Origin of the sequence: Amycolatopsis sp. NPDC052450 (assembly GCF_044547565.1) — a bacterium.
Taxonomy (GTDB): domain Bacteria; phylum Actinomycetota; class Actinomycetes; order Mycobacteriales; family Pseudonocardiaceae; genus Amycolatopsis.
Genome location: NZ_JBIUAQ010000008.1, coordinates 177,169 through 234,839 on the forward strand (window position 1 = coordinate 177,169; position 57,671 = coordinate 234,839).

The window sequence follows — 57,671 nt, forward strand, 5'->3', positions numbered from 1 at the left end:
GGAGTCGTTCACGGGCTCGCCCATCTCCGTGTTCGCGGCCCGGGCGGCGACGATCCCGACGCCCGGCGCGGTGATCTCCGGCTTGACGGCGGCGTCCCGCAGTCGCGGGCCGCGGCTGCTGAACCACGCGATCGAATTGTCCCTGCCGACCGCCCCGACCGTGAGCGCCGACGTCGCGGCCCCCGGTGTGGTGACGGTCCGGTCGCCCGGCCCGGAATTCCCGGCCGCTACCACGAACAGCGTGCCGGACTTCGCCGAAAGCGTGTCGACCTGCTCGCTCAACGGATCGGCTCCGTCGCTGACGCCGGCCCCGAGGCTGAGGTTCACGATCTTCGCGCCCTGCGCGACGGCCCAGTCGATCCCGGCCATGACCTGTGCGGTGTCACCCTCGCCGGAGGCGTCGAAAACCTTGGCCACCACCAGCTTCGCGTCCGGCGCCACGCCCTTGTGCCGGCCGTCCGACGCCGCGCCGGTGCCGGCGATGATCGACGCGCAATGGGTGCCGTGGCCATGGCGGTCCACGGCGTCGCCTTCTCCGCTGAAATCCGCCGAGGTGATCGTCTTGCCTGCCAGGTCGGGATGCTTCTCGTCGATCCCGGTGTCCACCACCGCGACCGTGGTCCCCTTCCCGGTCCATCCGCCGCTCCACGCCGACGGCGCACCGACCTGCCCGGTGCTCTTGTCCAGCGCCACCCGGACCTTCCTGTCGAGGCGAACCTGTGAAATCCCTTGGCTCAGCACAGGTTTTCCGCCTGCGTCGAACGTGACGAGCGAACGCCAGAACTCGGCCGTCCCCGCCTTCTTGACCTGCACCCCCACCCCGTTGGCCGTGACGAGCGGGGTGCGTCGCTGAGTCTGCGGGAGCGCCTTCGCCTTCGCGTCCAGCGACTGCGCGGACAGCCCCGATCGGTCGCCGTAGCGCACGATCACGGGGATCGTGGCGCTCGCCGCGTCGTCACGCCGGTCGCCGACGAGCGCGGTCACGTTGAACAGGTCCGGGCTCAGCAATCCCTTGCCGACGAACGGAAGCGCGTCCGACGGATACACCATCAGCCCTTCGGCCGTGGTCGTGATCTGGAACGCCGGGCTCGGCCGATCCGGCCGCACCGCCGGTTCGACCTGTGCGCTGCCGTGTCCGGCACCGTCCCGCTCGTAGGTCACCACGTCGCCGGTGAGCAACGTGACGCGATGGACGTCCGGCCGCCCGGCGACGGGAGCGGGTCCGGACAGGGCGGCGGTCGCGGCGGTCGCGGTCACCGGTAGCGGGGAAAGGGCGACCAGAGCGGAGGCCGCCAAAATCGCCGACGGGTGCCGTGGGCGTCTCGTCACGTGAGGGGAACGGGGAAGCATCGAGCCTCACTCTCCTCGGATATCACGAAGCGGCCGTGGTCACGGCCGCCGCGAAAAGGGATTTCCCAGAGGATGAGGCAGGAGTTCTCAGATGAACACAACTCTCGGTGGCGGTATGTCGCCGTTGGCGAGATACCGCCATGGAAGGGCCCGGACCGCCGACGGCGGCCCGGGCCCGGGCGGAAGGGGTCGGTACTACGAGCCTTACAGACCCGGGGAGCGCAGCTGCAGGGAGAAGTCCTGCCGGTTGTTGTCGGTGTCGGTGCTCAGGATGTTGCGGGTGTTCGCCGCGTTGAGCGAGTCGGTGACGGTGCTCTCCGGAGTCGCGGCCTGGCCTTCACGTGCGGACATGACCGCGTTGCTGAAGGCGACACCGTCGATCTTCGCGCCGGCCAGGTTCTGGACCGAGACGCCACCGAGGGTCGGGATACCCTCGGTGCCGGTCAGCGTGAACGGAATGACGTACGTCTGGTCGCCGATGGTGCCGGAGAAGTTCTGTCCGACCAGCACGGCGTACTGGCCGGGGTTGCCCTTCGGCTGCAGGATGGTGCCGGCAGGCAGGACGATCGTGTCGACCACGACGTTCGACGGCGAGTAGATGCGGATCACGTGGCCGCTCACGTCCTGCGGCTGGTTCGAGACGTTGCGCAGCTCGACGTACTCGTCGAGCAGGCCGTTCACGCCGCGGGTCGAAACCTCGTTGACCACCACCGTGGACGAGACCAGCGGCGCGGCCTCGGTTCCCTCACGCTCGCCCGCCGCGTTCGCGACACCGCCGGCCATACCCATCGCCAGCATCGCGAATACCGCCGAAGCACCCAGAATCCGTCGCATGAGAAATTCCTTTCAGCTAGATTTCGGGGAATCTTTTCGCCGGACCGGAACCTTTCATCCGGCGGCGACAAGACAATTATCCGAGAACGGGGGCGTCGCCGGAAAGGGGCCAGTTTTCCGGTACTTTCCCGTCAGTCGATAATTTCCTTCGCTGTCTTCTTGCGACCGCGGCGGCGAGTTCCAGCTCACGGCTGGGCGTGCCCAATACGTCACTGAGCCGCTGCCGCCAATACGGGCCGGGGATGCGTTTCCCTCGCTCCCAGCGCGAAACCTCCTCTCGCGTGACGCTGTCGTTGCCGGAGCGGATATGCAACTTCGCGACCAGGTCGCACTGTGACCAGCCTTTCGCGATTCGTTGTTCTGCGAGTAGTTCGCACAGGGGGGTCACGACCGAACCTTTCTGATGCGGGCACACGGATTCGAAACCGGCCGGGGGAGCGAATCTCAGGGGAGTGGCCGTACACAGCCGAAGTCGGCCTTGTTGTCGTCGGTGTCGCGGCTGACGGCGTCCCTTGCCTGGGCGAAACCGGGACAGGCGACGGCGGCCTGGTTCTCGCGACAGGGCGAAGACGGCGCCCATCCGACGCTGTCGACGCGGGCTCCGCGCCGGTCCAGCAGCATCTCGCCGTCCCCGACGATCGCCTCGACGACCATTTGCTGCACGGTCCCGCCGAAGCCCTGCCCGGTGATGAGGAAATGGTCGCCGGCGGGGATCTCGCTCCCGGCGGGCATGGTGGCCAGCTCGACGGGCACGACTCCGCCTGTGCACGCCTGAACGGACCAACCGCCGATGTCGAGCGTGGCGGCGCCGGTGTTGTGCAGGGCGATGTAGCCTGCCGGGCCGCCGAGAACCTCATGGATCTTGACCGACGAAGCCCGGACGGTGTCCGGGGCGAGGGTTCCGGCGAGCGCGAGGATCAGGAACGGAAAGCCTGACTTCGTCATGACCGCAACGCTAGAAAAACGATCTCGGTGGCGCAGGATACGGTGGGTACCGAACCTGCTCCGGTCGCGGTACTTCCGGTACGCCGCCCACCCGGCCGGCCTAGCCGCGGTATCCGGCCAGCCGGTCCGCGGCGTGCGGCTCGCCTTCGTGCGGAGTGGTCTCCAGCCGCGGCAGCGGGGTGCCGCCCGGCCGGAATCGCAGTGCCCGGAACAGGTCGCGCCTGCTGCCGAAGCCCAGCTTCTGCAGGATCCTGCTCACGTAGTTCTTCACCGTCTGCGTCGCGAGGTGCAGTTCTTCGGCGATCTCGTCGTTCGACCACCGGTAGAGAATCAGCGCGAGGATGTCCTCCTCCCGCCTGGTCATCAGGCTCGCGTACCGCACGGCTTCGGTGACCGGCCGCGGGGTTCCGCCTGCCTGCACACACACCCGCTGCCCGGCGAGGGTGGAGCGTACCGCCGACATCACCTCGCCGCCGCTGGCCGACTTGTGCACGAAGCTGTCCGCACCCGCGTTCAATGCCATGGCGATGGCCGAGGGCGAGGCGTCGCCGGCGAAGACCAGGACGGCCGCGCGCTCGAAGTGTTCCTTGACGAACCGGCAGATCGCGGTCCCGGCGGGCTCGCCCCAGATCGACAGTTCGGTGATGACCATGTCCGGGTGGCTCTTTTCGCACTGCGACAACGCTTCCGGCTCGCTCGCGGCTTCGGTCACCGCCCCCACCTCTGCCGAATCCCGCAACAGCCTGCTGAGCGCGTATCTGATGAGGGGCTGGTCGTCTACTACGAGCGTGGTGACGCGGTTCATGGTTCCCCTTGGGGTATTGACGGACGCCCGGGGTGGCCCGGGCCGTGCGGTCGGTCCGGGCCGGGTCGTCCCGGCGGCGCCCGCATGCGCCAAGAACACGTTCGGCCGCTCGGGCGATCCGTCGAACCGACCGCCGCGGCGACGTCGGTAGTCATTTTTCGCCGATTCCTCTTTCGTCGCGGTCCGGCATGGATCTTCCCGCTTCTCCACGCGGGTGAGGACCAGCAATCGGGTGACAAGAGGAAAAGTCGCCGCGCGAGATGGCCGGATTTGGGCCGGACGGCGGAACGGGGATACAAATTCCCCACGCGTCGCACGGGACACGTGGAAGTCCGGATCCCGTTGTGCCGTCGAGGTCGCTGGGGGAAGGATGATCCGACGGATTCGTCTTCGTCCGGTTCTCGCCGGGTCATGAACCGGCGTTCGGTATATCCGTTCGCGCCCGTTCATCGTACTGGTTCGGTGCGTTTCGTTGAAAGACTTCGTCGGAGAATCGTATTTCCGGGAGGCCGGCGAATGATGTATTCATCGCGCTTCGGCGATGAAGTGTGATCGTGCCAGTGGCAAGAGGGCCCAGAACCGCGCCTGGACCTTCCACCGGTCGATCAGGAACAGGACACGCCGCGCTTCGGCGGCTTCCCCGACATCAGGAAGTTCGTCGTGGTGTTCAGCGCGCAGGCGTTGCCGCCGAGGACGTAGACGCCGTGGCCACTGGCGTCCACGGTCACCAGCCGCGACCGGGCACCGAACTTCTCGTCGATCAGCTGCCCGCCCCGCAGCGGGGTCACCGGGTCCCGCCGGTTCTGCGCGACCAGCACGTTCTGCGGGCCCTTGGCCTCGACCGCCACCGAGGCCAGTACGCGCAGGGCACGATGTTCGCTCCGGCGGCGCCGTAGAGCGGGTACCGCTCGCGGTCTTCGGCCACGCCACGCTGATAGGTGCGTACGTCCGAGGGCCAGGTGACGTCGTTCTCGTCAGGTTCCCTCGATCTCGATGTGATCACCGACGGGTGTATTCGAGGCCGTGCCCCAGGGGCATGGTCAAGCCGCTTGACCATGCCCCTGGGGCACGGTGTCCAATGCGGGGGATGTCCTGGAGCACACGGGAGCTGGCGGAACTGGCCGGCACGACGCTGAAGACCGTCCGCTACTACCACCGGATCGGGTTGCTCGACGAGCCGGAGAGAGCGCACAACGGGTACAAGCGGTATCGCGTCGAGCATTTGGTCCGGCTGCTGCGGATCCGGCGGCTGGTGGACCTGGGTGTGCCGCTGGCCGAGATCCCGGCGATGGCGGACTCGGACGAGCGCGCGGAGCAGACGCTGCGCGCGCTGGACGAGGAACTGCGGGCGAGTATCGAACGGCAGCAGCGGATGCGCGACGAGCTGGCGTTGATCCTGCGCCGCCGCAGCCTGGTGGACCTGCCACCGGGCTTCGACGGGAACGTCGAGGGCATGCCGGAGGAGGAGCGCTCACTGATGATGATCTTTTCGACCGTGCTGGACCCGGCCACGATGGCCTCCCTGCACGCACTGCAACCGGCCTCCCGGCCTGCCGCCCAGAAGGAGTTCGACGAGCTGCCCGCGGACGCCGACGACGCGACGCGGCAGCGTGTCGCCGAAGACTTCGCCCCGTTCGTCCGCAGTCAGTACGAAGCCCAGCCCGGACTGCTGGACGCGAAGACGTGGAAAGCCATCACCAAACCGGTCGTCCTCCGCGGCGTGGTGGATCTGTACAACCCGGCCCAGCTGGATGTCCTGCAGCGCGTGAACGCCCTCCTCGACCTCAACCCACCGGAAGGGACGTCCTGAACCATGGTCAAGGAACTCAAACGACGGTGGCGGCTTTCCAGGGTCAGGTCCGGGGACGGGTCCGCGCTGGCCGAATACCGCCGGTGGCAGCTTTTCTCCCGTTCGCTGTTCTACCTCGAGCTCGAAGCACACGTCTACGCGGTCGACGTCCGGTACCTCGCCGACGCCAAGACCCGCAAGCAGCACGAAGCCGCGGAAGGGAAGAGCCCCGCCGCGCTGTACCGGGACGGCGTCCAGCTCTTCCGGTCCAACCTGCCCGCGGCGTTCCCCGTGCCGGGCGGCGTCGTCGAAGTCGCCACCAGCGCGGTCGGGCTGAAGCGCATGCACTTCGTCCCCGAGCACGGTGGCGAGCGAGCACTGCGGCCGCACCCTCGTTCGCAGGAAGGACTGCGGGCGAGGTTCGGGCGGCGATGTCCCCGGACCAGCGCCGCGATCGGCGCGGTCTCGCTCGTGATCCTGCTGATCGCGCTCGTCTTCGGCCTGCTCCAAGGCGCGGAGGCCGTCACCAAGATCCCCGTCGTCGCCGAACACGTCGGGACCTTCACTTCGCCGCTGGTGCTGCCGAAATGGGCGAAGATCACGCTCACGGTGGCGGGATTCCTCTCCGCCCTCGAACGCGCGCTGAGGCTCCGGTACAACCGGTTGATCGACTCCGTCACCTCTTGAGGTGGTGAGGGGGTTCGACGTTCCACCGCGCGGGTACTCGGGGAGATCCACAAGGCCCCGAGCGTGAGGAGGATGCCGCATGCCGCGGACGGACCTGGAGACCGTGGACGTGCTGGGTGTCGCCTTCCCCAGACCGTCGCGGACGCTGGGGCGGGTCGCCCGGGGGCTGGCCGGACTGGCACTTCTTCCGCTGGAGGGGATCCCGGGACGCGGGCCGCGGCGGGCGGTCTGGTCGTGTCCCGGCAGGCTCTACATCGAGACGCACGGCGTGAAGGGACCGGACGGCGCCCGCGTCGCCCGGCGGGTGGAACGAGCCTTGGCGGAGATCCCCGGCGTGCGCTGGGCGCAGGTGAACGCGCCGACGTCCCGGGTCGTCGTCGCGGTCGGAGATCCGGAACCCCGTCGACTGGAGCTGATCCGCGCGGTCGAACGAGCCGAGGCGGAGCCTGCTTCCGAAGCGGAGCGGGTCGAAGAGGACGAACTGCATCATCCGGCGGACGGCACCACGGCGACCCGGCTGCCGTCCACCCTCGCCGCGGACGTCGCGGGGCTGATGCTGTCGGTGGCTTCGAAGGTCATGCCGTGGGCTCCGTTGCCGACGGAGGTCGCGGCGCTGGCGTCACTCGTCGACCTGCATCCGCGGTTGCGGGCCTTGGCCGACCGGAAGCTGCGCGGACGGGAGCGGGCGGATTCGGCCACCTCCATCGGTGCGGCGCTGGTCCACGGTCTCGCGGCCCGCAGCGAGGGAACGGTGCTGGACATCATGGTCCGCGGCACCCAATGGCGGGAGGCCAAGGCACACCAGCGAGCCTGGTGCGAAGCCGAGTCCAGGCTGGTCGGGCAACGCGAGCACGCCGGCGCCGAATCGGTGGTGAGCGAACGGCCGTGGCCGCTGCCGGAAAGCGCCGCCGATCGCCACGCGCGCCGGTCCATCGCCACCGGGGCCGCGGCCGCCGCGGCGGCCCTGCCGTTCGTCGGGCCGCGGCGCGCCGCCGCGGTCGGGATCTCCGCGTTGCCCAAGGCCCCCTCCAACGGGGCCGCCGCCTTTTCCGCCCAGCTGGGCCAGGTCCTCGCCAGGCGCGGCGCGCTGGTGATGGACCGGTCCGTGCTGCGCGGGCTCGACCTGCTCGACACGATCGTCATCGGCACCAGGGCGCTCGGCGCGGGGGCGAACGTACTCAGCGATCTGGTCCCGTTGCCCGGTGGCGACCCGGTGGACCTGACGGCCGCCGCCTTCGCCCTGTTCGACCCGGAGAAACCCGAGGTGGTCCGGCGGGACGGCGAATGGACGCTCGGCCCGGTCGAAGACCTCGACGGTGGCGAGGGATTCCCCGAACGGCGGCGGATGCTGGACCAGGGCGCCCATCTGGTGCTGGGTTTGGTCCGTGACGGGAAGCCGGCCGGGCTGCTCGCCGTCGCGCAGGAGGTCTCGCCCGACGTGGACGCGCTGGCTTCCGCGGCCAAGGCCGCCGGGCTGCGGGTGGTCCAGACCGACGACGGCGTCGTGCTCGACGCGGTCCGCGAACTCCAAGCGTGCGGACGTGTCGTCATGCTGGTCTCCGATGATCGCCGGGCGCTGGGGGCGTCCGACTGCGGAGTCGGCGTGCACGAGGACGGGAACCCGCCGCCGTGGGGCGCACACGTGCTGATCGGCCGCGACATCGGCACGGCCGTCCTGCTCGTCGAGGCGATCACCGCGGCCAAGGCGGTCGTCCGGGATTCGACGATGCTCGCGACCGCGGCCAGCGGCATCGGGGGCGTGACCGCGCTCGGCGCCCGGCGGAGGCCCGCCGCGAGCGGCCTTCGCGCGGTGAACGCCGGGGCGCTCATGGCTTTCGGTGACGGGATCTGGCGTGCTCGGACACTCACCGGCGAGCGGAAGGCGCCTTCCTCGGGCCGCGTCGCTCCGCCGTGGCATTTGATGCCCGCGGACCTCGTGCTCGACCGGCTCGGCTCGGGCCCGCGTGGTCTGGAAGAGCGCGAGGCCCGCCGGCGGGCGCCCGCCGGTCGTGCGGGCGGCGAAGGCAACGCCGGCACGAGCATCGCGAAGGCGTTCATGGCCGAGCTCGCCAACCCGCTGACCCCGGTACTGGCCGGTGGTGCGGCGGTTTCGGCCGCGGTGGGCTCTCCGGTCGACGCCGCCCTGGTCGCCGGGATCGTCGGGGTGTCCGCGTTGATCGGCAGCGTGCAGCAGGTGCACACCGATCGCGCGCTGGCCGGGCTCTTCGAACGGTCCGCGACGGTGACCACCGTCGTCCGCGACGGTGCCGAGCGGCAGATCGTCGCCGACGCGCTGGTGCGGGGTGACGTCGTGTCGCTGCGTTCCGGCGACGTCGTGCCCGCGGACTGCCGGGTGCTCGAAGCGACCGGCGCGGAACTCGACGAGTCGTCGCTGACAGGGGAGTCGCTGCCGGTGTCGAAGACTCCGGCGCCGGTCGTGGCCGCCGAGCTCGCCGAGCGGGCGTCGATGCTGTACGAGGGCACCACGGTCGCCGCGGGCAAGGTGTCCGCCGTGGTCGTGGCGACCGGGGACGAGACCGAGGTCGGTCGGGGAATGGCCGCCGCACGGGGCGCCGCCCCGGAGACCGGCGTCGAAGCACGGCTCGCGTCGCTCACCAAACAGGCGATGCCGGTCGCGGTCGGCTCGGCGGTCGCCGTCGCGGGCGCCGGGCTCATCCGTGGCGTACCGCTGCGGCAGAGCGTCGGGGCGGCGGTGAACCTCGCGGTCGCGTCGGTGCCGGAAGGCCTGCCGTTCCTGGTGAACGCGGCACAGCTGGCGGCCGCCCGCCGGCTCGCCGAACACGGTGCGCTCGTCCGCAATCCGCGCACCATCGAGGCGCTCGGGCGGGTCGACGTCCTCTGTTTCGACAAGACCGGCACCCTGACCGAAGGCAAGCTGAGCGTCAGCCGGATCGACGACGGCAGGACCACGGCAGAGGTGCGGCGACTGCGGAAGAGTCACCAGGCGGTGCTGGCCGCGGCCGTCCGCGCGACGCCTCGGGCGGAGAACCCCGAGGATCTGCCGCACCATACGGATCAAGCCGTACTCGAAGGCGGCATCACCGCAGGCGTGGACGCCGGCGGCTGGGAAAAGTCGGGCGCCGTCCCGTTCGAGCCGTCACGGGGATTCCACGCGACGAACGGGAAACTCGGCAAGCGGTACCTGATGTGCGTCAAGGGTGCACCGGAGACCGTCCTTCCCCGGTGCACCCGGCACGGCGATCGGTCGATGGGTCCCGGTGTCCGAAGCAGACTGGAGAAGCGGGTGGGACGCCTGGCCGCCGCCGGGCACCGCGTCCTCGCCGTCGCCGAGAAGACCGTGTCCACAAAGGACTTAGCCGAGGACGACGTCGACGAGCTCCGGCTGCTCGGCTTCATCGCCTTGGCGGATCCGGTGCGTGACAGTGCCGCACCGGCGGCGGAACGGTTGCGCGAGGCGGGAGTGCGCACGGTGATGATCACCGGCGATCATCCGGCCACCGGCGAGGCCGTCTCCGAGGAGATCACCGGCCGCAACGGTGACACCAAGGTGCTCACCGGCGCGAGGATCGAGGAACTCGCCGACGAGGAGCTCGATCGCGAACTCGCCGACGTCGACGTGATCGCCCGGTGCAGCCCGGCGCAGAAGGTCCGGATCATCCAGGCCTATCAGCGCGGGGGCCGGGTCGTCGCGATGACCGGTGACGGCGCGAACGACGCGCCCGCCATCCGGCTCGCCGACGTCGGGATCGCGCTCGGACAGCGGGGCACGGCCGCGGCGAGGGCGGCCGCGGACCTCGTGGTGACCGACGACCGGCTGGAGACGATCGTCGCCGCGTTGGTGGAAGGCCGGGCGATGTGGGCGTCGGTCCGCGAGGCACTCGGCATCCTGCTCGGTGGCAACCTGGGGGAGATCGCCTTCACCGTGCTCGGCTCGATCGTCACCGGACGTTCACCGCTCACCGCTCGCCAGTTGCTGCTGATGAACCTGCTCACCGACCTGGCGCCCGCGCTGGCGATCGCGTTGAGCAGGCCGGACGGCGAGACCGTGCCGGAGTTGTTGCGCGAGGGGCCCAGCGCGTCACTCGGGAACGCTCTCCGGCGCGACATCACCACGCGCGCGGTGACCACGACACTCGGGGCGTCCGTCGCGTGGACCCTCGCGAGGCTGACCGGCAGGCAACGGCGGGCGAGCACGGTCGCGCTCGTCTCCCTGATCGGTACTCAGCTCGGGCAGACACTGGCCGTCGGCGGCCGGGACGGCACCGTCCTCGCCGCGGGCCTTGGCTCCGCCGTACTGCTGGCGATCCTGGTCCAGACCCCAGGGGTCAGCCAGTTCTTCGGCTGCACGCCGCTCGGGCCGGTCGGCTGGGGGATCGCGCTCGGCAGCGCCGGAGCGGCGAGCGTCGGTGGCCTGCTGCTCGGGCAGCGAGGTGTCGAAACGTAGCAAGAATGGCCCCTTCCCTCGGCTGTGCGGAGGGAAGGGGCCATCACACGTCGATGAATCAGTGGTCCCAGCGAATGCCGATCCGCCAGTTCACCGGGTACTGCAAGGGGCCGACGGTCAGCGTGTAGTAGCTGGCGGGCAGCACGCACGATTCCGTCTTCGCCGGCGCGTGGATGTAGCCACCGCCCGAGCAGTTGCCGATCGTCCACTTGAACCAGTGGTCGGGCGAGCCGGGTGCCGCGGTCGCTTCGAGATCCACGTGGATGGTGCCGCCGGGGAAGAATCCCGACGCGAGTGAGCAGCTCGTAGTCGTGTAACACTCCTTCGGCCCCGCACCGCCGGCCGCGTGGGCCGCACCGGTTCCCGCGATCGCGGTGCCCAGTACGGTTCCGGCCACGATCGCGGCCGCTCCGATTTTCTTCACTTCGACTCCCCAGTCAGGTGTTCCCTCGCCTCGTGGCGATTTCCTGGAGACACTACTGGAACAGGACGAGTCTGTGCGGTCTTTCGAAGATCCTGTTACTCAGCGGCCGCAGCGGTCCACGCGCTTCCACGGCCACTCCGAAGCGAGCCAGCGCGCGACGGCGTCGGCGAGTGCCGTGTCCAGCTCCGCCTTGTCGGACCGAACCCAGGACTGCACCGTGACGTCCTGCTCTTCGGCGGCCGTGGGATACAGGTAGACGCAGCCGATGACGTCGCCGTCGTCCGGGCTGAGGACGGTGAAGGTGAAACCGGTGCGGCGTGCGAAGTCGTCGGCGTGACGGCGTAGATCGACGAGATTCTCCTCGAGGGTCATGCCTTCGGTCGGCGGCCAGTTCCCGTCGGGATAGCCGGGAGTGGCGCGAATCTGCTCGATGCTCGACATCCAGGCGGCATGGTCGGCCGCGTTGTGCCGTGGCCCCAGCGGTTCGAGGTGAAACCGGTCGGTGACGAGTGCGGTCGGCGGGTTGAAACCTTTCGGCACGAACTCATCGGCGGTCATGCCAGGGACCGTAGTGACCAGGCACGTTTCGCTCAACGGGAATTCCAAGGCGGTCACCCTAGTCTCCACAAAGGACGGTTGTCGGCGACTGAGTGTCCATTTGATGCCGATATGTGCGGTTTCGCGAGGGGTCGTGAGTGGCGATTCGGGTTTGACCCAAGGGTGTTTTAGGTATCTACGTGGTTGAGGCTGCGGTTGATGTCAGGCCTCGGACTCGGTAATCGCCACGGTCACCCCCCAGGCACCAGCAGGCACAGCGGCTGCGCGTGAAGGCCCCCCTTCCCTCGGCTCAGCGGAGGAAACTCGACCTTCACACCTTCCCTAGGTCCGTGAAGGTCTCCAGTCGGGCGCTCGCGTGAGTTGTCGCGGTTCGTGGGGATGTCGTGAAGGGTCCCTTTGAGACGATGAAGGTCTCAAAGGGGCCCTTCACGACATGAGAGTTCGACGCCGGGCCGTGGGAAGCGCCGAAGAGCAGGGAAGGGGGCCTTCGCGCGCAGAACCCCAGTACATGAAGGACCCCATCCTTGCGCCTAGGTACAGGAAGGGGTCCTTCATGTACTTCAAACCCGGCATCACGCAAGAAGCGCCGCAGGTCAAGGAGTAGGTACCTAAGAGGAGGCTCGCCAGAACCCGAGTCGCCACTCACGAGCACAGGCACCGACTACGCCACGTTTTCCTTACCGCACAATAGAAGGCGAACTCGCGTGATTGGAGGGCGATCTCGCGTGATTGAGCGGCGAACTCTCGCATCGGGTGTCATCCGTCCGGAGACACGCGTGATCCGGGTCCAAGCACGCGTGTGACGTCCAAGGGACAGGGGCCGTGAGGGCCTCCTTGCCTACCGTCAAGGTAGGGAAGGAGGCCCTCACGGCGTTGGGGCGGGTCAGCGCAGCTTGTCGACCGACGCGATCCGTTCCCAGTGGGCGCCGAGGGCGTTGAGCAGCGCGGCCATGTCGATGTCGCCGTCGGAGCCGTCGAGGAGTGCCTTGTCGAGCCTCCGGGCGCGGCGGTTCACCTGGCTCAGGACCGACTTCCCCTCGTCGGTGAGCGAGAGGAGCTTGCGGCGCGCGTCGTGCGGGGATTCGACGCGCTGGATGAGCCCTCGTCGCTCGAGCCTGCGGCACAGATCGGCCATCGTCGAGGTGTCGAGGGCGACGGCGCCGGCCAGTGAGCTCTGGTCGCTCCCGGGGTAGGCGCGGACCGCGGACAGGACCGCGAACTGCGGACCGGTCAGTACCGGATCCACGTGCCGGTTCCATGCGGCGAGGTACGCCTGGTACAGCCGGCGGGCGCCGTAGCCGGGGGCCGCCAGCAGGTCGGAGGGTGGCGCGGGAGTGACGGCCGGCGTGTCTTCCCTGCGCCGGCCCGTACGCGCCGGTTCACCCATCGTCGTTCTCCCTCGTCTGTTTCACCCGCTGTTCGGGCCCCCGGGTAATCCTACGTGTCCGGACGGTCGCTCACGGCCATTCCTAGCCGAAACCTGTCTTCCGCGAGCCCTTGCGTATCCGGATAGTACGTGTTCGGATGAGTGCTGGGCCCAATGCGTTGCGGGAGCACGAATCCACGCGCAACTCTTGCGCATCCGGATAATACGTGCTCGGATTAATGTGGAGGTGGTCAACGATGGATCAGAACCTGTTCAACGACATCTGCCTGCGCCAGCTGACTTTCTCGGGGGTGCACGAGGGTGAGACCGTGGTGGTGCTGACCCGCGGCGGTGAGCGGGCGGAGTACGCCGACGCTTTCCTGTGGGCCGCCCAGCAGCTGGGTGCCTCGGCCTACCACATGCGGTTGCCCTCGCCGGTCAGCGCCGCGGGCGCCTGGGCCGTGGGGGATTCGGGCCTCGGGAACATCCCGCTCGCGGTCGAGGCGCTCAAGAGCGTGGACATGGTGGTCGACTGCACGTTCCTCTTGTTCAGCAAGGAACAGTTCGCCATCCAGGACGCGGGCACCCGCATCCTCACCGCGGTCGAGCCGCCCGAGCTGCTGGCCCGGCTCATGCCGACGAAGGAACTGCGGGAGCGGGTGGAGATCGGGGCCGAGCTGCTCGCCAAGGCGGGCACCATGCGGATCACCAGTCCGGCGGGCACCGATGTCACCTATCAGCTGGGCGTTTACCCGACACTGTCCGAGTACGGCTACACCGACACCCCTGGCCGTTGGGACCACTGGCCGGCGGCGTTCGTGTTCACCGGCGGCGCCGACGACGGCGTCGACGGGAAGATCGTGCTGTCGCCGGGGGATGTCCTGCTGCCGTTCAACACCTACGTACAGACGCCGGTAGAGATCACCATCGAGCAGGGTTTCATCCGGGACATCCGCGGTGGCGCCGGATCGACCGGGCTGGACGCCGACCTGCTGCGGTCCTACATCGAAAGCTTCGAAGACCCCCGCGGCTACGGTATGAGCCACGTCGGCTGGGGGCTCGACGAGCGTGCGCACTGGCACGGGCTGACCCAGTTCCCCGGCGGAATGGGCATGGAACTGCGCAGCTTCTACGGCAACGTGATGTTCTCCATCGGCCCCAACAACGAGCTCGGCGGCCCGAACGACACCCCGTGCCACTTCGACATCCCGATGCGCGGCAATTCCCTCTACCTGGACGACGAACTGATCGTCGACAACGGTGAGCTGACCGTTTCCGAGATGCGCCCGGCGGGTCGTCGATGAGCGACCACCACATCGGGATGATCGTCCCCAGCTCGAATCTCACGATGGAGACCGAGCTGCCGAGGATGCTGCGTGCCAGGGAAGAGGCCGAGCCGGGGGACCGGTTCGTCTTCCATTCCGCGCGGGCCAGGATGAAGCACGTCGAACCGGAACAGCTGCGGGCGATGAACGCGCAGGCGGGCCGGGCGGCCGCCGAACTGGCCGACGCCCGGCCGGACGTGGTGGCCACCGCCTGCCTGGTGGCGATCATGGCCCAGGGGCCCGGCTACCACTGCACCGCCGAGGCCGACATCGAGCGCGTGCTGCGCGACGAGGGATCCGGCGCGCCGGTCGTGTCCAGCGCCGGTGCGCTGCTGTCGGGTATCCGCGCCCTGGGTGCCCGCAGGGTCGCGATCATCACGCCGTATCTGAAGCCGCTCACCCAGGCGGTGGTGGACTACATCGAGGACGCGGGGATCGAGGTGGCCGACGCGCTGTCTCTCGAGGTGTCGGACAACCTCGCCGTGGCACGGCTGGATCCGGCCGGGTTGCGGGAGCACCACCGGAGGCTGAACCTGTCCGATGTGGACGCGCTGGTGCTCTCGGCCTGTGTCCAGATGCCGTCGCTGTCCGCGATCCAGCCGGTGGAGGACGAACTCGGGATCCCGGTCCTGTCGGCGGCGACCGCCACGACGTTCCGGATCCTGTCCGAACTCGGGGTCGAGCCCCGCGTGCCGGGTGCCGGGCGGTTGCTCAGTGGTGCCGGGGAATCGACGAAGACGGGAGGCGGGCATGGCCGCGAGTCAGTCGTTTGAGGTCGTCGTCGTCGGCGGCGGCCTCGGCGGGCTGTGCGCCGCGCTGTCGCTGCGGCAGCGAGGACTTCGGGTCACCGTGGTCGAGGCGGCGCCGGCGCTCGGTGAGATCGGCGCGGGGATCCAGACCGCACCGAACGCGAGCCGGATCCTCATCGGGCTGGGCCTGCGTGCCCGGCTGGAAAAGGTGCGGACCGAGCCGCAGGACCAGGTTCGCCGTCGCTGGGCCGACGGGAGCATCATCGCGCAGCTGCCGCTCGGCGGGCGCGTGATCGACCAGTACGGCGCCCCGTACTGGCACTACCACCGCGCCGATCTGCACGGAGTCCTGCTGGACGCCTGCCTGGATCCGGAGGTTCCCGGCCCGGTGGTGCGGGTGGCGACCGGCGCCCGAGTGACCGAGCTGGACCGCAGTGAGCCGGAGCGGCCCGCTGTGCTCACCGCCGACGGGCGACGGTTCGCCGGTGACGTGGTGATCGGCGCCGACGGCATCAGGTCCGCGGTGCGCGATCTCGCCGGATTCGACGACACCCTGGAGTTCTCCGGCGAGATGGCGTACCGCGCCCTGATCTCCGGAGACCTGATCGCACAGGACCCCGCCACCCGGTTCCTGATCGACCGCTACCACTCCACGATCTGGTACGGCCCGAACAAGCATCTGGTGCACTACATGATCCGCGGCGGCCAATACCTCAACGTGGTCGCGATCGTGCCGTGCACCGATTCGGTCGCCAGGGACTGGAGCGGTCCGGCCACCGCCGCCGAACTCGCCGCCGAATACCGGGACTGGGACGACCGGGTCCCGGCGATGCTGGCCAAGGCGAAGGACGAGGACGTCTCGGTGTGGGCGATGTACCGTCGTCGCCGTGATCCCGTCTGGGTCGACGGCCGGATCGCCCTGCTCGGCGACGCCTGCCACGCGATGCTGCCCTACCAGGCACAAGGCGCGTCCCAGGCCATGGAGGACGCCGCGGTGCTCGCCGAGGAGCTCGGGCGGGTCGCCCGCGACGGGATCGACGGCGCCCTGATCCGGTACGTGGACCGGCGCGCCAAGCACGCGGGCATGGTGCAGGACGCGTCACTGCAGAACATGGACTTCTACCACCTGCCCGACGGTCCCGAGCAGCGCGAGCGGGACGAGAAGCTGCGCCGGTTCGATGGCGAATCCGACGTCTCCTACGACTGGCTGTGGAACGGCAGCCCGCTCACCGATCCCGACACCGAGTCCATCCATTACCAGTTCGCTCGCTGAGGAGCGGACTGGCCGGCGCGACGGAGCCATTCATGCGCACTGGAGATCAGATCGTCCAGGACCTGCCCTGGCGTTGGAGCGTGCAAGGAAAGATCTTCCTCATCGGCGGCCTCGGCTACATGTTCGACGCCTGGGACGTGGCGTTGAACGGATTCCTCACCCCGCTGGTCGGGGCGGAATTCGGGTTGTCCGCGGGCCAGAAAGGGCTGGTGGCGACGGCCAATCTGATCGGCATGGCCGTCGGCGCGGTCATCTGGGGCACGGTGGCGGACCGCATCGGCCGGAAGCGGGCGTTCAGCGTGACGCTCCTGCTGTTCGCGCTGTTCTCCGTGCTCGGCGCGCTCTCGCCGAACGTGGAGTCGTTCCTGCTGCTGCGTTTCCTGGCGGGTATCGGGCTCGGCGGATGCATCCCGGTGGACTACGCGATCGTCAGCGAGTTCTCTCCACGACGGCATCGCGGCCGGGTGCTTTCGGCGATGGACGGCTGGTGGCCGATCGGCACCACGCTGGCCGCCGTCACCGCGACCTTGCTGGTCCCGGTTTCCGGGAACTGGCGCTGGATGCTGGTGCTGATGATCCTGCCCGCGCTGCTGCTGTTCTGGGTGCGGCGCGGCATCCCGGAATCACCGCTGTACCTGGTGCGCAAGGGACGCGAGGCGGAGGCACGCACCGTCATCGACGATCTCGTCCGCCGTACCGGAGCCGCCCCTGAGCCGTACTCGATCCCGCCCGCGGTGGTGGAGGACACCCGCGGTGGCGCGCTCGCGGCGGCGTTCGATCAGCTTCGCCGGGTGTGGGCGTTCAACCCGCGGATCACCGGTGTCGCGTGGTCGTTGTTCATCACCGTCATGCTGGTGTACTACGCCGCGCTCAGCTGGATGCCGTCCATCCTGCGGGCACAGGGTTTCGGGGAGATCGCCGCCTTCGCCTCGACCGCGCTCATGAACGCGACCGGCATCGTCGGCGTCGCGATCGCCGTGCTCCTCGTCGACAAGGTCGGCCGCAAACGGATCATCATGGTCGCCGGGCCGGTGACGGCGCTGTCACTGGTCGTGTTCTCGCTGCTGCTGGACACCCCGGCCGCGGCGGTCGTGGCGATCGGCGCGTTCGGCCTGTTCGCCCTGGTGGTGATCCCGGTGATGTACGCCTACGTCTCCGAGCTCTACCCGACCGAACTCCGTGCCTCCGGCTTCGGCTGGGCGTCTTCGTCGAGCCGGGCGATCACCGGCTTCGCGCCGTTGCTGTTCGGCAGCGTCCTGTGGCCGGTGCTCGGCCTGCCCCTGACCTTCACCGTGCTGGGGCTGCTCGTGGTCGCGGCGGTCGTGTTCATGATGATGGGCGCGCCGGAGACCCGGGGGCGCGAACTCGACCGGATCGTCGACCCGGCGGAGCCCGTGGCCGGTACGACCTCGGCTCCGGCTCCGTGAAGCCCGCCGCGTTCCGCTACCACCGGGCGCACGACGTCTCCGACGCCGTCGGCCTGCTCGGTGAGCTCGCCGCGGCGGGCGAGGATCCGAAGCTGATCGCCGGTGGTCAGAGCCTGATGCCGATGATGAACTTCCGGCTCGCCCGGCCGACGGCTCTGGTCGACCTTGGCCCGCTGCGCCGGGATCCGGCACTGAATTCCTTCAGCCATACGGATTCGGGGCTCACCATCGGGGCGATGGTCACCCATCGGACGGTGGAGGTCGCCGCGCTCGGACCGGACTTCGCCGTGCTGTCCCGCGCCATGCGGTGGGTGGGGCATCTGCCGATCCGCTCCCGCGGCACGGTGGCGGGCAGCATCGTGCACGGCGACGCCACCGCGGAATGGTGCCTGCTCGCCCTGCTGCTCGACGCGGTGATCGTCGCCGAAGGCCCGGCCGGTCGCCGCGAGATCCCTGCGGGGGAGATGTTCCACGGTTTCTACAGCACGGCCGTCGAACCGGACGAGGTGGTGACGGCCGTGCGCTTCACCCGTCCGGCGCCCAGGGCCGCACTGACCGAATTCGCCCGCCGCCACGGCGACTTCGCGATCGTCGACGCCGCGGTCAGCCTGGACGCGGGCCCCGGCGATCGTGCTCCGCTGGCCGGTGGACGCGTAGTGCTCGGCGGCGTGGCCCCGGCGCCCGTCCGGGTTCCCGAGGCCGAATCCCTGCTCACCGGAGGTGTTCCCGGGCCGGAGCTGTTCGCCGCGTGCGGGGAGGCCGCGGCGGCGGCCATCGACCCTCCCGATGACGCGGCGGGCAGCGGTGCCTACCGCCGACGCCTTGCGCGAACCCTCGTCACCAAGGCCTTGGGCCAGGCGTGGGAGAAAGGAGCGACGCGATGACGCAGGGGTTCGACGGGCGGAACGGTCGCTGGGTCGGGGCCTCGGTGCCGCGACGCGAAGACCCCCGCTTCCTCAGCGGCCGGGGTCGGTTCGTCGACGACATCCGGCTGACCGGGATGCTGCACGCCGCCTTCGTCCGCTCGACGGTCGCGCACGGCACGATCTCCGGGATCGACCTGTCGGCCACCTTGGCGGTCGACGGCGTCGTGGCCGCCTACACGGCGCGGGATCTCGATCTCGGTGACATCGTCGCACTGCTCGACCGCCCGCCCGAGGAGTTCTCGCCGACCGCGATGCCGATCCTCGCCAGGGAGAAGGTCCGGTTCACCGGCGAACCGGTGGCACTGGTCATCGCGCGTGACCCGTACAGCGCCGAGGACGGCGTCGAGGCCGCGATCGTGGCCTACGAGCCGCTCGGGGCGATCGTCTCGGAGGAGTCGGCGTTCGCCGAGGGGGCGCCACTCGTGCACGAGGAGGCGCCGGGCAACGTGCTGCTCGACGTGTCCATGTTCGACACTCCCGGTGTCGACGCGGCGTTCGAGGCGGCCCGCGCGGACGGCGGTTGCGTGGTCGAGGTCGTCACGAAGAGCGGGCGGCAGAACGCGCTCCCGCTCGAAACCCGCGGCGTGGTCGCGTCCTGGGACGATCACGACGACCAGCTGCTCGTGCAGATGTGCACCCAGGTGCCGCATCAGGTGCGCACGGCGATGGCCCGCTCGCTGCGGGTCCCCGAACGCACCGTGCGGGTCACCGTTCCGGACATGGGCGGCGGCTTCGGGCAGAAATGCGTGGTCGGCAGGGAGGAGATCGCGGTCGCGGCGGTGGCACGACGGCTCAACCGGCCGGTGAAGTGGATCGAGGACCGCCGGGAGGCGCTCACGGCCGGCTTCCTGGCACGGGAGCAGCGCTACCGCACCTTGGCGGCGTTCGACGGAGACGGCCGCATCACCGCGCTGGACGTCGACGTCGTCTGCGACATGGGTGCGTACTCCTGCTACCCGTTCACGGCGGGGATCGAGCCGCTGATGGCGTCGGCCGAGATGCCGAGCGTGTACCAGGTGCCCGAGTACCGGGTCCGCGCCCGTGCCATCACCAGCAACAAGGCGCCGACTGCGCCCTATCGCGGCGTCAGCCGTCCGCAGTACGTGATGGCGATCGAACGGGTCATGGAACGCGCGGCCCGGGAACTCGGCCTCGACCCCGTCGAGATCCGGCGGCGCAACGTGATCACCCAGTTCCCGTACACCGGCGTCAACGGCATCACCTATGACCCCGGCACCTATCGCGAGTCGCTGGAACTGGCCGAAGCCACGCTCCGCGACGAGGGCTGGTACGAGACCCGGGACCGTGCCGCCGCCGAGGGCAGGCACATCGGCATCGGCTACTGCTGCTTCTCGGAGCGGACCGGCTACGGGTCGGGTGCCTTCGCCAAGCGGAAGATGGCCGTGGTCCCCGGCTTCGACATCTCCGAGATCCGCATGGACACCACCGGATCCGTCGTCGTCACCAGCGGCACGATGAACCACGGCCAGTCCCACGAGACGACGCTGGCGCAGATCGTGGCCGACCGGCTGGGGCTGCACCTCGACCAGGTCAAACTGCGCCAGGGCGACACCGAGCGCATCGCCTACGGATGGGGGACCTTCGCCTCCCGCTCGGTGACGATCGGTGGTTCCGCGGTGTCCCTCGCCGCCGGGAAGCTCGGCGAGCTGCTGTGCAAGATCGCCGCGCACCTGCTCGAAACGAGTCCCGACAACGTCCGCCTCGACGGCGACGGCGGCGTCGTCCAGATCGACGAGCCTGAGCGGCGTGCGTCGTTCGAGGAGATCGCCGACGTGGCGTACCTGCGCAGTCACCTGCTGCCCAAGGACGTCGAACCGACGCTGACGGCCACGGCGAGCTTCGACGTGCCCGGCGACGGGACCTTCTCCAACGCCACCCACGCCGTGGTCGTCGAGGCCGATCCGGGTACCGGGCAGATCAGGATCCTGCGCTACGCGTGCGTCGAGGACTGCGGGGTCGTGATCCACCCGCAGGTCGTCGACGGCCAATGCCGCGGCGGGATCGCGCAGGGCATCGCCGGCGCGCTGTTCGAGGAGGTCACCTATGCCGGCAACGGCGAACCGTCGGCCGCCAGTTTCATCGACTACCTCGTCCCGACGGCGACGGAGATCCCCGACATCACCGTCACACACCTTGAAACACCTTGTGCTTTCACGGAAAGCGGCGCGAAGGGCGCGGGCGAAGGCGGCACCATCGGCGCGCCGGCCGCCGTGCTGAACGCGATCAACGACGCGCTGCGCCAGACGGGGGTCGAACTCGACACGACCCCCGTCCATCCGCAGACCGTGCTCGCCGCGCTCGAAACGCGGATCCCCGAGGAAATGAGCGTCCCATCATGACCGACCGGCACCTGATCGTCCTGAACGTCAACGGCGACGAGTACGAAACTCTCGTGGAGCCGCGCAAGACCCTGCTCGACGTCCTGCGCCACGACCTCGGGCTCACCGGCACCCACGTCGGCTGCGAGCACGGAGTGTGCGGCGCCTGCACCGTCCTCGTCGACGGCGAACCGGTGCGGGCCTGCCTGTTGTTCGCCGTACAGGCGGAAACCGCCGAGATCCGCACGGTCGAATCACTGAGCCACGACGGCGAACTCTCCGACCTGCAGCGGTCTTTCAGCGAGCACCACGGCCTGCAGTGCGGTTTCTGCACACCCGGGTTCCTCATGCTGGCCGAAGGATTCCTCGCCCAGCGGCCGGACGCCGGCCGCGAGGAGATCCGCGAGGCCGTGTCGGCGAACCTGTGCCGCTGCACCGGTTACCAGACGATCGTGGACGCGGTCGAGGCGACCGCGGCCCGGCGGTGCCACGCCAAGGAAAAGGAGGCGACAGCGTGATCCTGGAAAACCAGCTGTCCGTACCGGCCGGACCCGACGCGGTCTTCGCCTTGATCAACGACGTCGAGCGGGTGGCGGGCTGTCTCCCGGGCGCGACCCTCGACGGACGGCAGGACGACGCCTATCTCGGCCGCGTCAAGGTCAAGGTCGGCCCGATCACCGCCGCGTACGCCGGCACCGTGCGCTTCACCGACGTCACCGAGGCCGACCGCACTCTGCGGTTGCTGGCCAGGGGAGCGGACGCCCACGGCAACGGCGACGCCGAAGCCGACGTCACGCTGACCGTGCGCGAGGCACCCGGCGGCGCCACCATCGAGTTGCGCACCGACCTGTCGATCCGCGGCAAGCTCGCCCAGTTCGGCAAGGGCGCGATCGGCGCCGTGTCCACCCGGCTGCTCGACCAGTTCGCCCGCAATCTCGCCGACCAGTTACGGCAGCCTGCCGCGGCGGAGCCCGCGCCGGTGGCGAAATCCGCTCCCGCGCAAGGCGATGAGGCGCTCGACGGTCTGGCCATGCTGGTTCCCGACCATGTCAAGCGCTACGGCGCGATCGCGGCCGCCGCGGCGCTCGGGCTGTTCCAGGGCTGGCTGCTCGGCCGGATCCGCACTCAGGACAAACTGATCAAGGAGTTGCAGCGTGCCCGTCGATGAACGCCTCGACACCGTGTACGACCGAGCCGGTTTCGGCGCGAGCGTGCCCCGCGGAGCGCGCCCGGCCCTGGTCGTGGTCGATCTGACGCGTGGATTCACCGAACCAGGCTTTCCCTCCGGAGCGGACCTCACCGCCGAAGTGACCGCGACCGCCGCCCTCGTGGCCGCGGCCCGGCGGCAGGACGTGCCGGTGATCTACACGGCGATCAGCTACACGCCCGCCGAGGCGGACGGAGACGCCATCGCCTGGCTCCGGAAAGCACCCGGGATGCGAGCCCTGGGCGAAGGAAGCGAAGCGATCGCCCTCGACCCTCGGCTCGAACAGCGCGAAGGCGACCATTTCGTCTTGAAGAAGGGCGCCTCGGCGTTCCACGGAACCGCGCTGGCCGCTCTCCTCACGAGCCTGGGCGCGGACACCGTCGTCGTTTGCGGCGCCACCACCTCGGGCTGCGTCCGAGCGACCGCCGTCGACGCCGTCCAGTCCGGCTTCAACACGCTCGTCGTCCGGGAAGCCTGCGGTGACCGCGCCCAGGGACCGCACGACGCCGCACTGTTCGACCTCCAGGCCAAGTACGCCGACGTCGTCAGCGTCGAAGATGCCGTGGGCTACCTCGGGAAGGCGCCACTTCGCACGCTCGGGCAGCCCGCACTGGCCGACCTCGGGACCGTTCCCGCGACCAGCCGCTGGGTGCGGTCGGGACCGGTCCGGCTGCACGTGCTCGACTACGGTCCCGCCGACGGTGTCCCGGTGCTCGTGCTGCCAGGGATCACGAGCCCGGCCGTCACGATGGACTTCGTGGCGCGGGAACTCACCGATCTCGTGCGCCCGCTCGTACTCGACGTCCGCGGCCGCGGCCTGTCCGACGACGCGCCGGATCCCCTGCACGGCTACGACCTGGCGAGCTATGCCGCGGACGTCGACGCTGTCGTGTCCGAGCTGGAACTGCGCGACCCGATCCTGCTCGGGCACTCCATGGGCGCGCGGATCGCCGCACGGGCCGCCGCCGTCGGCCGTTCCCGGCTTCGCGGCACCGTCCTGGTCGACCCTCCGCTGAGCGGCCCCGGCCGCGATCCGTACCCCACCACCCTCGACGCCTTCCTCGGGCAACTCGCCCAGGCCCGCCGGGGGACCGACGCGGACGAGGTGGCCCGGTCCTGGCCACGATGGCCGCGCCGGGAACAGGAGTTGCGTGCCCGCTGGCTGTCGTCGTGTTCCCGTGACGCGATCGCCGCCACCCACGCCGGCTTCGAATCGGAAGACTTCTTCACCGACTGGCCGGAGGTGCCCGCTCCGACCTTCTTCCTGTACGGCGGCGAGAGCCCGGTCGTGACCGCCGCCGGCGTGGCCGAAGCCGCCGAGTGCAACCCGTCGGCTGGACTCGTCGAGATCCCGGAAGCCGGGCACATGGTCTTCTGGGACCGGCCCGACGCCGCCCTCGCCGCACTGCGGGAAGTACTGCGAAAGCTGCTCTGAGTCGCGATCGGTGGGCATTCCGGTTGGTCTGGATGCCGACACCTTCTTGGCGCTGACGAACCGCAAAACGCACGAGGCTAGGCCGTGTCCTGTGGGTATCGCCTGGGGTGCTGACCTGCGGAAAGGGAGCGGGGGACCTTTGGTGTCGCGGGAGGGGTGTGTGGATATAGGGACCTTGAGTGTCCCTATATCCACACACCGCTCACTCGCTGTCAGGGCTATCGCTGACTGTGTGGATTTTGGGGCGTCAGATGTCCCGAAATCCACACGGTCACCGCGCGAGAGAGCAGGAGACCTTTGCTCTCGCCTCCGGGTCATTCCACGGCATTGCCTAGTAGCGGGTTGCTCGTGCCCGCCGCCCGCCGTAGGCACCTAGAACACGGTTCGCCCTACGGCGCCAGTGCCTGCCCTCCCGAGTACATGAAGGCCCCCTTCCTTGCGCCAGGCGCAAGGAAGGGGGCCTTCATGTACTTCCGCAAGGTGTGAAGGCCTCCTTGAGGGACCCAGAGTCCCTCAAGGGGGCCTTCACGGACCGGCCTGAGATCAGCCGCAGCCTGAACCCACGTATGTACCGTGAAACGCCCAAATCGGTCACGATCGCCCCAAATGTGTCCCTTGTGGACAGCCGAAGGGGGTGTCGGGCCACACGGGCGAGCCCGCGTCGCCAAATCGCGCAAATCACCGATAAGGGCCGAGTGCGCACCCGAACCTCTTCGCGTCGGTTGTTTCGGGTCGAGGGTCTTATCGGGTGTACTTCCATGACAGGGAGTCACCCTGAACGTTCTGCCGCCCTCTCGTTGGTGCTTTCGTTGTATGCCCCTTGCCTGCCAAGTCGTCCTGCTGGTTCCATGACACCCGGGCGGTCCGTTCAATCGGTCTGAGAACGGCAGCCCACTGGGGGAAGGACGGTAGTTTCATTGCCTGAAGCCGCGCTGACCAAGATTTCCGTAGCTCACCCGCATCCTTCGACGGCCGTCGTCCCCCGGCGATATCACTCGCGTCCGAAACATTTCGCATTCGAGGACGGCGCCGAACCGTCGAGCGGGACCGGACCCTGAATCCAGGGCGAAGTCCGCGATCAATGCCATGGGGGCAAGGAAATGAACAGTCGAGCGCGCCCGGAACCAGCCGCCGCGGAGTACCCGGCCACCGTCCCTGGGCATCTCGATCAGACAGTGGTGCAGGTGCCCATCGCCTCGCTGCGGCCCGCCGATTCGCCGCGGACGGCGGGGGAGGACCCGGCGCACGTAAGAGAATTGGCGACCTGGGATGTCGCCCTGCCGCCTATCGTCGTGCACCGGTCGACGATGCGGGTGATCGACGGTATGCACCGGCTGCGCGTCGCGGAGACGCGGGGTGAAACGACCATCGCGGTGCGCTTCTTCGACGGCAGCGCGGACGACGCGTTCCTGCTCGCGGTGAAAGCGAACATCGCCCACGGCCTGTCGCTCGCCTTGGCCGATCGGAAAGCCGCCGCGAGGCGCATCATCGGCACCCACGGCGACTGGTCGGACCGCGCGATCGCGGCCCTCGCCGGTCTCGCGCACAAGACGGTCGGCGCGATCCGGCGCGGGTCGACTGGGGAAAATCCCCACTCGACCGCGCGGATCGGCCGGGACGGCCGCGTCCGGCCGCTCAGTGGCGTCGAGGGCAGGCGCCGGGCAGGCGAGTTACTGGTCGCGAATCCGGAGACCCCGGTCGAAGAGGTCGCCCGCGCCGCGGGGATCTCGACGACCACCGTGAAGGATGTACGCAGACGCCTGCGCTGCGGCGACGATCTGGTCCCGAGTGGACAGCGGTCCGGGCCGGTCCGGATCACCCGTCCAGCCGAGGAAACCCAGGTATGGGACCGGGTGACGGCCCTGCGTCAGTTGCGGGCGGACCCGTCTTTGCGGTTCACCGAGACCGGCCGGGCGCTGCTGCAGTCGCTGAACCTGCACGCGGGCGGCGACGAGAGCTGGCTCAGCCTGGCGGACAACGTGCCGCAGCACTGCACGGGCATGGTCGTCGAGCTCGCCCGGCACTGCGTGGCGGATTGGCAGCGGTTCGTCACCCGGCTGGAACAGCGCGGCTGCGAAGGGGGCGTCTCCCAAGACGTCGCGAACCCGCTTGGACGATGAACCGCCACATCGAGCGGTGAACAACGAAGCACGAAAAGAGTGCGGCGAATTGACGGCCGCACTCTTTTCGTGCCGTTGAATGGCACCCTGATCCTTTTTTGCCCGCGGAATCGCCGCGTGCTGCCCCTCGTACTGCCGGTGCCGCTTGACCGACGTTGACGGAACTCGCCGGATACTGGTTGGGTCGAAGTGAAATCGAGGCGTCCCCGAATTGAGAAGGGCCAGGGTGTGGTGGCTGCAGAGGAACGCGACCTTGGGTATTCGATATTGCGCGTCGCCCTGTCGCAGAGAATCGACCACGTAAATCCGTTTCGGGCGGTCAAAGAGGCAGGCGCCATGGTCGGCAGGCTGTGCTGGGAATTCCTCACGCCGCCGTCGCCGGTCGATTTCAAGCCCACGAGCGGGGTCGCGGAGTCTCTGACGCCTTCCGAAGACAAGCTGACCTGGAAGTGCGTGATCCGTCAGGGCCTGACTTGGTCGGACGGCACGCCGCTGACCGCACGCGACGTGGCGTTCACCTTCGACAAGATCATGTCGGACGAAGTGGCCGCCGAGGCGAACGGCAGTTACGTCGAGAACTTCGTGAGCGTCGAGGCCGAAGGCGACGACACGGTGTGGTTCCGGACGAAGGCGCCGCAAGCCAGCATGACGGCGCTCGACGTGCCGATCGTCCCGGAGCACGTTTGGCGCAAGGTCGAAGACATGGACGACCCGCTCGGCGAGTCCGTCGAGATCGCCGGGGTCGGCAGCGGCCCGTTCCTGGTCGCCGAGCATCGCAAGGACGACGTCACGATCCTGAAGGCGAATTCCGGCTACTGGCGTGGCCGCCCGGCGATCGACGAAATCCACCTCATCTTCTTCGAGAGCGCGGACGACGCGGTCGACGCCTTGTGCGCGGGCGAGGTCGACCTCGTCAACCGGGTGACCTTCATGCAGCACCGGAAGCTTTCGGCCACCGACGGCGTCACCGTCGTGGAAGCGGACAGCCGTCGCTACAACCACTTGATGCTCAACCTCGGCGCGCTGAACCGGGAGCGGCAGCCGATCGGCGACGGTCACCCCGCGCTGCGTGACATCCGGGTGCGCAAGGCGCTCGCGAAGGCGATCGATGTCGAGGCGATCCGGGAAGGTGTCTACGGCGGCTTCAGCCGTCCTCCCGGCGGCATCGTGCCCGCCATCTTCCCGGACTATCACTGGGAGCCGTCGGAGGAGCAGCGGTACAGGTTCGATCTGACGCTGGCCGGTGAAGAGCTCGACGCCGCGGGCTATCGCCTGCGGGGAGCCGTGCGGACCGGCCCCGACGGTGACCCGTTGCGGTTCCGGCTGCTCTGGCGGCTGGGCACGGACTACCACGAGCGGGCGGCCAACCACATCGACGGCTGGCTCGGCGAACTCGGCATCGGCGTCGAGTCGACCGGCCTGCCCGACGACGACTACGAGGAGGAGTACAACAGCGGCCGGTTCGACCTCACCGTCGCCGGCTGGGGCAGCCCGCCCGACCCCGACTGGATCCTGTCCAGGCAGACGAGCAAGTGCCTGCCCTCGGACCGCGACACCACGGTGAGCGCCTCGTTCCTCGCGGACGACGAGTTCGACGCCCTCTACGAGCGGCAGCTGGCCGAGATGGACCCGGAGGCCCGCGCCGAGATCGTGAAGCAGGCCCAGGCGCGGTACTACGACCTCGTGCCCACGATCCTGCTGGCCTATCCGGTCGCGCTGGAGGCATACCGGTCGGACCGGTTCACCGGGTTCACCCGTCAGCCGGCGGGCACCGGGCCGATCATGGAGCAGGCGGGCTACTGGGGGTTCTACACCGCGAGGCCGGTGGGATGACCGACGCCGTGCCGGGTGCGGCCGAGGACTCGTGGCCGCTGACCCCGTTGCAGAGCGGCATGCTCGTGGACGCGCTGCGCGATCCCGAGAACGATGCCGACCTGGTGCAGCATCTGTTCCGCGTCGAGGGCGAGCTGGACGTCGACGCCTTCGGCGCGGCGTGGCGGTCGGTGATCCGGCGGCATTCGGTCTTCCGCGCCGAGATCCGGTGGCGAAATCTGGCGGAGCCCCGCATGGTCGTCCTCCCGGACGTGCCGCTGTCCTTGACCGTGCTGGACTGGAGCCTGCTCGGCCCGGCCGACCAGGACACGAGGTTCGACGCGGTGCTGCGAGCGGACCAGGAACGCGGGTTCCGGCTCGACACCGCGCCGTTGAGCCGGATCACCCTCATCCGGGTGGCGGACGCGGCGCATCTGGTGCTGTGGACGTCGCACCACATCCTGATGGACGGCTGGAGCCGGGCGCTGGTCCTGCGTGAGCTGACGACCGCGTACGCCGAAGCGCGCACCGAATCGTGGCCCGGCACGGAGCGGCCCGGGCCACGATTCGGCGATTTCACCGGCCAGGCCCGCTCAGGTGACGCCGCGGCGTCCCTTGCCTTCTGGCGCACCGAGTTGAGCGATTTCGCCGGTAGCGCGTCGCTTCCCGAAATGGTCGAGCGCCGCGCCGAGCCGGGAAGGAGCGGCGGAACGGGCGAACACAGCGTGCTGCTCGACGGGGCAAGGGTCACCGCCCTGCGTGAGTTGTGCAAGCAGGCCAGGGTCACCCAGGCCACGGTGTTCCACGCGGCGTGGGGGTTGTTGCTCGGCCACTACACCAGGAGCCGCGACGTGTTGTTCGGCTCGACGGTTTCGGTGCGGCCACCCGATGTCCTCGACGACGAGCAGCCGATCGGGCTGTTGATCAACACCATCCCGGCCCGGATCCGGGTGGATCGCGACGCGACGATCGTCGATTGGCTGCGGGCGAACCAGAAACGGCTGGCAGCGGCCCGCGAACACGGCGGGGAGTCGCTGGCCGAACTCCAGTCCGCGGCCGGGCTGGAACCCGGCACGCGACTGTTCGATTCGGTCCTGGTCTGCGAGAACTACCCGGGTTCGAGTGACGCCCAGTGGTCGGCGGGACAGCTGCGGATGAACCTGGTCCGCCGGTTCGGGCAGACCGGATACCCGCTGTTCGTCACGGTGTGGCTCGGCGAGACACCGCGGATCGTGCTCGAGCACCAGCGCGACCATCTCGACGAGAACGCGGTGCACGACATCGCGGAAGGCCTCCTCACCATTCTCGACACACTCGCCGCCGACCCGTCGGCCCGCGTGGGTTCGGTGCACCCGCTGACCCCCTCGGCGCGCGCCGGGATCGTGGCCCGGTACAGCCCGCCTCCGGCTCCCACCGTGTCCCGCCTCGTCCACGAGCTGATCGGCGAGCAGATCCGGCGCCGCGGTGCCGCGACGGCGGTCGTCTGCGGTGACGTGACGCTGAGCTACGCCGAACTGGACCAGGCCGCGGAGACGATGGCGCGGCGGCTGCGCGCGGAGGGCATCGGACCGGAGCGGGTGGTCGGGGTGTTCCTCGACCGCTCGGCGAACCTGGTGGTCGCGTTGCTGGCCGTGCTGCGCGCGGGAGGTGTCTATCTCCCGCTCGATCCCGCACTGCCCGACCGGCGGCTTCGGCTCATGCTCGACGACGCGGACGTGAGTGCCGTGGTGACCGAGCGGGCGCTGCTTCCCAGGCTGGACGCGCCCGGTCTGTCGGGCGACCGGCGGCTCGCCCTGTGCGTGGACGGCCAGACCACGGGTCCGTCGCTGACGGCGGCGCCCGCCCGCACGCAACACCCGGAAGACCTGGCGTATCTCGTCTACACCTCCGGATCCACCGGCACCCCCAAGGGAGTCGCGATCACGCATGCCTCGGTCGCGACCAACTGCCGGAGCATCCAGCGGCTGTACGAGATCCACGCCGAAGACGTCGTCCTGCAGTTCTCGTCGATCGGTTTCGACGCGTCGCTGGAACAGGCTCTGACCCCGCTGCTGGCCGGTGCCACCGTGCTGCTGCGCGACCAGGAGGTCTGGAGCCCGGACAAGCTGCTCGACGTGGTGTGCGCTCAGGGCGTCACGGTGATGGAACTGCTGCCGGAGTACGGCTGGGAGGTCGTCCGCACCCTGATCGCCCATCCCGACCCCGCGACGAGGCTGGGCGGACTGCGCCTGGTGACCGTCGGCGGCGACGTCGTGACCACCGAACAACTCGCCGAGTGGCGCCAGGTCGCGCCGCACGTGCGGGCGGTCGTGAGCTACGGCCCCACCGAAGGGACCATCACCGCGAGCGGCTGGGTCTACCCCGGCCACAGCGACTCGCCGGTCGCGTTGATCGGCAAGCCGCTGGCGCATATCCGGGCCTATGTGCTGGACGACGACTTCAACCCGGCGCCGGCGCGCGTCCCCGGCGAGATCTGTATCGGCGGCGTCGCGGTGGCCCGTGGCTACCCCGGCAGGCGTTCGGTCACCGCGGACCGGTTCGCGCCGGATCCCTGGGCGGGCGAGCCGGGGGCGAGGCTGTACCGCACCGGTGACCTCGGCCGCTGGCTGCCGAGCGGCGACCTCGAGTTCCTCGGCCGGATGGACGATCAGGTCAAGATCAGGGGCACCCGGGTCGAACCCGCCGAGGTGGTGACCGCGTTGCGGGCGCATCCGACGGTCGGACAGGCCGCGGTGGTGCTGAACCGGTCCTCGCCGGGGGTGTCCCCGTCGCTGGTCGGCTATGTCACGCCCGCCACCGCCGGAGTGGACCCGGACCCCGCGCGGCTGCGGGAATTCCTGCGCGGTGAGGTGCCCGCGGCGGCGGTCCCGTCGTCGATCACGGTGCTGGCCGAACTCCCGTTCAACGCCAGCGGAAAGCTCGACCGCGCGGCCTTGCCCGCGCCGGACGGCCCGCGAACGGAGGCCGGTGGCGCGGACGGACCGAGCACCCCGCTGGAGAAGGCGCTCGCCGAGGTGTGGGCCGAGGTGCTCGGGGCCGAGCGGGTCGGCGTGCACGAGGACTTCTTCGATCTCGGCGGCCATTCCCTGACGATGCTGCGGGTCGTGGCGCGGGCGGGGCGCGCGGTCGGCCGCGAGATCCCGTTGCGGCTGCTGTTCCGGAATCCGACGGTCGCGAGCCTGGCCACCGCGCTCGACGCCGCCGAGGGAGGTGGAGGTCGTGACTGACTTCGTGCCAGGGGACACCGCCGTGGCGGGTCCCGTGCGGCTGGTCCGGCGACCGGACGAAGACGGCCGCGTCCTGCTGCCCGCGTCGTACGCGCAGCGCCGGTTGTGGCCGTTGCAACGGTTCTTCCCGGACAGCTTCGCCTACAACTACCTCATCCTTCTGAAGATCGAAGGAGAGCTGGACGTCGTCGCGTTGCGGAAAGCGGTGTGGCGGCTCGTGGACCGGCACGAGAGCCTGCGCACGGAGCTGGTCCACGACACGGAACTCCGCCAGCGGATCCGGCCGGTCGGCGCGCCGGAGAACCACCCTCCGATGCCGGTGCTCCCGGTCGTGGCGGATGACGGCGAGGATCGCTGGGAGGCCGCGCGGCTCGACGCGATCCGCGAAGGACAGGAGCCGTTCGACCTGAGTACCGGGCCGACGTTGCGCGCCTCGCTGCGCGTCGTCGGACCGCACGCGCACCTGCTCGCGTTTTCCGTGCACCACGCGGTGTTCGACGGCTGGTCCGAAGACGTGCTGCTGGCCGAGCTGGCGGAGTGCTATTCGGCGTTGGCCGACGGCCGCGAACCGGTGCTGCCGGAACTGCCCGTACAGCACGGCGACATCGCCGAATGGGAGCGGCACGCCGTGGCGGCCGCCGAGCCGGAGTTGCTGGCGTACTGGAAGAACGTCCTCACCGGGCTCACCCCGCTCGACCTCCGCACCGATCGGCCGCGCCCGGCCCGCCCCGCGTTCCGGGGCGCGGCGCACGGGATTCCGGTCCCGAAGGCGACGGTCACGGCGTTGCGGTCGCTCTGCCGGGAGCACCACGTGTCCCTCTACACGGCGTTGGTGGCCGTCGTCGCCGCGGCGATGGGCCGCTGGGCCCGCCAGGACGACGTGCCGGTGGCCGTCCAGGTCGCGAACAGGCCGTTGCCCGCCGCGGAGAACGTGCTCGGCTTCCTCGTGAACGGGCTGGTGCTGCGCACCGACCTCCGTGGGAACCCCAGCTTCGCCGATCTCCTGGAACAGGTCTTCCTCACCTTCATGGACGGGATGGAGCACCAGGGCATGCCGTTCGAGCGGCTCGCCGAGGTGCTCGAACCCGGTCGCGACCTCAGCCGGACCCCGCTCGCACAGGTCGCGGTGGCGCTGGACCGGGTCGTCGATCCGACCGGGTTCACCGGTCTCCGCGTCTCCCTGGCCGATTCGTTCCTGGGGGCCGCGAAATGGGAGCTCGCGGTCACCTTCCGGGAGCGCGGCGACGAGCTCACGGCGATCACCACCTACGACACCGATCTCTTCGACGAGGCCACGGTCGCCCGGCTGACCGGCTACCTCGTGCGCTCACTGACGGCACTGGTCGAAGAACCGGACCGGCCGGTGCTGGACGTTCCCTTCGTCATCGGCGCCGAGCGGGCGCACCTGGTCGAAGACGGCAATCGCACGCGGGCCCCGTTCCCGGACCGATCGATCCAGGAACTGTTCGAGGAGCAGGTGGCGTCGGCCCCGGACGCGCCCGCCGTGCACCACGACGGCGGCGTCGTGTCGTACGCCGAACTGAACTCGCTCGCGAACACGGTGGCGCACGGGTTGCTGGCGCGGGGGATCGGCCTGGAAGCACGGGTCGGGTTGTGCCTGCGCCGCTCGCCGGAGGCGATCGCCGCGATCCTGGGCGTGCTGAAATCCGGCGCGGCCTACGTGCCGCTCGCGCCCGACCATCCGCCGGAGCGGTTGCGCCTGCTCGTCGAGGACTCCGGCGCCGCGGTGGTCCTCACCGACGCCCTGTCGTCCGACGCGGTGGCAGGCGTGCCAGGAGTCGTGTCGTGGGCGGACATCACGTCCGCACCCGCCGCCGGGAACCCGCCCCGGCGGGCCGACGGGCGCACCCTCGCGCATGTCATCTACACGTCCGGGTCGACCGGCAGGCCCAACCCCGTCGGGGTCGAACAGCTCTCGATCGGGCGGTTGGTCCGCGGCGCCCGCTTCCACGAGTTCGGCCGCGAAGACGTGTGCCTGCATCTGTCGCCGCTCACCTTCGACGCGTCGCTGGTCGAACTGTGGGGGCCGCTGCTCAACGGCGGCGCGGTCGCGATACCGCCGGGGGCCGCCGGCACCTCCGCGATCCTGGACCAGATCAGGGCCGCGGTGGACACCCATCCGGTCACCATGATGCAGCTCATCGCGCCCCAGCTGAAGCTGATCGTCGAGCACGCGCCGGAACTGCTGTCCTCGATCCGGACCCTTTTCGTCGGTGGCGACGTCGTCGACCCGGCGGCGGTGTCCGCCGCACTGGACCATGTGGACAGTGACGCGGTGCTGCACATGTACGGGCCGACCGAGTCCACGCTGTTCGCCACTTTCGAACCCGTGCACGCGGTGCGGCCAGGTCAGGGCACGTTGCCGATCGGACGTCCGGTCGGCAACACGACGGCCTACGTGGTGGATCCCGGTATGCGGCCGGTGCCGGTGGGAGTGCCGGGGGAGTTGCTGCTCGGCGGAGCCGGGCTGGCCCGCGGCTACCTCGGACGGCCGGCGCTGACCGCCGACCGGTTCGTCCCCGATCCGTTCTCCGGCGAAAGCGGCGCACGGCTCTATCGCACCGGCGATCTCGTGTGTTTCCTCGCCGACGGCAGGCTGGAGTTCCTCGGCCGCATCGACGGCCAGGTCAAGCTCCGCGGCTTCCGGGTGGAGACCGGCGAGGTCGCCTCGGCGTTGCGCGCCCACCGGGACGTCGACGACGCCGTCGTCCTGCTGCGGTCCGATCTGCGCGGCGGACCCGCGCTGGTGGGCTACGTCGTCGCACGGCCGGGGGTGCCGTTCGACGCCGCGGTCGTGGACCGGTATCTCCGCGAGATCCTGCCCGCCGCCCTCGTCCCCGCGCATCTGATCGCCGTCCCCGCGATCCCGCTGACCGGGAACGCCAAAGTGGACAGAGCGGCACTTCCGGTGCCGGACAAGGACATCGGCGCGGACGGTGCGCCACCGTCGACCGAAACCGAGAAGCGGGTGGCGAAGATCTGGCTCGCCGTCACCGGAGCCGGGCAGGTCGCCCGGGACACCCCCTTCTTCGCCGCCGGGGGCAACTCACTCCTGCTGGTCGTCCTCGCGGAACGGCTCGGCGAGGAGTTCGGCGCGCTCGCCCCGTCCGTCGTCGACCTGTTCGACCAGACCACGGTGCGGCGCATCGCCGCCTTCATCGACGGAAGGACGTCATGACCACCGTCCCCGAGCCGATCGCGATCACCGGTATGGCGGTGCGGTTGCCGGACGCGGACTCGCTACCGCGATTCCACCGGAATCTGGCCGAGGGCAAGGACAGTGTCCGGCAGGTGCCCGCCGAACGGCTGCGCCTCGCGGGCGCCGACCCCGGCCTCGCCCACCGGCCGCTCGCGTCCTTGACCGGCGTCGAGGAGTTCGACCACGAGTTCTTCGGCATCCCGTTGCGCGAAGCCGAGTTGATGGATCCACAGCACCGGCTCTCCCTCCAGCTGACCTGCGCGGCGATCGAGGACTCCGGCCACGCGCTCGGCAGCGTTCGCGGTACCCGGACCGCGCTGGTGATGGCAGGCGGACGCTCGGACTACGCGGAGCTGATGACCGAGGCCGACGAAGGGGTGCTGACCCTGCTGGGCACGGGCACCTCGGCGCTGCCCGGCCGGATCGCGCATTTGCTCGGCACCCAGGGCCCGGCGTTGGTGGTCGACACCGGATGCTCGACCGGACTGGTGGCGCTCGACCTCGCGGCAGGCCTGTTGCGCGCCGGTCAGGCGAGTCTGGCGATCGTCGGCGGGGTCGCGGTGCGCAGTACGTTCGCCGACGCCTCCGACGACCGGTACGCCGAAGTGGTGTCCGCCTCGGGCCGATGCCGGGCCTTCGACGCCGCCGCGGACGGCACCGGGGACGGCGAGGGCGGCGTGGTGCTCGTGCTGAAACCGTTGTCGGACGCCGTGCGGGACCGCGACCACGTGCACGCCGTCGTCCGCTCGACCGCGGTGAACCACAACGGCGACCGGTCCAACGGCCTGAGCGCGCCCAGTCCCGCCGCGCAGGTGGACCTGCTGCGGGACGCCTGGCGGAAGGCCGGTTTGCGGCCAGGGCAGCTCGGTTACCTGGAAGCGCACGGATCCGGGACACAGCTGGGCGACCTCATCGAGGTGGAGGCGATCTCCCGGGCCTGCGACGGACCGGAGCCCGGCCGGGAACCCTGCGTCATCGGTTCGGTGAAGACCAACATCGGCCACCTCGACCATGTGGCGGGCCTCGCCGGGCTGGTCAAGGTCGTCGCGAGCATCCAGAACCGGGTGATCTACCCGTCCCTGCACTTCACCCGCCCCAACCCGCTCGTCGACTTCGACCGGCTGGGCGTACGGGTGGCCACCGATCTCGCCGAGTGGAAGGCGGACGACGACGGCCCGCTGCTCGGCGGGGTCAGCTCGTTCAGCCTGGCCGGGACCAACGCGCACGTCGTGCTGGAGTCGGCACCGGCGGCACGACCCGCTGGCGGAGACCCGTCGGAATGGGCGGGCGGTGTCGCGACGGTGTCGGGTCGCGGCTGGCCCTCGGTCGCCCGTGCCTGTGCGGCGTTACGGGAGCGGATCGCGGACGACCCCGAACTGGACGTCCGCGATGTCCTGCACACCCTCAACCGCGGCCGGGACCACCTGCCGTGGCGAGTCGCGTTCCCGGTGCGCGACCGAGCCGAACTGCTGGACGGTCTGCGCAGGGCGGGCAAGAGCGCCGCCCGGGGCGGCCCGGCACCGTCGGGCCCCCGCCGTCCGATGTGGACGGTCACGGCCGGCGCCGGGCCGAGCGCCCGCGACGCGGACCTGCTCGCCGAACGGTACGCGGTGTACGCGGCCGCCGTCGCCGAGTGTGCCGAGGCCGCACCGGACGAAATGGACGACGACACGACGGCGTGGTTTTCCCGGAACTACGCGTTCCTGCGCCTGATGAGGGCGTGGGGGATCGATACGACGCGGGTGTCGGGCTCCGTGGCGCTGGCGAAGCTCGCACGCGGCGAATCGAGCCTTCAAGAGGCGATGCGCTCCGACGGCGGGGGGCCTGAAAGCGACGACCCCGGCGACGCCTTCGTCGTATACGACCTGAGCTCGGTGCGCGGCGACGACGTGCTCGCCCGCGTTGCGGAGCTCTACGTCTCCGGCGTGGACGTGGACTGGGACGTCGTGCACGAGGGTGCCGAGCGCCGCCGGGTTTCCTTGCCCGGCTACTCCTTCGAGCCGACGCGATGCTGGGTCACGCCCCTGCGGCGCGACACGGCGTCACCGGCACCAGGGCCCGTGCCGCCGCTGTCCGATCGGCCGCCGACGTCGCGTGCGGACTACGAGCAGGCGCTGGCCAGGGTCTGGGCCGGTTCGCTGCGGGTCGGCGAGGTGCCGCCCGACGCCGACTACTTCGAGCTCGGTGGCACCTCCGTGCTGGCGTTGCAGGTGCTGGCCGAGATCCGCCGGGAACTCGGCATGCGGTTGCGGCTGCGGGACATCTACGCGCACCGGACACTGCGCGACCTCGCGGGGTTCATGGCCGCGAGCACCGGGCACGACCCGGCAGCCGCCGGTCGGCTGGTGCCGATCCGGGCCGGGGGCGATCACCCCGCTCTGTTCTGCCCGCACCCCTCCGGCGGTGGTGTCCAGCCGTACTTCGAACTCGCGCAGGCGTTGCCCGCCGGGCATCCCGTCATCGGAGTGCCCGCGGTCGGTCTCGACGACGGCCTGGACCCGGATCCGACCGTCGAGGCCATGGCCACCCGGTACGTCGGCGAACTGCGGCAGGTCCAGCCCACGGGCCCGTACCGTCTCGTCGGCTGGTCCTTCGGTGCGGTGATCGCCTACGAGATGGCCCGCCAGCTCAGCGCCGCGGGCGACCGCGTGGCGCCGCTGGTGCTGATCGACGCGAACACCGAACTGGACCCCGAACCACCCCCGGAACGGGAATCGGCGCTGCTGGTCAACCTGCTCACCGCCGGCACCGACTTCCGCGTCGACGTCGGCGCGCTGGCCGGGCTGTCCGAGCGGGAACGGCTGATGGCCGTCATCAAGACGGCCAAAGAGGCCGGGCGGTTGCCGCCGACGATGACCCGGCACCAGATCGGCGCGATGACGAAGGTGTTGCGCGCCAACGACCTCGCGTTGCTCGACTACCGGTGGGGTGGGTACGCCGGTCCGGCGGTGGTGATCCGGGCCGAGTCACCGCTGTTCGAGGGCCCGGACGATCGGGCCCCGGACCTCGGCTGGCGCAAGTTCATCACCGGCGAGGTCACCGTCCACTCCGTGCCCGGCGATCACTTCACCATGATGCGCCGGCACCATTCCGCGATCGCCGACATCATCGGGAGGGTCTTGTGACCGCAGCCGAGCCGCAGGACGGCCGATTCCAGGTCGTGATCAACCACGAAGAGCAGTACTCCGTATGGCCCGCGACCGGAGAGCCACCGGCCGGCTGGCGGCCGGTGGGCTACACCGGCACCCGGGCGGACTGCCTCGGCCACATCGAACAGGTCTGGACCGACATCACCCCGAAGAGTGTGCGAGACCGGGCGGCTGCGGGCGGGAGCACACCGTGACCGCGGTCGGGATCGACGCGATCGAGGTGTGGCTGCCGCCGGACCGGACCCCGATCCGTGACCTCGCCGAGTACGCCGGCCTCACCGAGCCGGACCGGACGCTGGTGGACGGCCTCGGGATCACTTCCGTGCCGGACGCGGGAGACCGTCACGGGACGGACCTGGCCGTCGAAGCGGTGCGGGCGTTGCTGGACCGGACCGGTCTGCGGCCGGGTGAGGTCGACGCGCTGCTGCTCATCGGCAGCCGGGCACCGGAGTACCTCATGGCCTCCGAGTCGACGAGGGTCCAGCACGAGACAGGCCTGTCCTCGGCGCTGTCGTTCTCGGTGTCGGACCTCGGATGCGCGTCCATCTCGGCCGCGTTGCTGACCGCCCGGTCGCTGCTTCTGTCCACTTCGGACTGGCGCCACGTGGTGATCGCGCACGGTTGCGTGCGCCCCGGCCCTGGCCGGATCCGGCTACCGGTGACGGTCAACGGGGACGCCGGGCTCGCGGTGCTGATGCGCCCCCTGGCCACCGCGCTGCGCGTCGTGGACGTCGCCGTGGAGACCGACGGCCGGTTCTGGGACCTGTTCCGGGTGGAGTACCGGGGCCTGCCGCCGGAACACTGGCGCGAGGTCTGCGCCGATCCCGCGCGGTACTCCTTCGAGCTGGCCATCGAGAGCCGCAACCGGCTCGACCGGCTCAACCGGCGGGTGCTCGAGCGGAACGGGCTGGCCATGACCGACGTCGACCACGTGCTCATGCAGAACGTCTCGACCGGCGCCTTCCGGTTCTACGAAGAGGCGTTCGACGTCGAGATCGCGAAGGTGTGCGAGCGGAACCTGTCCGGCTACGGCCATCTCGGCCCGGTCGACGTCATGGCCAACCTGGACGCCGGCGTGACCTCCGGTCAGTTCGAACCCGGCGATCTCGTCCTGGTGATGAACAACAGCCCGGCGGCCGCCTGGAGCTCCATGCTGGTCGAGGTGTGAGCCGCATGGGCCCGATCGGAACGACGGCGCGCCGGGCAGGCTCAGACGGCCTTGGCGCGTACCAAAGCGGCCAGCTCGCGCGGAGTGCTCACCTCGGCGAGGAACTCGGCGAGCGACAGGCCGGCCCGCGCGTGTTTGCGCAGCCGCGCCACGATCTGGCCCGCCTTGATGGAATCGCCGCCGAGCGCGAAGAAATCGTCGTCGGGGCCGACCGGTCCACTGAGGACATCACGCCAGATGCCGATCACGAGCTGGTCGAGATCCGGTGCGTGTTCTCCGTGGGACATGCGCTCACCGCTTCCGGTCGGCGTGGGAAAACCTGTCTCGGCCCGACTTTAGGCCATGACGGGGCGGGGATTCCATGGGTGAAAGGACCGGTGTGACGGTAGCGCAAGAGATTTCCCTGTTGCGGCAGCGGAATTTCCGGACGTATTTCGCCGGGCAGGCCGTGGCGATGATGGGCACGGCCGTCGTTCCGGTCGCGATGGGCCTGGTCGCCGTGGTCACCTTGCACGCGAACGGCCTCGCCGCGTCGATCGTGTCCGCTTCCTCGATGCTCCCCGCGCTTCTGCTGACCCTGCCGATCGGCGCCGTCGTGGACCGGGTCGACAAACGCAGGATCATGATGTGGGCGGACGTCGGCCAGGGCGTCGCGATACTGATGGTGCCGTTGCTGTGGTGGAGCGGCGCGTTGTCGATCCCGACGTTGTGCGTCGCCGGGTTCGCGTCGACGAGTTTCGGGATCGTGTCGCAGGTGGCGCACCTGTCGCTGACCCCGCATCTGGTCACGAACGCGCAGCTGATCGACGCCAACGCCAAGCTGTCGCTGGCCGATTCCGCAGCCACGACGACGGGTCCGATGATCGCCGGGTTCCTCGTCGGCAGGCTCGGCGCGCCGGTGACGCTCGGCCTCGGCGTGCTGGCGAGTTTCTACAGCGCGTTCACGCTGAACCGGATCAGCTCACGGGAGCAACGGCCGGACGGCCCCGTGGAACGCACCACCCTGCGCAAGGACATCGCCGTGGGGCTGCGGTTCGTCGGGCGCAACGCGGTCCTGCGCACCCTGATGATCGTCAACTCGGTCGACAACTTCTTCATTTTCTGGATCCAGGCCGTCCTGGTGGTGTACCTGGTCGGTTCGCTGCACTGGTCTCCCGCGGTGTACGGCCTCGTCATGGGCATCGCCGGACTCGGCGGCATTCTGGGCTCACTGCTGGTGAAACGACTGCATTCGACGTTGGGCACCGGAAAGCTGTTGCTGGTCGCGGTTTTCTTCGGCGGGCCGTGCGAAGCGGTGGTCTTGCTGCTGAACCCCGGGCTCGCCGGCCAGGTGCTGACCTGCGCCGCGCAGTGTCTCGCGATCTTCTCCACCGTCTGTTACAACGTCACCTCGCGGACCTTGCGGCAGAACGAATCCCCGGAGGCCCTGCGTTCGCGGATCACCGCCGCGCACCGCTGGGTCGGCAGCGGTCTTCGCCCGCTGGGCGCCTTGATGGGCGGCGTGTCGACGAGCGTTTTCGGCCTGTACGCGGGGATCGCGATCGGCTGCGTCGGGCTGGCGATCGCGCCGGCCGTCGCCTGGTTCTCGCCGTTACGGCACACCGATCTCACGGAGGCTCGCGAATCATGACCGACACAACCGACGCCGGACGCGTCGCCATCCTCGGCGCCGGGGTGATGGGCCGGGGAATCGCCACTCTCGCCGCGGGCCGCGGCCATCCGGTGCTGCTCGTGGACACCGACCCCGATCAGCTGGCCGGCGCCCTCGCGACCGTCCCGGAACAGCTGCGCCTCGCCCAGCTCATGGGCGCGTTGCCGCGCGACATCACCGCGGGGGCGATCGAGACGGCGACCTCGGTGGCGGGTCTGGACCACGTGACGGTGGTCGTGGAGGCGGTCACCGAACGCGTCGAGCCGAAGGCGCAGGTGCTCGCCGCGGCCTCCGAGGCGGTGCGGCCGGGCACGTTGCTGATCACCAACACCTCGGCCATCCCCGTCGACGAACTCGCCGGCTCCGTCGGCAGACCCGAGGATCTCGTCGGCGCGCATTTCATGAACCCGCCGTACCTCATCCGCACCGTGGAGGTCGTGCGCGGGCGGCGTACCGGCGAGGCCGCGCTCGCCGCGGTGGGCGCGTTCCTGACCGCGCTCGGCCGCGAGTACGTGGTGGTGGCGGACGGGCCGGGGTTCGTGATCAACCGGATCCTGCAGCGGATGATCAACGAGGCCGCCAAGGTGGTGGACGAGGGCAAAGCCACGCCAGAGGCGGTCGACGCGTTGTTCACCGGCTGTCTCGGCCACACCACCGGTCCGCTGGCCACCGCCGATCTGATCGGGCTGGACAACGTCGTGGACTCGCTCACCGTGCTGGCGTCGCGCACCGACGACCCCGGCTACCGGCCGAGTCCTCTCTTGCTCGACAAGGTGCGGGCAGGTCACCTCGGCCGCAAGACGGGGTCGGGATTCTTCGAGTATCGGAGCACACCGTGAGCCACGCCATCGACCCTCAGACACCCGGCACGCTGCCCGCCGACCAGGCGCGGCGGAGCCTGACCGAATTCCTCGAAGCGAGTACGAAGACCACCGTCGACCCGGCGCAGGACCTGTTCTCGGCAGGACTGGTCTCGTCGCTGTTCGCGTTGCAACTGGTCGTCCACCTGGAACGGGAGTTCGGCGTGATGGTCGCCGGTGACGATCTGCGGCTGGACAACTTCCGTTCGGTCGACTCGATGGTCGCCTTGCTGGTGCGGCTCGGTGGGGCACGCGATGACTGAAGCGGTGGACGGGCGGTGGACGGCCGCCCGAGAGCTGACCGCCACCCTCGTCGGGGATTCGGCGGGAGACTGGGACGTCGCGGGGAAGCTCCCCGCCGACGTGCTGCTCCGGATGGGAGCCGAGGGCGTCCTCTGCCCGCAGGTGCCCGAGGCGTACGGCGGACTGGGCATGGACAGCCTGCGCTGCGGCGAGCTCACGGCGGAGGTCGGCAGCCGGTGTTCGTCCCTGCGCAGTGTCATGACCTCCCAAGGCATCGCGGCGTGGTGCGTCACGCGACTGGGCGATGACGCGCAGCGAGCCGAATGGTTGCCGCGGCTGACGTCGGGCGCTGTGGCCTGTGTGGCGTTCAGTGAGCCGGACGCGGGCAGCGATCTCTCCGCGATGGCCACCCGGATCCGCCCGGACGGCGACAACGTGATCGTCGAGGGCGAGAAGGTCTGGACCACTGCCGCGGTGTACGCGGACTTCATCCTGGTCTTCGGCCGGTACGCCGACGGCGCCGCCGCGGTGATCGTGCCGTCCCACGTGCCCGGTGTGCGGATCGAGCGGCGGCCCGACCCGCTGGGCTGCCGGGCCGCCGGCCACGCCGACATCCGGCTGGATTCCGTCCGGCTGCCGGGCCGCAACGTACTCGGCGGGGCGGGGCAGCCGCTGGGGATGCTGGTCACCTCGGCGCTGACCTACGGCAGGCTCTCGGTCGCGTGGGGCTGCGTGGGCATCCTGCGGGCGTGCCTCACCGCCGCGTGCGGGCACGCCCGGACCAGACGTCAGTTCGGCAAACCGCTCGCCGGACATCAGCTCGTCGCCCGCCACCTGGCCGAACTCATGGTGGACGAACAGGTGGCGACCCTGATCTGCCGTCAGGCCAGCGGACATTGGGACGACCGCACCCCGGACCTGGTCCCGTCCGCGGTGCTCGCCAAGCACGTGGCCGCGCGCCGTGCCGCCGACGGCGCGGCGCGGGCCACGCAGGTGCTGGCCTCGGCCGGAGCGCGGGACGGCTCGGTGGTCGCCAGGGCGTACCGCGACGCGAAGCTGATGGAAATCATCGAAGGAAGCAATGAGATCTGTGAACTCATCCTGGCCGAGCAGGCGGTGACGGCATGGGCGTGAGCACGGTGAAGTGCCTGGTCTGGGACCTCGATCAGACGCTGTGGCAAGGAATTCTCCTCGAAGCGGGGGAGATCCGGCTGTCCGGCGAGATCCGTGACGTCATCGTCGAGCTGGACGCCAGGGGCATCCTGAACTCCATCGCCAGCCGCAACGATCACGAGCACGCCTGGCCCCGGCTGGAGGAGCTGGGCATCGCGGAGTACTTCGTGGCGCCGAAGATCGGCTGGGGGCGCAAATCCGACTCGGTACGGGCGATCGCGGACGAACTCGGTTTCGCCCACAAGACGTTGGCGTTCATCGACGATCAGCCCACCGAACGGGCCGAGGTGCACTTCCACCTGCCCGACGTCCGGCTGTACGCGGCGGAGGAGGCCGAATCGCTCCTCGACCGGCCCGAGTTCACGCCGGTGTCGGTGACCGCGGATTCGCGGCAGCGGCGGCGGATGTACCAGGCGAACGCGCAGCGCAATGCCGGGCGGGCCGCCTTCCAGGGCCCGGACGAGCAGTTCCTGCGCTCCCTGGACATGGTGCTGCGTATCGACCGGGCCGGGGAGCGGGAACTGACGCGAGTGGCGGAGCTGACCCTGCGCACGAGCCAGATGAACGCCACGGGCGTGCACTATCCGGACGAGGTCCTGCGCGGGCTGGCCGGCGACCCCGGTCACGAAGTGCTCGTCGCGACGCTTACGGATCGCTTCGGCTCACACGGCGCGATCGGCGTGCTCCTGCTGGAGAAGTCCGAACGCGTGTGGCGGCTCAAATTGCTGGCGACTTCGTGCCGGGTCGTGTCCTTCGGTGTCGGCGCAGTGATCCTGCGCTGGCTCGCCGACCAGACCGCCGCCGCCGGCGTGCACCTCGTCGCGGATTTCCGTGCCACGGACCGCAATCGCATGATGGAGATCGCCTACCGGTTCGCGGGCTTCGCCGAGGACGGTTGCCCGTGCCACGCGGACCTGCGACCGGAGGACGACGCGGCCGTGGTGTTTCACCTGGTGCCTTCGCGGCAGCAGCCACCGCCCACGATGCGGGTCCTCGCGCCGCCGCTGGCCGTCGCCGCCAGTGTGCCGGTCGGCTGGGAACCGTCGCCGGGCATCCGAGTGGGGGAGGGATCGTGATGAGCGTGCGGTCGTCGATCGAACGAGTGGCCGGAGGCGCACGGGCGAACGTGCTCTCGGTCAGTTTCACCGGGATCGAGCTCGGGCGTGACCTCGATGCGTTGCTGGCCAAAGAAACCAGGGGCTACGCGCTGCACCGGATCGACCCGCTCGGTGACCTGACCGCCGCGTCCGGATACGTGTCGCTGCCCGAGATGGCGCGCGGTTACGCCGAGCGGGCGGCCGGGCTCGCGCCGATCGCGGTGGTCGGATACTGCACCGCCGCGACGCTGGCACTCGCACTCGCGGAAGAGCTGGCCGCGGTCGGTGACCGGGCCCCGCTCGTGGTCCTGCTGGACCCGCTCCGGCCGACGCCCGCGAGTGTCGCCCAGTCGTTCGATGATCGGCGGCGGGCCTTCGGCCGCACCGAACCGCCGGCGGCCGACGTCGACTGCCATGGCGATCCCGGGACCGCGCTGGGCGCCATGACGTCGCAGCTGGCCATCGACGCGACCGCGTTCGCCGCCGACAACGACATGGACGCCGAGGACGCGGACGCCATCACCACCGAACTGGTCGCCAGATACCGGGCCTGGCTCGGATTCCTGCTCGCCACCGCACATCACACGCCTGCCGGGGACGCGGTCACGGTGCGCTGTCTGATGTCGCAGGACCGCGAGATCCCCGCCGGGCTGGTCGATCCGCTTTCGGTCCGGCGGCTCGCGCTGCCTGCCGAACAGCTCCCGGGCGCGGACGCCGTGCGCGAGCTGGTGTTCGAGATGATCGAGGCGGAGGCGAGCCATGTCTGACGCCACCCTCGCCTCCTTGATCGACGAGCAGGTCGCGCGGACGCCGCACGCCACCGCGGTGGTCTTCGAAGGTGAGGTCCTGACCTACCACGAGTTCGACACACGTGCCCGGCGGGTGGCGCGAGCGCTCGCGGGCAGGGGGATCGGGCCGGGGTCCACAGTGGCCCTCACCATCCCTCGGTCGCTCGAACTGGTGATCGCGATCCACGCGGTCGCCAAATCCGGGGCGGCCTACGTCCCGGTCGACCCCGATTACCCGGCGGAGCGCATCGCTTATCTGCTCGGGGATTCCGCACCCGACGCGGTGCTGACGGCGAACGAGGTCGGCGGGCTCGCCGACGCGGACGACCCGGACGGCGGCGAGCCGATCCGGCCACCGCACGCGAGCGACCCGGCATACGTCATCTACACCTCGGGCTCCACCGGCCGCCCCAAGGGCGTCGTCGTCCCGCATTCGGCCATCGTGAACCGGCTGCTGTGGGGGCAGGACCGGTATCCGCTCGGGCCGGGCGACAGCGTGCTGCAGAAGACACCCGCGTCGTTCGACATCTCGGTGTGGGAGTTCTTCTGGCCGCTGCTGGCCGGGGCCCGGCTGGTGGTCGCCAAACCGGGCGGGCACCGCGATCCGGCCTATCTGGCCCGGCTCATCCGGACCGAAGAGGTGACGACGGCCCATTTCGTGCCGTCGATGCTGACGATGTTCCTGAGCGATCCCGCCGCGCCCGGCTGCACGTCTCTCCGCCGTGTCCTCTGCAGTGGTGAGGCCCTGCCGTCCGCGGTGGCGCGCCGGTTCACGGAGCTGCTGCCGCGATCCGAGCTGCACAACCTGTACGGGCCCACCGAAGCCGCCGTGGAGGTGTCGCACCGGCGCTTCGATCCGGTCGAGGACGCCGAGATCGTCGCCATGGGCGAGCCGGTGCGCGACACCCGCCTGTACGTGCTCGACCCGGCACGGAAGCCGGTCGAATCCGGCGCGATCGGCGAGCTGTACATCGCGGGCGCCCAGCTGGCGTGGGGATATCACGGCAAACCGGGATTGACGGCCGACAGGTTCGTCCCGTGCCCGTTCGGCGCGCCGGGCGAGCGGATGTACCAGACCGGCGACCTCGTCCGGGAACGTCCCGACGGCGCGCTGGAGTACCTCGGGCGGTCGGACGACCAGGTGAAGGTGCGCGGCTTCCGGGTCGAGCTCGGCGAGATCGAGGCGGCGCTGCTGGCGCACGACTCGGTGGGGCAGGCGGCCGCCGTACTGCGTGAGGACACCCCCGGCGATCAACGGCTCGTCGGCTACGTGACCGCCGCCGACGGCGAGCCCGCGCCCGACGGCTCGTCGTTGCGCGCCTTCGTCGCGGAATCGCTTCCCGAGCACACGGTGCCGATGGCCGTCGTGGTCGTCGGCGAGCTGCCCGTCACCGCGCACGGCAAACTCGACCGCAAGGCCTTGCCACCGGTGGACTGGGCCGGTCTGTCCGGCGGACGGAGCGGTCCGGCCGAATCACCACTGGGGCGGAAGATCACCGCCGTCTGGGCTGAGGTGCTCGGCCAGGACAGCGCGAAACTCGGGGCGGACGCGGACTTCTTCGCGATCGGCGGGCACTCGCTGTCCGCGACCCGGCTCGTCGGCAGGCTCAACCGGGACTTCGGTGTGGAACTGCCCCTGCGCGCGGTCTTCGATCATCGCACCCCGGCGGCGCTGGAACCGGTGATCCGGGACCTGCTCGGGCGCACCACGGCAGGCGCGCCGCCCATCACGGCCACCGCGGGCACCACCGGCCCGGCGCCGCTTTCCCCCGGCCAGCAACGGTTGTGGTTCCTCGAACAACTCCAGCCGGGCACCGGCCTGTACAACGTGCCGTCGATCATCCGGCTGTCCGGCACGGTGTCCGAGACGGCGCTCGCCGACGCTTTCGGTGCACTCGTCGCCCGCCACGACGCGCTTCGCACCGTGTTCGGCAGCGAGGACGGCAAGCCGAGCCAGCGCGTGGTCGACGGCCGGGAGGCCCGGCTACGGGTCATCCGGCCGCCGGATCCCGACGCGGCGGCGCAAGCGGTCACGCGGGAGACGAGCGTGCCCTTCGACCTGGGCGCCGACCTGCCGGTGCGCGCGTTGCTGCTGCGCCTCGGCGAAGGCGACTGCCTGCTGGTGATCACGGCACACCACATCGCCGTCGACGCCTGGTCGATGGACGTGCTGCTCGACGAGCTCAGCGAGCTTTACGCGTACCACGCGGGCGAGCCGATCCCGATGCCCGCCCCGCCCGCCTTCCAGTACCGGGATTTCGTGGCCTGGCAACGCGACCAGCTGAGCGGCCCGGCGGCGGAAGGACACCTCGCCTACTGGAAGCGCGCGCTGGCCGGATGTCCGCAGATCCTGAGCCTGCCAACGGACCGGCCGCGGCCACCGGTGCAGTCCTATCGCGGAGCGGTGCTGTGGCAGGACCTCCCGGCCGAGCTGGCCGACGCGGTCCGCGCCACCGCCCGCGACGCGGGCACCACCCCGTTCATGGCCATGCTGGCGGGCTTCTTCCTCCTGCTGGGCAGGCTTTCCGGGCAGGAGCGGTTCCTGGTGGGCGCCCCCATCGCGGGACGCAGCCGCCCGGAGACCGAGTCGGCGATCGGGTTCTTCGTCAACCAGCTCGCGTTGCGGGCGGACCTGACGGGCGATCCGACGGTGGAGGAGCTGCTCGCGAGGGTGCGGGAGATGACCTTGGGGGCCTACGCCCACCAGGATCTGCCGTTCGAACGGCTGGTGGAGGAGCTGCGCCCCGAACGGGACCTGAGCCGTTCGCCGTTGTGCCAGGTGCTCTTCAACCACATCATGCCGCGCCGGGACGAATGGGACAGCGGTGGTCTGCGGTGGCGACGGGAGCAGGGTGACGAGGCGTTCGCCAAGCTGGACCTCGGTCTGTACGTGTGGGAACACGGCGACCGGGTCCGGTGCCAGTTCATCTACAACGTGGATCTGTTTTCCAGGGAGCGGATGCGCGGGATCGCCGACCAGTACCTCGCGGTGCTGCGCGCGCTCACCGGCGACGTGGGACGGCCGCTGTCCCGGATTTCGCTGGTGACGGACGGGATGCGGAGCCTGCTGCCCGACCCGCGGCGGCCGGTGCGAGCCGAGCCGGTGCCGAGTCTGGTGAGCCAGGTGGTCGCGACCGCCCGGTCTCACTCGGACAGGGTGGCGCTGTCCGGCCCGGACGGGACCTGGACGTACCGCGAACTCGTCGAGAGGACCGCCGCGACCGCCGAGGCGCTGCGGTCCGCCGGGGTCGGTCGCGGCGACACGGTGGCGGTATTGGGTGCCCGGACGCCGTGGCTGCCCGCGTCGGTGCTGGCGGTCTTGACGGCCGGCGCCGTGGCGGCGCTGCTCGACCCGGCGTACCCGCGGGCGTGGCTGGAGCGGCGGATGCGCCGGCTCCGGCCCGCCGCCGTGCTGAACTTGTCGGATGTGACACTCGACGGGGTCACGGCGATTCGCCCGGCGGAAGCTGGATGGTCCACTGTGGACGACCCATGGCGGGTTCTCGAGGAAGCGGGTCCCGCCGGCGTCTCGGACGCCGCCTTCCTGCTGTTCACCTCGGGGACGACGGCGGAACCCAAAGGGGTGCTGAGCGCCCAGCCGCCGTTGTGCCGCTTCCTGAGGTGGCAGGCCGAACGGTTCGGGCTGTCCGGTGCCGACCGGTTCGCGGTGCTGTCCGGCCTCGGGCACGACCCGATCCTGCGGGACTGCTTCGCCGGTCTGGTCGTGGGCGGCGAAGTCCACTTCCCGCCCGAGGAGATCCGCGGCGAACCTGCCGAGCTGGCGGCTTGGCTGCGATCGACCAGGATCACTTCGGCACATCTCACCCCGACCCTGGGCACCATGCTCGCCACCGCGACCGACTCGGCGGCGCCGGAGCTGCGGTGGCTGTTCTTCGGCGGCGAGGCCCTGTCCTCGGCCCAGGTCCGGTCGATGGCACGTTGGGCGCCCTCGGCGGTGCCGGTGAACTTCTACGGCACGACGGAGACCCCGCAGGCCGCCGGTCACTTCGTCGCCTCACCCTGCCCGCCGGGCCCGCACGTGCCGATCGGCCGCGGTACCGGCGAAGCCCAGCTCCTGGTGGTCACCGACGCGGATCTGCAGGCAGGTGTCGGCGAGCCGGGCGAGCTCGTGGTGCGGTCGCCGTACCTCGCGCTGCGCTACCTCGACGACGCCGGCGGGGATCCGTTTCCCGCCAACATGTTCGGACAGGACCCCGAAGACCGGATCCATCGCACCGGGGACTTGGCGCGATACCGGCCGGACGGCACCGTCGAACTCGCGGGCCGCCGCGATCGGCAACTGAACCTGCGCGGCCACCGCATCGAACCCGCCCAGATCGAGGCCGTCCTCACCGGTCACCCCGACGTGTGGGAGGCGGCGGTGCTCGCCAGCCGGGGCCCGCGCTTCGAAGACGACTGGCTGGCCGCGCACGTCGTACCCGCGCCGGGCGGCTCGCCGACGATCGGCGAGCTGACCGCGTACCTGGCCGAACAGTTGCCCGTCCATCAGCGGCCCGCCCGGCTGGCGATCACCGATTCCCTCCCGATGACGTCCAACGGCAAGGTGGACGAACACGCGTTGCGCCAGGTCGAGTTCCCCGCGGTGGAATCCGTCGAGTCACCCGCGGAACTCGACCCCGTGGAGTCCGCCCTCGCCACGGCGTGGGAGGAGGTGCTCGGCGGGCCGCCCGCCCGTCTCGACCAGAGTTTCTTCGAGGTCGGGCATTCGCTGCTGGCGACCCAATACGTGGTCCGGGTGCGCCGCAGCCTCGGCGTCGAGGTCCCGCTGCGTCAGCTGTTCGCCAGTCCGAGCGTCGCCGCGCTGGCCCGTCACCTCAGGAGCAAGCTGTGACTTCGCCACCACCGCGCAGCGCGGTCGACGTCGACCTCGGCGCGATCACCTCGAATCTGGCCGCGGCCAAGGAACTGGTGTCCGGCGCCGACGTGATGGCCGTGGTGAAATGCGACGCCTACGGACATGGCGCCGCGGAGGTCAGCCAGGCGCTCGATTCCGCCGGGGTCGCGTGCTTCGGTGTCGCGTTCCTGGAGGAGGCGCTGCCGCTGCGCGCGGTCGTGCCCGAGACGCCGATCCTCGTCTTCACCGAGCCGGCGCCGGGGGAGGAGGTCGCGGCGATCGAGGCCGGGTTGACGCCGACCATCGCCAGCTCCGACGGCGTCGCCCGGCTGGCCGCGGCGGCGCGGTCCACGCCGCTGGACGTGCACCTGAAGATCGATACCGGGCTGCACCGGCTCGGCGTCGCCCCCGAGTACGCGGTCGAGATGGCGCTGCGAGCGGAGAGCTCGGGCCTGCGTGTGACGGGGGTGTGGACGCATTTCGCCACCGCGGACGATCCGGGCGATCCACAACTCGGCGTTCAGCGGGAGCTGTTCGCCGCCACGGTCGAGCGGCTGCGCGCGGCCGGTGTCGAACCCCGGCAGGTGCACGCCGCCAACAGTTCCGCCGCCCTTGGTGACGCCGGCACGCATTTCACCATGGTGCGGCTGGGTGCGGTGCTGTACGGGCTGCGTCCTGGTTCGTCGGTGCCAGGGCTCGCCGGGTTCCGTCCGGCGATGTCCTGGCGCAGCAGCGTCGTCGCCACCCAGCGGGTGGGGGAGGGCGAACGCGTCGGCTACGGCTTGCGCTACCGGCTCGAGACGGATTCGACGCTCGCCGTGGTGCCGGTCGGCTTCGGCGACGGCCTTCCCCGGCTCGCGGGCAACCGAGGGCGGGTGATCGTGCACGGCGACCGCAGGCCGATCGCCGGGGCCGTGGGCATGAGTCACGTCATCGTGGACTGTGGCGACACCACCGTGCGGGTCGGCGACGAGGTGATCCTGCTCGGCAGGGACGGCGACACCGAGATCACCGCGGAGGAGATCGCCCAATGGTCGGGGACCTCCGTGTACGAGGCGGTCACGAGGATCGCCCCCGGTCTGTCCCGGCGCTATTCCCCTGCCGTCGCTCTCCTTGACAGCTCTCGGTGACATTCATACATTCATACACACTTCGTCAATGTGTATGAATGACGCTGGGAGTTGGTCCGCATGCGACTGGGCAAGACCGCCGTCGTCCTCGGTGGCAGCGCCGCCGGCCTCTGCACCGCGGGCGCGCTCGCCCCGTACTTCGACGAGGTACTGGTGCTCGAACGCGACGAGCTTCCGGCCGAGGCCGAACACCGGCGCGGCGTACCGCAGAGCAAACATCCGCATTTCCTGCTGAACTCCGGCCGTCGCGCGATCGGCGAGCTGTTCCCGGGATTCGAAGACGACCTCATCGCCGCCGGGGGACTGCATCTGATGCCGTCCATGGACGCCGCCTATCTCGACGGGAAGGGCTGGTCGGCACGGAAACGCAGCGCGATGACGATGATCTACGGCTCGCGGATCCTCATCGAACGCGTGCTGCGCGACAAGGTCCGGGCCTTGCCGAACGTCGTGATCCGCGAAGGCGTCGCCGTGAACGGATTGGCCACGCGGGCGGGCGCCGTCACCGGGGTCGGGTTCTCCACCCGCGACGGCGAGGAACACGTCGACGCCGACTTCGTGGTGGACGCGATGGGCCGCGGTTCCCCGGTCAGCGGTTGGCTGGCGGCGGCGGGCTGGCCCGAACCCGAAGTGCGGACCCTCGACGCCAAGGTCACCTACACCTCGCGCTGGTACGACCTGCCCTCACCCGAGGAGCGGCCCCCGTCCTGGTGGTGGCGGCATCTGGTGATCATGCCGACCCCCGACAAGGGCACGCATCCGGCCGAACACGAGTTCCTGGTGAACTTCTTCCCGATCGAGGGCAACCGCGTCATCGCGTGCATGGGCTCGTGGGGGCTCGAGATGCCGCGCACCACGGAGGCGTTCGTCGAGTCGGCCCGCCGGGTGCGGGCGCCGTTGTTCGCGGCCGCGATGGAGCGGTCCACGCCGACGTCCGAGGTGCATCTGACCCGGTCGACGGGCAACAAGTGGCGCCGTTACGACCGGCTCCGCACCCCGCCGGAACGCCTCGCGTTCGTCGGAGACTCGATCTGCGCGTTCAACCCGTTCTACGCGCAAGGCATCAGTTCCGCGGCCGGTTCGGCGCTGCTGCTGCGCGAGCACCTCGCGCGCGCCGGCCGCCTCGACTTGCAGTTCTCCGCACGTTTCCTTGCCGCGCAACGAAAGCTGCTCAACGTGCCGTGGAGCCTGGCGATGGCGAGGGATCAGGGTTACGCCTGCGCCGTTGGCACGGAAAAGGCGGGGGAGTGGAAGCGCCGCCTGCTCTCGGCGGTGTCCGGCCCGGCGTTCAGGCTCATCGTCGGCGCCGCCCGCGAGGACGACGTGGTCGACGAGCACTTCGCGAAGGTGTTCAACCTCGACGAGTCCTTGAAGGACATGATGACGAACCCGCGGGTGCTCGCGGGGCTCGTGCGCTACCGGATCCGGGCCGCGCTCGGGCGGCACCGGGTTCCCTTCGACTTCGACGCCCGGGCCGAGCCGCCGGTCACGGACTACTCGCCGGAAGGCGCCATCGAGCCCGCCGTCTCCCGATGAACGCCGTATGCGGGCCGGACGCGGAAGCCGTCACCCGCGGACTCGGCTTCGACTGCCACGACGTTTCCCCCTGGCTGTCGATCCGCCCACCGTGGGCGGCGGCCCACTGGACGATGCCGCTGCTGGAACTGCTCGTCCTCGGCGGGGCCGTGTTCGCGCTGGTGCACGCGATTCGCCGTCACCGGCAGGGTGATTCGACCAACCTGGCACTGTGGTGCGCTTCGCTCGTCTACCTCTTCGTCATCGAACCGCCGCTGTACTTCCCCGAGTGGTTCGGACTCGAGCGGCAGTACGGATTCATCTTCGCCCACAACCGGTTCACCGTTCAGTTCATGTGGGACCGCCTGCCGTTGTACATCGTGGCGTTCTATCCGATGATCAGCCAGCTCGCCTACGAACTCGTCCGCTCGCTCGGGATCTTCCGTGCCAGGGGCGCGCTGATCGGATCGGTGGCGGTCGCCTTCGCCTGTCAGGTGTTCTACGAGGTCTTCGATCACCTCGGCCCGCAGCTGACGTGGTGGGCCTGGAACGGGAACAACCGGATCGTCAACCACCCCGCGCTGGATTCGGTCCCCATGAACAGCATGCTGCTCTTCGCCTCCGTTTCGATGGGCGCCATGACCTATCTGGTGGTGCGGCTGGCAGGCGGTTCGCGACGCGGGTGGTCGCTCGCGGCACGCATCGCCGTGGCGGGTGTCCTCACTCCGCCGAGCATGGCGATCGCCGGCCTCCCGTCGAGCGCCTTCAGCGGAAACGTCACCGCGCAGGCATGGGTGCTCGGCGTCGAGCTGGCGTTGCTGTGGCTCGCGGGCAGCTGGATCTTCGTCCGGCACCGGGGTCCCGGCGAGCCGTTGACCGCCTTCACCCGGTTCTATCCCGGCGTCTACGTGGGCGGCATGGCCGTGTTCTGGCTCGGCGCCTTGCCGGGCTACCTGTCCGCGGAGAACGGCGTCACCGAAGACGGCACCCCGGTCGGGAACGGTCTGTACACACTGGCCTGCTTCGTGGCCGCCGGTCTGCTGCTGGCCGCGCTGTACCGCGTGCGCCGCGGGGCACCTGCCACCGTCTGAGATTCTCCGTTCGGGGAAGATGGGACGCATGGGGCACCACGGATGGCGGGGCAACCCGCCCGGAACCGAGCGCGAGGCTCGCCGCCGGATCGTCGACGCGGCGACGGCCTGCATCGACCGGGTCGGTCTCGCCAAGACCAGCCTCTCCGACGTCGCCGCCGAAGCCGGCGTGACCCGGCAGACCGTCTACCGCTACTTCCCGAGCCTCGCCGACATCCTCAGCGCGGTCGCGCTGGACCGGGTCGAGGAGTTCGCCGGGCGGATGGAACGGCACCTGGCCTCGTTCGGCAGCGCCGCCGAGGTCGCGGTGGAATCCGTGGTGTTCGGCGTCCGCGCGGTCCCCGACGAGCCGTACCTGGGACTGCTCTTGAAGGCGGGCGAGGCCGACGTCTTCACCGTCGCGGTCACTTCTTCGCAGTCCTTCTCGCTTGGCGCGCGGATCCTCCGGAACGTGCCCGTCGACTGGGCAGCGGTGGGCGTCACGACCGACGAGGACTTCGAGGGGCTCGCCGAAATGCTGATGCGGCTGTTCCTCTCGTTCCTGCAGTACCCGTCCACGCCGGCTCACACCGACGAGCAGTTGCGCGCCCTCGTCCGCCGGTGGATCGGCCCCGCGTTGACCGCACGGCCGTGACAAACCAATCCGGTGCACTATCAACGCATATGGTAGTTATTCACCGACAATAGCCCGGGTTCTTGTCTGACCTTCACGATCCTGCCACCCTCGCCGAAGACGATCATCGGCGAAAGGGGAGTGCATGGGATGGTGGTGGCAGGCATTCTCCGGCGCCGCACCGTGGTCGCTGCTCGTCGCCGCGGCCGGTGCGGGGGTCGCCGAAATCGGCGCGCGCCTTCGTGGGAAGCGGCGTCGCCCGTTCGTGATCTCGCTGGATTTCGCTTTGCTGGCCTCGCTTTTCGCGGTTCTCCTGGTCGTCTTCGTGCCGGCGCCGCCGACGGGACGCGGTTCCCCGGTGAGTCTTCACCTCCTGGCGGACGTCCTGCCCGTCTTCGGTGATCACCCGGACCCCGCCCTGTTCCAGTTGGCGGGCAACGTCTTTCTGCTGACGCCGTTCGCGGTGCTGCTGCCGGTGCGCTTCGACTGGGCGAGGCCGGTGCCACGAGTCATCCTGTCGGCGTTCGTGGCGTCCGTGTCGATCGAGTGTCTTCAGGTCTGGCAGGGCGCGGGCCGGGTCGGATCGCTGGACGACGTGCTGTGCAATACGGCGGGCGCCGCGCTCGCGGCCTGGTGCGGAAGCCTGTGGCGCGGCCGGACGGCGACAGCGGGCAGCGTTCGCGTGTGGCAGCGGTCGGGGATCGAGGTCCGGCGCCCCGGTGTGGCGAACGCGCGCCGCGGGCACCGGCTGATCGGCCGCGTGACCCTGAGCGACCTTCCACCGTTGGCCGAAGGCGCGACTCTCGAAATCACCCTGTCCGAATCGGACGGTGGAGCCCTGCTCGTCTCGGCTCAGGCATCGGTGGCGGCATGAGCCCCGGGCGCTACCTCGGCCGGACGCCCGCGAGGACGGCGTCCAGGCTCGGAAGCCAGCGCTGCCGAGGATCCGGTGCCGACAGCCATTCCGCGTGGGCTTCGGCGCGGCCGGAGTCGGCGGGCAAAGGGAGCAGCGCGCCCCAGGCGAGTACCTCGACGTGCGGTGGCAAGGAGATCCGAGGCGGGATCAGCCCGTCGGACTCGGCGAGGATGGCCACCCGCGGGCCCTGCTGGGTCAGCACCGCCATGGCGGGACCCTCGCACCCGGTCTCGGCGAGCCGGGTGAGGACCTGGGCGCCGTTGATCTTGGGCAGGGTCACCGCGCAGATCCCGTTCTCCAGCACCAGGAACGGCTGCGTGCCACGCCATTTCAGCGACCAGCCGAACAGACGGCTGTAGAAGGCGTCGCCCCGGGGGCGGATCGACTCCACTGACGAGCGGGACTCGATCGGAAGCACTTGGTGGTCCAGCGACATCGTCGGCGCCTTCCGGACGGCGGAGAGGGACACGAAGGCCCCGGGATCACCGTCAGCCTAACGGCACTCAGTGCCACTAGCAAGTGACTGCTACCGTCCCGCTATGACCGATTCGCCGCGCCGAGCGCCGGTGACCAGGGCGGGGGCGACTCCCGCGGGCCGTCGCCGGCTGCGTCGCGCGCTCGCCGCCGCGGCCGTGGACCTCTTCGTGGCCAAGGGCTACGAGGCCACCACGGTGGACGAGATCGCGGCCGCCGCCGGGGTGGGCCGCCGGACGTTCTTCCGGTACTTCGATGCCAAGGACGACGTGCTCTTCGCGAACCACGACGAGATCGTGGCCGAAATGGAGGAGACGTTCGCCGCCGCGGATCCCGGCCGCGACCCGGTGGAGGTGGCCTGCGCCGCGGTCGGCCTCGTCCTCGACTCCTATGCCGCGGAACTCGACGTCTCGCTCCACCGGTTCACCCTGACGCGGACGGTGCCGTCGTTGCGGGACAAGGAGGTCGCGACCGTCGACCGCTACCAGCGAGTGCTCGCCCGCTACCTGCGGGCGCGGTTCACGGAGCAGGGCGACGAGACGGCGAGCCTGCGGGCTGCCGTGGCCGCGGCGGCGATCGCGGCAGCCAACAACCACGTGCTCCGGCGCTGGCTGCGCAGTGGCGGGCAGGACGACATCGCGGCCAGCGCGGCGGAGGCCTTCGCGCTGGTCATCGACGCGTTCAGAGCCGAACCCGCCGCGGCGGACGGCGCCGAAAAGACGGTGGTGGCCGTACTGACCACGGCGGCACCGCTGCACACCGTCATCGCCAAGGTGAACGCCGCCTTGAACGAGCCGTAGCCGGTTCTGGCACTCAGTGCCATGAGGTGATCCGAAGGTAGGGTGTGACGTCTGATGATCACCCGACAGCGGCTGCGGGCGTGGTGGGATGCCCTGCGCTACACGGCATTCGCCGGAACCGACGCCCCGCCGAAGCGCTCGGCGGGGTTGCGATGGCTGCGTGCGCTGGCGATCCCCGGATGCGGACTCTGGGCGGGTTTCGTCACGTTCTCGACCGTCTCGGTGTCGCCGCCCGCGAAGACGTTCAACGTGCTCATCACCGTGCTGCCCTGCCTGCTCGCGGTGCGTTCGCCGCTGTGGGGGTGGCGCACGCTGATCGTCGGCGTCGTGAGCACCCCGCTGACCTTGCCCGGCATCGCCGCCACCTGGGGCTGGCCGTGGGCGCCGGGCTTCGCGCTCACGGCGGCGCTCGTCTTCTACCTGGTGGGGGAGAGCAACGATCAGGCGGAACTGACCTGGGCCGGGCTGATCTCGTTCGGTGCCGCCACGCCCTTCCTGAGTGACTGGCGTGACGCGGCGCTGCTCGTGTTGCTGGGCGGGATCGCGTTCTTCCTCGGCAACACGGTCCGGCAGCGCAGGCTCGCCGAAGAGGAACGTGTGGCACAACAGGAACGCAGGCTCGCCGAGGAGGCCAGGGCGGCCCTGCTGGAGGAACGGGCCGGTATCGCGCGGGAACTGCATGACGTGGTCGCGCACCACATGTCCGTACTCGCGGTACGCGCGGACTCCGCGCGGTTCCGGTTCGCCGATCCGGCCAAAGCCGACCGCGAAGCCGAGATCTGGCAGGAGTTCGCCGACCTCGCCGGAACCGCTCGTGAAGGGCTGACCGAGCTGCGCAGGCTGCTCGGCGTGCTCCGGTCCGAGGACCACGCTCTGCCGACTTCGCCGCAGCCGGGGCTGGGCAAGGTGGCCGAACTCGTGGAAGGAGTGAAGGCCGCCGGCACCGCCTGCGAACTCCACCTGCGGGGTGACCTCGATGCCGTTCCGGTCGGCGTCTCGTTGTCGGTGTTCCGGATCATGCAGGAAGCCCTCAGCAACGCGATCCAGCACGCGCCCGGGGCGCCGATCTCGGTCGAACTCGCGGCCGTGCCGGGCTCCGTCCGGCTGCTCATCGAGAACGGGCCCGGCGACGGTCCGAAAAGGACGGAACAGACCGGCGGTGGACACGGTTTGGTCGGCATGCGGGAGCGGGCGGCTATGCTCGCGGCTGATCTTGAGGCGGGGGAGCGGCCGGACGGCGGTTTCCTCGTTATGCTGACCGTTCCACTCGATCGTGAGGGGCATCCGCAACCGTGATCTCGGTGGTCATCGCCGACGACCAGACCATGGTCAGGCAGAGTTTCCGCGCGGTGCTCGACGCGCAACCCGACCTGCGGGTGGTGGGGGAGGCCGCGGACGGGACCACCGCCGTCGCGCTGTGCGCCGAACTCGAACCGGACGTCGTGCTGATGGACGTGCGCATGCCCGAACTCGACGGGATCGAGGCGACCCGGCGGATCGTGGCGGGGCGGAAAGAGGTCCGCGTGCTGATCCTCACCACCTTCGACATCGACGAGTACGTGTTCGGCGGGCTGCGGGCGGGCGCCAGCGGTTTCCTGCTGAAGGACTCCCCGCTGGACGACCTGGTCACCGCGGTCAGGATGGTGTCCGCCGGCAACGCGTTGTTCGCGCCGACGATCACCAGGCGCTTGATCGGCGAGTTCACCCGCACCCACGCCTCGGCGCATTCGGGTCACGCCCTCGTGGCCGAGTTGACCGCACGTGAGACGGACGTGCTCCGGCTGGTCGCCCGCGGCCTCTCCAACACGGAGATCGCCGAAGCGCTGGTGATCGCGGAGCAGACGGCGAAGTCCCATGTCAGCCGGGTTTTCGCCAAACTCGGGGTGCGTGATCGCGCGCAGGCG

Annotated in this window: 44 protein-coding genes (2 of these 44 only partly in view); 34 read left to right on the forward strand and 10 right to left on the reverse strand. The window is 70.1% G+C overall.

The annotated features are described in order from the left end of the window. The 5 genes from ACIHAO_RS16435 to ACIHAO_RS16455 form a co-directional block, all read right to left on the reverse strand. On the reverse strand, positions 1 to 1,257 hold the 5' portion of the coding sequence (locus ACIHAO_RS16435; RefSeq protein WP_396558550.1) for a S8 family serine peptidase. It extends 2,709 nt beyond the left edge of the window; only the first 1,257 of its 3,966 coding nucleotides appear in the window; its start codon is at positions 1,255 to 1,257; the stop codon falls past the left edge of the window. Positions 1,258 to 1,554: 297 nt separating this feature from the next. Beyond that, positions 1,555 to 2,184, reverse strand: a complete 630-nt coding sequence (locus ACIHAO_RS16440; protein WP_396558552.1) for a lamin tail domain-containing protein — start codon at positions 2,182 to 2,184, stop codon at positions 1,555 to 1,557. Between the two features lie 444 nt (positions 2,185 to 2,628). Then, the gene (locus ACIHAO_RS16445; RefSeq protein ID WP_396558554.1) at positions 2,629 to 3,129 is read right to left on the reverse strand and encodes a lamin tail domain-containing protein; all 501 of its coding nucleotides are present in this window, start codon (positions 3,127 to 3,129) and stop codon (positions 2,629 to 2,631) included. 100 nt (positions 3,130 to 3,229) lie between these two features. After that, positions 3,230 to 3,934: a response regulator gene (locus ACIHAO_RS16450; RefSeq protein WP_396558556.1), complete on the reverse strand. Its 705-nt coding sequence runs from the start codon at positions 3,932 to 3,934 to the stop codon at positions 3,230 to 3,232. A gap of 605 nt (positions 3,935 to 4,539) precedes the next feature. Continuing rightward, positions 4,540 to 4,782 carry an alpha/beta hydrolase gene (locus tag ACIHAO_RS16455; RefSeq protein WP_396558558.1) on the reverse strand — a complete coding sequence of 81 codons (243 nt, stop codon included), beginning with the start codon at positions 4,780 to 4,782 and terminating at the stop codon, positions 4,540 to 4,542. Between the two features lie 239 nt (positions 4,783 to 5,021). Here ACIHAO_RS16455 and ACIHAO_RS16460 point away from each other — a divergent pair, with 239 nt between their 5' ends. The 3 genes from ACIHAO_RS16460 (at position 5,022) to ACIHAO_RS16470 (ending at position 10,836) form a co-directional block, all read left to right on the forward strand. Next, positions 5,022 to 5,744 carry a MerR family transcriptional regulator gene (locus tag ACIHAO_RS16460; RefSeq protein ID WP_396558560.1) on the forward strand — a complete coding sequence of 241 codons (723 nt, stop codon included), beginning with the start codon at positions 5,022 to 5,024 and terminating at the stop codon, positions 5,742 to 5,744. A gap of 3 nt (positions 5,745 to 5,747) precedes the next feature. Next, positions 5,748 to 6,410, forward strand: a complete 663-nt coding sequence (locus ACIHAO_RS16465; protein WP_396558562.1) for a hypothetical protein — start codon at positions 5,748 to 5,750, stop codon at positions 6,408 to 6,410. 79 nt (positions 6,411 to 6,489) lie between these two features. Then, entirely contained in the window at positions 6,490 to 10,836 is a 4,347-nt protein-coding gene (locus ACIHAO_RS16470) for an HAD-IC family P-type ATPase (protein WP_396558564.1), read from the forward strand. Between the two features lie 58 nt (positions 10,837 to 10,894). On the opposite strand, the gene ACIHAO_RS16475 is transcribed toward ACIHAO_RS16470, so the two are convergent. The 3 genes from ACIHAO_RS16475 to ACIHAO_RS16485 form a co-directional block, all read right to left on the reverse strand. Then, positions 10,895 to 11,260, reverse strand: coding sequence for a hypothetical protein (locus ACIHAO_RS16475; RefSeq protein WP_396558566.1), 366 nt, complete (start codon positions 11,258 to 11,260; stop codon positions 10,895 to 10,897). Between the two features lie 99 nt (positions 11,261 to 11,359). Next, complete coding sequence (locus ACIHAO_RS16480; RefSeq protein ID WP_396558568.1) at positions 11,360 to 11,818, reverse strand: GNAT family N-acetyltransferase; 459 nt, start codon at positions 11,816 to 11,818, stop codon at positions 11,360 to 11,362. An 883-nt stretch (positions 11,819 to 12,701) separates the two neighbouring features. Beyond that, on the reverse strand, positions 12,702 to 13,205 hold the full coding sequence (locus tag ACIHAO_RS16485; protein ID WP_396558570.1) for a MarR family winged helix-turn-helix transcriptional regulator: 504 nt from the start codon (positions 13,203 to 13,205) through the stop codon (positions 12,702 to 12,704). A gap of 236 nt (positions 13,206 to 13,441) precedes the next feature. Between ACIHAO_RS16485 and ACIHAO_RS16490 the strand changes: the two genes are divergently transcribed. From ACIHAO_RS16490 to ACIHAO_RS16565, 16 genes are all read left to right on the forward strand, one after another. After that, positions 13,442 to 14,488, forward strand: a complete 1,047-nt coding sequence (locus tag ACIHAO_RS16490) for a leucyl aminopeptidase (protein ID WP_125795927.1) — start codon at positions 13,442 to 13,444, stop codon at positions 14,486 to 14,488. Then, the gene (locus ACIHAO_RS16495; protein WP_396558572.1) at positions 14,485 to 15,282 is read left to right on the forward strand and encodes an Asp/Glu racemase; all 798 of its coding nucleotides are present in this window, start codon (positions 14,485 to 14,487) and stop codon (positions 15,280 to 15,282) included. Before ACIHAO_RS16490 ends, ACIHAO_RS16495 begins: the two co-directional genes overlap by 4 nt. After that, the gene (locus tag ACIHAO_RS16500; protein WP_396558574.1) at positions 15,260 to 16,531 is read left to right on the forward strand and encodes an FAD-dependent monooxygenase; all 1,272 of its coding nucleotides are present in this window, start codon (positions 15,260 to 15,262) and stop codon (positions 16,529 to 16,531) included. The genes ACIHAO_RS16495 and ACIHAO_RS16500 overlap by 23 nt, the downstream gene beginning before the upstream one ends. 32 nt (positions 16,532 to 16,563) lie before the next feature. Continuing rightward, positions 16,564 to 17,958: an MFS transporter gene (locus tag ACIHAO_RS16505; protein ID WP_396558576.1), complete on the forward strand. Its 1,395-nt coding sequence runs from the start codon at positions 16,564 to 16,566 to the stop codon at positions 17,956 to 17,958. After that, positions 17,955 to 18,842 (forward strand): FAD binding domain-containing protein, encoded by an 888-nt coding sequence (locus tag ACIHAO_RS16510; RefSeq protein ID WP_396558578.1) that lies wholly within the window; start codon positions 17,955 to 17,957, stop codon positions 18,840 to 18,842. The genes ACIHAO_RS16505 and ACIHAO_RS16510 overlap by 4 nt, the downstream gene beginning before the upstream one ends. After that, positions 18,839 to 21,244, forward strand: a complete 2,406-nt coding sequence (locus tag ACIHAO_RS16515) for a xanthine dehydrogenase family protein molybdopterin-binding subunit (protein WP_396558580.1) — start codon at positions 18,839 to 18,841, stop codon at positions 21,242 to 21,244. Before ACIHAO_RS16510 ends, ACIHAO_RS16515 begins: the two co-directional genes overlap by 4 nt. Beyond that, entirely contained in the window at positions 21,241 to 21,741 is a 501-nt protein-coding gene (locus ACIHAO_RS16520) for a (2Fe-2S)-binding protein (RefSeq protein WP_396558582.1), read from the forward strand. Before ACIHAO_RS16515 ends, ACIHAO_RS16520 begins: the two co-directional genes overlap by 4 nt. Then, positions 21,738 to 22,391, forward strand: a complete 654-nt coding sequence (locus tag ACIHAO_RS16525) for an SRPBCC family protein (RefSeq protein ID WP_396558584.1) — start codon at positions 21,738 to 21,740, stop codon at positions 22,389 to 22,391. Before ACIHAO_RS16520 ends, ACIHAO_RS16525 begins: the two co-directional genes overlap by 4 nt. After that, positions 22,378 to 23,865, forward strand: a complete 1,488-nt coding sequence (locus tag ACIHAO_RS16530) for an isochorismatase family protein (RefSeq protein ID WP_396558586.1) — start codon at positions 22,378 to 22,380, stop codon at positions 23,863 to 23,865. The genes ACIHAO_RS16525 and ACIHAO_RS16530 overlap by 14 nt, the downstream gene beginning before the upstream one ends. 1,100 nt (positions 23,866 to 24,965) lie before the next feature. Beyond that, positions 24,966 to 25,985: a streptomycin biosynthesis protein gene (locus ACIHAO_RS16535; RefSeq protein ID WP_396558588.1), complete on the forward strand. Its 1,020-nt coding sequence runs from the start codon at positions 24,966 to 24,968 to the stop codon at positions 25,983 to 25,985. A 336-nt stretch (positions 25,986 to 26,321) separates the two neighbouring features. Beyond that, positions 26,322 to 27,818: an ABC transporter substrate-binding protein gene (locus ACIHAO_RS16540; protein WP_396558590.1), complete on the forward strand. Its 1,497-nt coding sequence runs from the start codon at positions 26,322 to 26,324 to the stop codon at positions 27,816 to 27,818. After that, the gene (locus ACIHAO_RS16545) at positions 27,815 to 31,024 is read left to right on the forward strand and encodes an amino acid adenylation domain-containing protein (protein WP_396558592.1); all 3,210 of its coding nucleotides are present in this window, start codon (positions 27,815 to 27,817) and stop codon (positions 31,022 to 31,024) included. Before ACIHAO_RS16540 ends, ACIHAO_RS16545 begins: the two co-directional genes overlap by 4 nt. After that, positions 31,017 to 34,223 (forward strand): amino acid adenylation domain-containing protein, encoded by a 3,207-nt coding sequence (locus tag ACIHAO_RS16550; protein WP_396558594.1) that lies wholly within the window; start codon positions 31,017 to 31,019, stop codon positions 34,221 to 34,223. Before ACIHAO_RS16545 ends, ACIHAO_RS16550 begins: the two co-directional genes overlap by 8 nt. Beyond that, positions 34,220 to 37,369, forward strand: a complete 3,150-nt coding sequence (locus tag ACIHAO_RS16555; protein ID WP_396558596.1) for a beta-ketoacyl synthase N-terminal-like domain-containing protein — start codon at positions 34,220 to 34,222, stop codon at positions 37,367 to 37,369. The genes ACIHAO_RS16550 and ACIHAO_RS16555 overlap by 4 nt, the downstream gene beginning before the upstream one ends. Further along, a complete protein-coding gene (locus tag ACIHAO_RS16560) occupies positions 37,366 to 37,587 on the forward strand; it encodes an MbtH family protein (protein ID WP_396558598.1) in 222 nt (73 codons plus the stop codon). Before ACIHAO_RS16555 ends, ACIHAO_RS16560 begins: the two co-directional genes overlap by 4 nt. Continuing rightward, positions 37,584 to 38,561 (forward strand): ketoacyl-ACP synthase III family protein, encoded by a 978-nt coding sequence (locus tag ACIHAO_RS16565; RefSeq protein WP_396558600.1) that lies wholly within the window; start codon positions 37,584 to 37,586, stop codon positions 38,559 to 38,561. The genes ACIHAO_RS16560 and ACIHAO_RS16565 overlap by 4 nt, the downstream gene beginning before the upstream one ends. Positions 38,562 to 38,602: 41 nt before the next feature. On the opposite strand, the gene ACIHAO_RS16570 is transcribed toward ACIHAO_RS16565, so the two are convergent. Further along, entirely contained in the window at positions 38,603 to 38,848 is a 246-nt protein-coding gene (locus tag ACIHAO_RS16570; RefSeq protein ID WP_396558602.1) for a phosphopantetheine-binding protein, read from the reverse strand. 92 nt (positions 38,849 to 38,940) lie between these two features. Here ACIHAO_RS16570 and ACIHAO_RS16575 point away from each other — a divergent pair, with 92 nt between their 5' ends. The 12 genes from ACIHAO_RS16575 (at position 38,941) to ACIHAO_RS16630 (ending at position 54,451) form a co-directional block, all read left to right on the forward strand. Next, on the forward strand, positions 38,941 to 40,191 hold the full coding sequence (locus tag ACIHAO_RS16575) for an MFS transporter (RefSeq protein WP_396558604.1): 1,251 nt from the start codon (positions 38,941 to 38,943) through the stop codon (positions 40,189 to 40,191). Then, entirely contained in the window at positions 40,188 to 41,051 is an 864-nt protein-coding gene (locus tag ACIHAO_RS16580) for a 3-hydroxyacyl-CoA dehydrogenase family protein (protein WP_396558606.1), read from the forward strand. The genes ACIHAO_RS16575 and ACIHAO_RS16580 overlap by 4 nt, the downstream gene beginning before the upstream one ends. Then, positions 41,048 to 41,335, forward strand: a complete 288-nt coding sequence (locus tag ACIHAO_RS16585; protein ID WP_396558608.1) for an acyl carrier protein — start codon at positions 41,048 to 41,050, stop codon at positions 41,333 to 41,335. The genes ACIHAO_RS16580 and ACIHAO_RS16585 overlap by 4 nt, the downstream gene beginning before the upstream one ends. Continuing rightward, the gene (locus ACIHAO_RS16590) at positions 41,328 to 42,449 is read left to right on the forward strand and encodes an acyl-CoA dehydrogenase family protein (protein ID WP_396558610.1); all 1,122 of its coding nucleotides are present in this window, start codon (positions 41,328 to 41,330) and stop codon (positions 42,447 to 42,449) included. Before ACIHAO_RS16585 ends, ACIHAO_RS16590 begins: the two co-directional genes overlap by 8 nt. Beyond that, a complete protein-coding gene (locus ACIHAO_RS16595; RefSeq protein ID WP_396558612.1) occupies positions 42,440 to 43,564 on the forward strand; it encodes an HAD-IIIC family phosphatase in 1,125 nt (374 codons plus the stop codon). The genes ACIHAO_RS16590 and ACIHAO_RS16595 overlap by 10 nt, the downstream gene beginning before the upstream one ends. Further along, positions 43,564 to 44,352 (forward strand): hypothetical protein, encoded by a 789-nt coding sequence (locus ACIHAO_RS16600; RefSeq protein ID WP_396558614.1) that lies wholly within the window; start codon positions 43,564 to 43,566, stop codon positions 44,350 to 44,352. The genes ACIHAO_RS16595 and ACIHAO_RS16600 overlap by 1 nt, the downstream gene beginning before the upstream one ends. Continuing rightward, on the forward strand, positions 44,345 to 49,225 hold the full coding sequence (locus tag ACIHAO_RS16605) for an amino acid adenylation domain-containing protein (protein WP_396558616.1): 4,881 nt from the start codon (positions 44,345 to 44,347) through the stop codon (positions 49,223 to 49,225). The genes ACIHAO_RS16600 and ACIHAO_RS16605 overlap by 8 nt, the downstream gene beginning before the upstream one ends. Then, complete coding sequence (alr, locus tag ACIHAO_RS16610) at positions 49,222 to 50,358, forward strand: alanine racemase (RefSeq protein ID WP_396558618.1); 1,137 nt, start codon at positions 49,222 to 49,224, stop codon at positions 50,356 to 50,358. The genes ACIHAO_RS16605 and alr overlap by 4 nt, the downstream gene beginning before the upstream one ends. Before the next feature lie 60 nt (positions 50,359 to 50,418). Next, positions 50,419 to 51,894: an FAD-dependent oxidoreductase gene (locus tag ACIHAO_RS16615; RefSeq protein ID WP_396558620.1), complete on the forward strand. Its 1,476-nt coding sequence runs from the start codon at positions 50,419 to 50,421 to the stop codon at positions 51,892 to 51,894. Further along, positions 51,891 to 52,964, forward strand: coding sequence for a hypothetical protein (locus ACIHAO_RS16620; protein ID WP_396558622.1), 1,074 nt, complete (start codon positions 51,891 to 51,893; stop codon positions 52,962 to 52,964). The genes ACIHAO_RS16615 and ACIHAO_RS16620 overlap by 4 nt, the downstream gene beginning before the upstream one ends. 28 nt (positions 52,965 to 52,992) lie before the next feature. Then, on the forward strand, positions 52,993 to 53,598 hold the full coding sequence (locus ACIHAO_RS16625; protein ID WP_125787805.1) for a TetR/AcrR family transcriptional regulator: 606 nt from the start codon (positions 52,993 to 52,995) through the stop codon (positions 53,596 to 53,598). Between the two features lie 124 nt (positions 53,599 to 53,722). After that, complete coding sequence (locus ACIHAO_RS16630; RefSeq protein WP_396558624.1) at positions 53,723 to 54,451, forward strand: VanZ family protein; 729 nt, start codon at positions 53,723 to 53,725, stop codon at positions 54,449 to 54,451. 10 nt (positions 54,452 to 54,461) lie between these two features. On the opposite strand, the gene ACIHAO_RS16635 is transcribed toward ACIHAO_RS16630, so the two are convergent. Next, positions 54,462 to 54,962, reverse strand: a complete 501-nt coding sequence (locus ACIHAO_RS16635; protein WP_396558626.1) for a glycogen operon protein GlgX — start codon at positions 54,960 to 54,962, stop codon at positions 54,462 to 54,464. Between the two features lie 70 nt (positions 54,963 to 55,032). Between ACIHAO_RS16635 and ACIHAO_RS16640 the strand changes: the two genes are divergently transcribed. The 3 genes in view from ACIHAO_RS16640 to ACIHAO_RS16650 are tightly spaced (at most 54 nt apart) and all read left to right on the forward strand, a layout consistent with a single transcriptional unit that may run on beyond the window. Further along, positions 55,033 to 55,767 (forward strand): TetR family transcriptional regulator, encoded by a 735-nt coding sequence (locus tag ACIHAO_RS16640; protein WP_396558628.1) that lies wholly within the window; start codon positions 55,033 to 55,035, stop codon positions 55,765 to 55,767. A gap of 54 nt (positions 55,768 to 55,821) precedes the next feature. Next, complete coding sequence (locus ACIHAO_RS16645) at positions 55,822 to 57,063, forward strand: histidine kinase (RefSeq protein ID WP_396558630.1); 1,242 nt, start codon at positions 55,822 to 55,824, stop codon at positions 57,061 to 57,063. Next, positions 57,060 to 57,671: the 5' portion of a response regulator gene (locus ACIHAO_RS16650; RefSeq protein ID WP_396558632.1), read on the forward strand. It continues 51 nt past the right edge of the window; the window shows 612 of its 663 coding nt (coding positions 1–612); its start codon is at positions 57,060 to 57,062; its stop codon lies beyond the right edge, outside the window. The genes ACIHAO_RS16645 and ACIHAO_RS16650 overlap by 4 nt, the downstream gene beginning before the upstream one ends.

Coding starts and splice junctions, on each gene's coding strand:
- ACIHAO_RS16555 (WP_396558596.1), top strand. CDS start 34,220: ATGACCACCGTCCCCGAGCCGATCGCGATCACCGGTATGGCGGTGCGG.
- ACIHAO_RS16495 (WP_396558572.1), top strand. CDS start 14,485: ATGAGCGACCACCACATCGGGATGATCGTCCCCAGCTCGAATCTCACG.
- ACIHAO_RS16570 (WP_396558602.1), bottom strand. CDS start 38,848: ATGTCCCACGGAGAACACGCACCGGATCTCGACCAGCTCGTGATCGGC.
- ACIHAO_RS16600 (WP_396558614.1), top strand. CDS start 43,564: ATGAGCGTGCGGTCGTCGATCGAACGAGTGGCCGGAGGCGCACGGGCG.
- ACIHAO_RS16520 (WP_396558582.1), top strand. CDS start 21,241: ATGACCGACCGGCACCTGATCGTCCTGAACGTCAACGGCGACGAGTAC.
- ACIHAO_RS16590 (WP_396558610.1), top strand. CDS start 41,328: ATGACTGAAGCGGTGGACGGGCGGTGGACGGCCGCCCGAGAGCTGACC.
- ACIHAO_RS16445 (WP_396558554.1), bottom strand. CDS start 3,129: ATGACGAAGTCAGGCTTTCCGTTCCTGATCCTCGCGCTCGCCGGAACC.
- ACIHAO_RS16640 (WP_396558628.1), top strand. CDS start 55,033: ATGACCGATTCGCCGCGCCGAGCGCCGGTGACCAGGGCGGGGGCGACT.
- ACIHAO_RS16620 (WP_396558622.1), top strand. CDS start 51,891: ATGAACGCCGTATGCGGGCCGGACGCGGAAGCCGTCACCCGCGGACTC.
- ACIHAO_RS16505 (WP_396558576.1), top strand. CDS start 16,564: ATGCGCACTGGAGATCAGATCGTCCAGGACCTGCCCTGGCGTTGGAGC.
- ACIHAO_RS16615 (WP_396558620.1), top strand. CDS start 50,419: ATGCGACTGGGCAAGACCGCCGTCGTCCTCGGTGGCAGCGCCGCCGGC.
- ACIHAO_RS16490 (WP_125795927.1), top strand. CDS start 13,442: ATGGATCAGAACCTGTTCAACGACATCTGCCTGCGCCAGCTGACTTTC.
- ACIHAO_RS16595 (WP_396558612.1), top strand. CDS start 42,440: ATGGGCGTGAGCACGGTGAAGTGCCTGGTCTGGGACCTCGATCAGACG.
- ACIHAO_RS16645 (WP_396558630.1), top strand. CDS start 55,822: ATGATCACCCGACAGCGGCTGCGGGCGTGGTGGGATGCCCTGCGCTAC.
- ACIHAO_RS16450 (WP_396558556.1), bottom strand. CDS start 3,934: ATGAACCGCGTCACCACGCTCGTAGTAGACGACCAGCCCCTCATCAGA.
- ACIHAO_RS16535 (WP_396558588.1), top strand. CDS start 24,966: ATGAACAGTCGAGCGCGCCCGGAACCAGCCGCCGCGGAGTACCCGGCC.
- ACIHAO_RS16515 (WP_396558580.1), top strand. CDS start 18,839: ATGACGCAGGGGTTCGACGGGCGGAACGGTCGCTGGGTCGGGGCCTCG.
- ACIHAO_RS16630 (WP_396558624.1), top strand. CDS start 53,723: ATGGGATGGTGGTGGCAGGCATTCTCCGGCGCCGCACCGTGGTCGCTG.
- ACIHAO_RS16605 (WP_396558616.1), top strand. CDS start 44,345: ATGTCTGACGCCACCCTCGCCTCCTTGATCGACGAGCAGGTCGCGCGG.
- ACIHAO_RS16470 (WP_396558564.1), top strand. CDS start 6,490: ATGCCGCGGACGGACCTGGAGACCGTGGACGTGCTGGGTGTCGCCTTC.
- ACIHAO_RS16500 (WP_396558574.1), top strand. CDS start 15,260: ATGGCCGCGAGTCAGTCGTTTGAGGTCGTCGTCGTCGGCGGCGGCCTC.
- ACIHAO_RS16440 (WP_396558552.1), bottom strand. CDS start 2,184: ATGCGACGGATTCTGGGTGCTTCGGCGGTATTCGCGATGCTGGCGATG.
- ACIHAO_RS16465 (WP_396558562.1), top strand. CDS start 5,748: ATGGTCAAGGAACTCAAACGACGGTGGCGGCTTTCCAGGGTCAGGTCC.
- ACIHAO_RS16545 (WP_396558592.1), top strand. CDS start 27,815: ATGACCGACGCCGTGCCGGGTGCGGCCGAGGACTCGTGGCCGCTGACC.
- ACIHAO_RS16480 (WP_396558568.1), bottom strand. CDS start 11,818: ATGACCGCCGATGAGTTCGTGCCGAAAGGTTTCAACCCGCCGACCGCA.
- ACIHAO_RS16625 (WP_125787805.1), top strand. CDS start 52,993: ATGGGGCACCACGGATGGCGGGGCAACCCGCCCGGAACCGAGCGCGAG.
- ACIHAO_RS16540 (WP_396558590.1), top strand. CDS start 26,322: ATGGTCGGCAGGCTGTGCTGGGAATTCCTCACGCCGCCGTCGCCGGTC.
- ACIHAO_RS16580 (WP_396558606.1), top strand. CDS start 40,188: ATGACCGACACAACCGACGCCGGACGCGTCGCCATCCTCGGCGCCGGG.
- ACIHAO_RS16460 (WP_396558560.1), top strand. CDS start 5,022: ATGTCCTGGAGCACACGGGAGCTGGCGGAACTGGCCGGCACGACGCTG.
- ACIHAO_RS16485 (WP_396558570.1), bottom strand. CDS start 13,205: ATGGGTGAACCGGCGCGTACGGGCCGGCGCAGGGAAGACACGCCGGCC.